Origin of the sequence: Collinsella sp. OM06-18AC (genome assembly GCF_003438785.1) — a bacterium.
Lineage (GTDB): Bacteria > Actinomycetota > Coriobacteriia > Coriobacteriales > Coriobacteriaceae > Collinsella.
In genome coordinates this window covers 156773-214443 of sequence record NZ_QSTX01000001.1, presented here as the reverse complement: position 1 = coordinate 214443, position 57671 = coordinate 156773, and the positions used below count along the sequence as shown (strand labels likewise).

Genomic DNA, 57671 nt, shown 5'->3' with positions numbered 1-57671 from the left:
TCCTGTGCCATCTTTAGACCTTCCCATCGAGTCTGGCGTCGTTACAGTTCTTGTGCCTCGGCAGCGATCTTGGCGGCAGCGTCGCGGGCGCGCATCATATCCATCGCGCGCTTGTCGAGTACCTTGATCTGGTTGGTCAGCATTACTGCATCGACCACACCCCAGATTACCAAGCCTGTTGAAATCGAAAACCCAAGCGCACCAACTGTACCACGAAGGCGCGAGCAGATTGCCGCGACAAGGGCGGAGACGACAACCATCTTGATAAACGAGCCGCGGCGCTCGCGAAGCGTGCGGGCCTGCGTCACATAGGCAATGCGTGCCGCCTCAGAAGCCTCCGAGCGCATCTGGGCCTCGCGCGCAATGGCCGCCGCCTCAGCCGACATACCGCCGGCCATCAGCGAACACTCCGCAACTCTGCCGCCCCGCATTTAGAAGTCATCGGGGGAGAGCGTATGGACGAACTCGTCGAACTTCTCGAACTCCTGCTCGTCGTCGACATCCTCGGCGTGGGTGGAAACAGTGCCCAGGCGATTCATGATGTCGTCCTCCACAAACATGGGGGCATTGCTGCGCACGGCAAGGGCAATGGCGTCACTGGGGCGGGCGTCGATCTTGCGCTCCTCGCCATCGACCAGTACGACGATCGTCGCGTAGAACACCGGCGGCTCGGCGCGAACGATCTCGATGCGCTCGAGTTTGGCACCCAGGGCGTCAACGGTATCGAGCAGCAGGTCATGGGTAATCGGGCGCTCGGCGCGGCCGCTATCGATGCCGCGGCTGATGGCAGCAGCTTCAAACGAACCAGTCTGAATGGAAAGGGAACGCAGCGGCGCGGGCGAGTCCGATTTGCTGCTGCGCTCACGAAGCACGATAAGCGATGGCACGGGACCGGCGGCCATGACGATGGTCTCTATGTCGACACGAACCATGGAACACCTCCGGTACGTAGCGGTTAACACGCGGCAGCCCGCCGCATTGAATAGCTATACTACCCAATCTTTCGCACAGCACACAAAACCAAAATGAGATTTATCGCAGACAAGAAAAAAGCCCTGAGGCAACGCCCCAAGGCTCTTCACAGTTTTGATGGTGGACCTGACAAGATTCGAACTTGTGACCTCCCGGTTATCAGCCGGACGCTCTAACCAACTGAGCTACAGGTCCATCATGGTGGAGGTTAGGGGGATCGAACCCCTGACCTCAGGCTTGCAAAGCCCGCGCTCTCCCAGCTGAGCTAAACCCCCACGGAGACAGTAATAAACACCCCAGCGGCGACTCGGCTCTCGCTGGGGTGTTTATTGCGAAAGAAAGTGGTGGACCTGACAAGATTCGAACTTGTGACCTCCCGGTTATCAGCCGGACGCTCTAACCAACTGAGCTACAGGTCCATCGCGCAAGGGATATATTAGACGAGTCGTTACGCGCGCGTCAACAACTTTTTTGAAAATCTTTGAGGGGTGTGTCAGACGGCTGGGCGAGATGGGTTAGGTTTGCTGCTCGGGCAGTCCTGCGCAAGACGAAGGCCACATTAAGTGGCCTTCTTTGCGTGCGGAACTCGCGACAAACCTAACCCATCTCGCCCAGCCGTCTGACACGGGGCTCCAAGCTTGTCAAAAAAGCGGTCGGCGCGCAGGTGCGCCGACCGCCGATATAAGAGGTCTGATGATTTTTACCAGCTAGGGCCTCTTACTCGTCTAGGAGATCCTCTGGTATGTCGTTGCCGTCGCCTAGGTCGACTGGGGCCTCTTCGGTGTCGGCGGCGGCCTCGGCGCCTTCGCCTTCGGGTTTTTCCTTGGCTGCCGTCATGCGGGCTACGGCGCAGATGCGGTCGTTGTCGTCGACGGTCATCATCTTGACGCCCTGGGTGGCGCGGCCGGTCTGGCTGATCTCGTCGGTCTTGACGCGAATGACCGTCGCGCCCTCCGTCACGATGAACAGCTCGTGCTGTGGGCCCACCGTCTTCATGGCCGCGAGGTTACCCTTACGCTCGGTCATTTGGATGGTGTAGACGCCCTGGCCGCCGCGATTCTGCTCCGGGTAGTCCGCGACCGGCGTGCGCTTGCCGTAGCCGCGCTCGGTGATGACGAACAGATCGCCGTTGCCGTTAGTGACTTCCATGCCCAGAACGCTCACGCCGTCCTTCATACCGATACCGCGAACTCCGCTGGTATCGCGGCCGGTGGCGCGCACCTGCTCCTCGGAGAACATGATTGCCTTGCCCGCGGTGGTGGCCAGGATAATCTTGTCGCCCTCGCGCACGCGGCGCACGTTCAGTAGCGCGTCGTCGTCACGCAGGTTGATAGCGATCAGGCCGTCGCGACGGCTGCGGTCATATGCGCTCATCACAGTCTTCTTGACCATGCCGCTCTTGGTGGCAAACATCAGGTACTCGTCGGCAGGGAACTCGCGGCAGCTGATGACGCTCGCGATCTTCTCGCCCTCCTCAAAAGGCAGCAGGTTGACGATCGCGGTACCGCGCGCCTGGCGCGTACCCACCGGCAGCTCGTGCACCTTCAGGCGATAGACCTTACCCTTGCTCGAGAAGAACAGCACGTACTCGTGCGTGGACGCGATGAACATCTCGTCGATGACGTCGTCCTCTTTGAGGTTGACGCCCGACACGCCCTTGCCGCCGCGCTTCTGGGCGCGGTAGGCGGCCACCGGGATGCGCTTGACATAGCCGGTGTGGGTGATGGTCACGACCATGTCCTCATCGGCAATGAGGTCCTCGACGTCCAGGTCCTTCTCGACATGGCTGATCTCGGTGCGGCGCTTATCGCCGAACTTCTTGGAGATCTCACGCATCTCTTCCTTAATGACGCCCAGGATCTTCTCCTCGTGCGCCAGCAGGTCCTCGTAGTAGGCGATGGCGCGGCGCAGGCCGTCCAGCTCTTCCTGGATCTTGTCGCGCTCCAGGCCGGTCAGGCGGCGCAGCTTCATCTCGAGGATGGCCGTGGTCTGCTCGGGCGTAAAGCCAAAGCGCTCGATCAGGCGGCTGCTGGCCTCGGAGTCGGTCTGCGAGGAGCGGATGATGCTGATGACCTCGTCGATATGGTCAAGGGCCATCAGGTAGCCCTCAAGGATATGCGCGCGGGCCTGGGCCTTCTTAAGGTCGAAGCGGGTGCGGCGGGTGACGACGTCGACCTGGTGGTCGATGTAGTGCTGCAGCATCTCGCGCAGGCTCAGGCATTTGGGAACGCCGTTGACAAGCGCCAGGTTGTTGGCGCCAAAGGTCGTCTGCAGCGAGGTGTACTTGTACAGGTTGTTGAGCACGACCTGCGGGATGACGCCCTTCTTGAGTTCGATGACCAGACGGATACCCTTCTGGTTGGACTCATCGCGCATATCCGAGATACCCTCGATGCGCTTGTCGTTGACGAGCTGGGCGATCTTCTCCTGCAGGGTGCCCTTGTTGACCATGTAGGGAATCTCGGTAAAGACCAGGCGGCTGCGGCCGGTCTTGGTGGACTCCACGTGAGCCTTGGCGCGCACGGTAATGGAGCCACGGCCGGTCTCGTAGCTCTGCTTAATACCGGCACTGCCCATGATGATGGCGCCGGTGGGGAAGTCCGGACCGGGCATGATCTGCATGAGCTCGTCGACAGTGGCGTCGGGATTATCGATCAGGTAGCAGGTTGCCTCGATCGCCTCGGTGAGGTTATGCGGGGCGATATTGGTGGCCATGCCGACGGCGATGCCCTGGCTGCCGTTGACCAGCAGGTTGGGGAAGCGCGCAGGCAGCGCCTGAGGCTCGGCGAGCGATTCGTCGTAGTTGGGCTGCCAGTCGACGGTATCCTTCTGCAAGTCACGCAGCAATTCCATGGCGGGCTTTGCCAGGCGGCTCTCGGTGTAACGCATGGCCGCCGCGCCGTCGCCGTCGATGTTACCGAAGTTGCCGTGACCGTCGATGAGCGGCGTGCGCATGGAGAACCACTGCGCCAGGCGGACCATGGCCTCGTAGACCGCGGAGTCGCCATGCGGGTGGTACTTACCGATAACTTCGCCGACCGTCCAGGCCGACTTCTTGTGCGGGCGGTTGGGGTAGATGCCGCTCTCGTTCATCGCGTACAGGATGCGGCGGTGCACCGGCTTTAAGCCGTCGCGCACGTCCGGCAGGGCGCGCGCCGTAATGACCGACATCGAATACTCGATAAATGACTGCTTCATCTCGCGGCCAAACTCCGAAATCTGGAGCTGGCCGCCGTTGATATCCTCGCCGGCCGAGGCGCCACGGTCGACTTCGCCAAAGCTCTCCTCGAGCTCACCGTCGTCGTCCTCTTCCTCATCATCATCGGCATCGGGGTTATAGGCGTCCGGATCGCCGTCCTCGCCCTGCTCAGCACGGGCGAGCAGGCGCTTCAAATCGTCGGGCATGCCGGCATCGCCGGCCTCGCCCATACCCTCGTTATTGCTGATATCGTCTGCCACGTTACCTCCTCATGGTTTGCGTGGTCCATTAGTTCCCTACCACGGAGACGGATTACCGGGAATGCCGGATAACCCTCCTAGGTTTTCCAGGTGCCCCAGGTTGCCCTGAAGGATGAGGGCGCACGCCTTGCGTGCGGCGCCCGAAATCCTGAAGGGCAAGATGGGGTGCCTGGGAAAGCTAGGCGTCTAAGAAGCGCGCATCGTGCGCGTGTTTTTCAATGTACTCGCGGCGATAGCCGACCTCGGAACCCATCAGCTCGCGCACGGCGCGGTCTGCCACCACGGCATCCTCGATCGACACGCGCTGCAGGATGCGGGTCTTGGGATCCATCGTCGTCGAGGCAAGCTGCTTGGGGTCCATCTCGCCCAGGCCCTTGTAGCGCTGGACGGTATAGCCCTTGCGCTTCTTGGTGATCTTGCCGTCCTTGGCCTTGCCGTCCTCGTCGTTGTCGTCGGGGTTCAGGCCCAGACTCCGGATGGTGTCGCGCAGGATCTCGTCTTCGGGCTGGCGGCCGTTGGGATACACGTAGTGGATCTTGTTGCGCACCTTAATGCCAAAGATGGGCGGACAGGCAACATAGACGTAGCCGGCATCGATCAGCGGACGCATGTACTTGTAGAAGAACGTCAGCAGCAGGATGCGGATATGCGCACCGTCGACGTCTGCATCGGTCATGATGATGATCTTGTGGTAGCGCGCCTTGGTGATATCGAAGTCGCCGCCGTCGCCGGCACTCGTCGTGACACCGCAGCCGATCGCGGTAATCAGCGACTGGATGGTGTCACTCGAGAATGCACGATGGTCACCAACGCGTTCGACGTTCAGAATCTTGCCGCGCAGGGGCAGAATCGCCTGGATGTCTCGGCGACGGCCGTCCTTGGCCGAACCGCCTGCCGAGTCACCCTCTACGATGAAGAGCTCGGTCAGCTCGGCATCGCGCACCGAGCAGTCAGCGAGCTTGCCGGGCAGGGACGCCGTCTCGAGCAGGCTCTTGCGGCGGGTCGCCTCGCGCGCCTTGCGGGCGGCGTTGCGCGCCTTGCAGGCCTGTTGCGCCTTCTTGACGATCTCGCGGGCGGGCTTGGGATGCTCCTCCAAGTAATCGGCGAGGCCGTCGGTCACGATCTTGAGCGTGAGCGCGCGCATATAGGAGCTACCGAGCTTGGCCTTGGTCTGCCCCTCAAACTGCGGATCGGGCAGCTTGACCGAGATAACGGCCGAAAGGCCCTCGCGCACATCGTCGCCGGTCAGGTTGGCGTCTTTTTCCTTGAGCAGGTTCTGTTTGCGCGCGTAGTCGTTGATCACGCGGGTGAGCGCGGTGCGGAAGCCCTCAAGGTGCATGCCGCCCTCGGGAGTGTAGATGTCGTTGGCAAACGACATGACGTTCTCGCCGTAGCCGCTATTCCACTGCAGGGAAACCTCGACCTCGCCCATCTTGGCCACGGGAGCGTCCGGGTCCGATTTGCCCTCGATGTAGATGGGCTCCTTAAAGGCCTCGGGGACGTCCTTGCCCTCGTTGAGGAACTTGACGAAGTCGATGATGCCGCCCTCGTAGCAAAACTCCTCCACGTGGGGAGTCGCCTCGCGCTCGTCGGTCAGCACGATCTTGAGGTTCTTATTGAGGAACGCTGTCTCCTGCAGACGGTTGTGCAGCGTATCGAAATCGTAGATGCAGGTCTCGAAGATCTCGTCGTCGGGCCAGAAGGTGACGGTGGTGCCCGTCGAATCCGAGGTGCCCACGACCTCCATCTTCTTGACGGTCTTGCCGCGCGAGAACTCCATCTCGTAGGTGTTGCCATCGCGACGAACCTGAACGACCACGCGCTTGGACAGTGCGTTGACGACGGAGATGCCTACGCCGTGCAGGCCGCCCGAGACCTTATAGGCCGAGTTATCGAACTTACCGCCGGCGTGCAAGATCGTCATAACGACCTCGAGCGTCGGGATCTTTTTAACAGGGTGCTCGTCGACGGGGATGCCGCGCCCGTTGTCGACGACCGTGATGGAGTTGTCGGCGTGGACCGTCACCTGGATCTCGGTGCAGAAACCGGCCATGGCCTCGTCGACGGAGTTGTCAACGATCTCCCACACCAGGTGATGCAGACCGCTGGCGCTCGTCGAGCCGATATACATGCCCGGGCGCTTACGAACGGCCTCGAGACCTTCGAGAATCTTAATCTCGCCGCCATCGTAATCGTTTTCGTTTGCCACACGTCCTCCTTCAGTCAAGAAAATGTGTACAGCCTTACTAGTTTATCGTAAAAAAATACCCTCGGGACCGAGGGTATTTGGCTCTACAAGGCCACCAGATGCGATTTAAGGCTCTTTTTTGCTTTGCACGCCCTTGGCCCACTCGGCACTGGCTCTCATGGCATTCTCGAGGGCCTCGCGCAGTTTTTGGTCTTCGATGGGCGCCACCTGGCGCTCGATCTCGATGCACTCGGCCTCACTTAGGTCGGCGTGCGGGGCCGGCGGGCGCTCGGTCGTCGCCGGGCGCAGGCGCCCCTTGGCGGCGGGCGGCGTGTGACCGGGCGCGGTGGTTTTGAACACCAGGCCGTCCACATGCGCACCGGCGCGCTCCATGCGCGCGCGGATGATCTCGCGCAACAACGTCATTTCCTGCGTCCACGAGGGCGAGTCGAGATACACCAGCAGCTCATTGGACTCGGGCAGGTAGCGCAGTCCCGTCACATGCCGCCCCTCGCGCGTGCCCGAGCACACCGCGTTCCATGCGCGATAGACCGTGCGCGACTCCTCGGCGGCCTCCATCTGCGCACGGCGCTCGGGGGTCGCAGCCGCCAGGATGCGCTGGCGCTCTGCGTTCAAAAACCCGCTGAAGGCGACTATCTCGCTCTCGCGCTCGTAATTAGCACGTCTCACCCATGCTCACCACCTTGGCTCGATCAAGCAGGTCATCGGTAAAGTACCCCAGGTTGGTCGTAGTTATGACCGTCTGGATATCATCGCCGATCAGCCGCAGGAAAGCGCCGCGACGCTCGCCGTCGAGCTCGCTCATCACGTCGTCCAAAAGCAGCAGCGGGGCGGTGCCCAGGACATCGCGAGCCACGGCCACCTCGGCCACCTTCCAGGACAGTACCAGCGTGCGCTGCTGTCCTTGGCTGGCAAATGAACGGGCGGAGCGACCAGCCACGGTGAACTCGATCTCGTCGCGATGCGGTCCCACCAACGTCACGCCGCGGCGAATTTCCTCGTCGGCATGCTCGTCAAGGGCAGCCAGCATGCGCTCGTACGCCCAACCCTTCAGCTCTTCGCGATCCTCGACCTGGGGCAAATCCCCCAGCGTGGACGCATAGGTCACGTTGGCAGCCTCGCCGGACGCCACTTGCCCGTAGGCAGTGTGCACATGGCCCGCCAGCCGGTCGAGTAGGGCCAACCGGTGCACGAGCAGGGCCGAGCCCGCGCGAGCAATCGAATCGTTCCACGCGCCGAGCATCTCGCGACAGCACCAGGTCTCCTTGAGCAGGGCGTTACGCTGGGTCACGCAGCGCCCATAGGTGCTCGCAAGATCGGCATAACGCGCGCTCAGCTGCATGCCAAAGTCATCGAGGGCGGCGCGGCGCACACTGGCGCCTCGCTTAACCATGTCCAGATGGTCGGGGCAAAACAGCACGCTCGGCAGAATCCCGCGCACACCGGCGGCAGAGCATCTCTTGCCGTTGCGACTAAACGAGCGCTTACCGTCCTCCGCGCTCAATCCCATATCAAGCACGCGGCCGCCGCCCTCGAGCCTCAGCTCGATCTTGCACGAGCCCACGCCGTCATGGACGAGCTCGGCTGCGGTCGGATGCCTAAACGAGGCACCACTCGTCAGCAGCTGCAGCGCCTCTATGAGATTGGTCTTTCCCGCCGCGTTGGGTCCCGCAAGTATCGTCACGCCCTCGTCCAGGGCAAGGCGATAGCTATCGAAGCTGCGGTAGTGCGCGACGGAAAGATCGCGGGCGAACATGGTCATGGCGCAGCGCTAGATGCGGACCGGCATGACCAGGTACAGGTAGTTGATCTTGTCGTAGGACTTGAAGATGCCCGCCTGCGAGTAGCTCTTGAGCTCCAGCGTGATCTCCCTCTCCTTGGACAGGGCATTGAGGCAGCCGAAGATGTAGTGGTAGTTGAAGGCGATGGTACCCGACTCGCCCTCAGCCTCGACATCGATCGTCTCCTGCGCAAGGTCCTGGTCATTGGAAATGGAGGACAGGCCCATCTGCCCGTTCTCGACATCGATCTCGAACTTGACGGCGGGGTTGGCGCTCGCGATAACGGCCACGCGCTTGAGGGCGGCGTTAAAGGCGGCGACATCGATCTTGACGCTCGTCACGCACGAATCGGGGATGAGCTGCTTGTAGTTGGGGTACACGCCCTCGATGCGACGCGACACGTAGGTGGTGTTGCCGGCCTCGAAGACGACCTGGGTGTCGGTAGCCCCGATCATGATGGTCGCTTGGCTGGCCATGATGCTCAGCGCGTCGTTAAAGGCGTCAGCCGGAACGTTGAGCTCAAAGGAGCCCTCGAGGGTCGAGGTCTCGACCTGCGTATCGCACACGGCCAAGCGGAAGGAATCGGTCGCCACCAGGCGTACGGTGTTGTTCTCGACCTTCATGTGCACGCCGCCCAGGATGGGGCGAGCCTTGTCGGTCGAGGTGACGCGCCACACGCGGCCGACCATTTCGGACAAGACATCGGTCGGCAGCTCCACGGCACTCTCGATGGCATAGGCCGGAAACTCGGGGAAGTCATTGGCATCGAGCGTGTTCAGCCTAAAAGAGCTCTTCTCGCAACCAATCAGCACCTGGCGCTCGGACAGCTCAAAGGTGACCGGGGCATCGGGGAGGGTCTTGGTGATATTGGAGAGCATCTTACAGGGGATAACCATCTCGCCCTCTTCTTCGACATGCGCCGCGATGCGATGACGGATCGAGATGGTGTAGTTAGAGGTCTGGAATTCCAAGATGCCGTCTTGGGCCTTAACGAGCACGCCCGACAGGATGGGGAGGGTGGATGCCGAAGCGACACCCTTCATAACGACGCCGATGGCTTGTGTAAGCGAGCTCTGGCTGACGGTGAACTTCATCTTTTAATACCTTTCTATAGATATAAATATCTTAATAATAGTAATAGCACTGACGAAACTGTTGATTACTCCCAAAGACGCAGGTCAGACCCAGAAAGAGAATCGACAGCAACCTGTGTGCAACAGGGGTGGTTTTCCACGTTCAAAACCTGCGCAAAACTTTTCATCACCGCGGGTTGGGTTTTAGACACCTTATGCCCGTGGTTTCGACAAGTTTTCAACAGCTGTGTCCATTTACCTACGAGCGCAGTGTAATTTTATCGCGCAGCGACTTGAGGTCTTCGGTAACAGTCCGGTCTTCCTGGATCATCTTCTGGACCTTTTTGTAACTCGTGCTGACGGTCGAGTGGTTGCGGTTGCCAAATTCGGCGCCCACCGCCGTGGTCGTCATCTCGCACATCTCGATGGCCAGGTAGATAGCGATATGGCGTGCTTTGGCGATATTGGCGTTGCGACGCGGGCCGATGAGCTCCTCGTGCGTCACGCCGTACTGCTCTTCGATGACGGACTGAACCGTCTGGACGTTGATCTTTTTGGCCGATGTGTCAAAGTACTGGCTGGCGATGGCGTCGATATCGTCAAAGGTGAGCTCCCCGCCCTCGCGCTCGCGGTCGCCCGCCTCGCCGGCGCAGCGCTCGCAAAAGCTCTCGAGTTCGCGGATGTTGGTGCCCGAGACCTCGGCCATGTGTTTAAAGTGCTCGTCGGTTAGGTGCCCGCCGTCGCCCCCATAGGCCGCCAGCAGCGAGTCGTCGCCTGCCTCGGGAGCGGCGACGATGGTGTTCTCGTAATAGCGCTGCAAGATCTTGTATTTCATCTCGTAGCTGGGCTCTGCGACCAGGCAGAGCATGCCGGCGTTGAAGCGGCTGGTCAGACGCTCGTCCATGCTCAGGTCCTTGGGGGCGCGGTCTGCCGCGATGACGACCTTCTTGTTGTTGCGGATGAACTCGTCCATGAGCTGGAAAAAGTAGTCCACGCTCGCGCGCTTGCCGATGATGTTTTGGATGTCGTCGATGATGAGCACGTCCACGCCGTGGTACGCCTGCATGATGGGGGCGTTGCTCTTCTTTTGGCGGTCGAACTCGGTCATCAGGTCGTCCAGATATGCCTGGGAGTTGGCATACTTGACCTTGATCTCGGGCGACTTTTCGGCGAGCTCGTTTTTGATGGCAAGCAGCAGGTGCGTCTTGCCCAGGCCCGATTTGCCGTAGATGAACAGTGATGTGCACGTGCCCCGCTCGTCCGCGAGGGCGGCAAACTTGAGTGCCGAGCGATAGGCATGGCTGTTCTCGGGGCCGTAGACAAAGTTCTCAAAGGTAAATTTTGAGTTCGCGGCGAGCGGGGCTCCATCCGTATTCTGTTCGGCCGGCGCGGTCGGTGCTGGCATGGGTGAAGCGGGGGTCGCAGCTTGCGTGGATTTAGTTGGCGCTCCGCCCTTCATCTGGTTCATCATGCGGCGAAAATCATCGGCCGAGAGCGTGTTCTTGATTGCAATGCCCGAATCCGCGCCCGTCGTTGCGTCGTGAGCGATGGGCATGTGCGTGACGGGTGTGTTCGTTGACGTCGCCGCCGCGGTCGGCAACGGTGCCATGGTTTCACGGGAAACATCGCTGTGCTGGTGCTCGATTGTCGGCACGTCGCCTGCGGAGGCCGGCACCGCCGGGGAAGCAGCGGGAGCCGTGGCAGGCGCCGTCGCGGCAGCGGATTCCGTCGCGGCGCCTTGCGGTGCCACGATGTCGAGCGCGATCGGTGCAAAGGCGATTTCTTCCAGATAGGCCTCAATGGTCGGCTGATGCTTTTTGAGCTGCGCGATGGCAAAGCGCGAGGGGGCCTCGATCGTGAGCGTATCTTCGGTCAGGCTTATGGCGCGCGATTGCCCCAGCATGTTGATGAGGCGTGCATCTCGGCCGTCGCGCTGGCAAAAGGCGATGGCATCCCCCAGGATGATGCTTGCTTCCTCGTCCACTGTCTCTCCCGTTCTTTAGCTCTGAGCTCGCACGCGAGCGGCGCCGAGTTCAGTCAGATGGTATTTCTGGCCATGCTTGATGACCAAGCCGGCCTGCGCCAAGTCATTGAGCGTGCGTGACCAAGTGGGGGCCGAGTTTCCAAACGCCCTCGCCAGATCGGTAGCACCGCACGCTTGATTTTGCGCCAGATAGCCCAGCGCGGCGTTGCCGCGATCGCTTACGAACACGTCCGGTTGTGGCTGCGCATACTGATTTGCTGCATTAGGATACATCATTTGAGCTGCTGGTTGTTGAGAACTCTGCATCGGCGGCATTTGCTGTTGAAAACTTTGAGGCCACTGGTGGTAAGGCTGCGGAGGCATCTGCTGGGCCCAGGGGTTGTACTGCTGCTGCGTCATCTGCTGGTACTGCTGCGGGAACTGCTGGCCATATCCCAGTGGCGGCATCTGCTGATATGGATATCCCTGTTGGTACGGCTGATAGCCCATTTGCTGGCCACCCGGTGCCCCCGTCGCCTGCTGCATTGCTGCTGTATCCTGATCCGCCAGCGGCATGGCCTCTGGCACGTTTGGCGGCATCGACATCGACGCCGCCTGGGGCTCTTGTGTAGGAAGCATTCCGGGCTGCTGCATCTGTCCCACGCGGGGCTGCATCTGTTGCGTTGCCATGGGCTGCTGCGCAAAAGCTCCCGGCAGGGGATATGCGGGCTGCTCCGTCTCGGGCCGCACGGCAGCACCGCGCCCGCCGGCGCGTTCGATTTCCTGCACGCGTTTAGGGTCCAGGCTTACCGTAACCACGGTGCCGTTGCCCATGTTGTCCTCGATGGACACGGCCCCGCCGGCGTTTTCCAAATACTCCTGCACCATGGGAAACCCTGCTCCGGTTCCACGGATATAGCGCTTCATCTTGCTGTTTGCGCTGGTAACGCCAAAGTCGAAAGCGCGCTCCTTGTCGTCGATGCCGGGTCCTTGATCAGCAAAGCGGATGGTGTCTCCGCCGTCCAGAATCGAGATGATGGGCTCGGCAAAGTGTGCGTGGATAAAGTTTTCGACAATCTCGCGGATGACCATGAGCGAGATGTGGCCACCTTGCTCTTTCATACACTGGTAGACGGTGTTGGTCGTCTCTTCCAAATACGTGCGGACATCTTGCGGATCAATGACGATCACACGCGGTGTCGACAGCATGTCGTCATAGACGGCGATGCGCGCGGCGTACATGGCTTTTGGCGCCTGCGTGGTCGTCTGCTCGCCTTCCTTACGCTCTTCGCGCACGCCGGTGATGTGCTCGTTGTCGGGTGCCGGGTCTCCGGAATCGACCATGGTGTAAAAGTCGTCAGACATGCCGCTCGCAATCTTTCAAAAGGTTTCGAACAAATAGTAGCTCACCGTGCAATGTTTCTCATCTTTCGACAACTTTTCAAAACCTGTTGAAAACTTTGGAAAACGGACGAAAAGTTCTCAACATTGCCAACATGACCTGTTGAAAACTCGATGAAATATCGTGAAAAGTTGCCATGCACCGCTAAATCGAGCTCGGCTTATGGGGGAACCGTGTGAACTGCGCAACCTTTTACCTTTGATTTCTTGACATTTGAACATTGATTTCCCTACAATCTTCAAGCTCACGTGTCTATATCTGCGTCCGCGCCCCCGCGGACACTCGAAATGCAGCAGGAGGAACTTAAGATGAAGCGTACGTATCAGCCTAATAAGCGTAAGCGTGCCAAGACCCATGGCTTCCGTGCCCGTATGGCCACCAAGGGTGGTCGTGCCGTGCTCGCCCGTCGTCGCGCCAAGGGCCGCAAGCGTCTCACTGTCTAGCAGCGATACACACATCTCGCATGAAGACTATTAAGTCTCGGCAAGATTTCGAGCATGTGTTCAGTCAGGGGCGTCGTTTCAATCACCCTCTGATTCGAATGACCATATGTGAATCGGTTGGCGAAGGCGACTCCGGAAGGGTCGCCTTCGTTGGTGCTAAACGGCTCGGTTGTGCTGTCGTGCGCAACCGTTCTAAGCGTGTGATGCGCGAGGCCGCCCGCAGCTGTGGATTTCCCGTTGCGGGTTATGACATCATCTTGTTCGCAACTCCCAAGACGAGGGTTTCCTCGCCGCAGGAGATGGACAATGCATTGCGTTCGCTTATGAAACGCGCCGGCGTTGCCGGGGAGGAGCGATGAGCAATCACGTTTTGCGACGTGTTGCCATCGCTCCTATTCGCATATATCAACAGGTTATTTCGCCCTTATTGCCTGACGCCTGCATTTATTACCCAACGTGCTCGCAATACGCCGTCCAGGCGATTGAGAAGTACGGTGTTTTGAGAGGCTGCTGGCTTGCCGTGAGGCGCATTGCTCGCTGCAATCCCCTGCACGTCGGCGGTTATGACCCTGTGCCCTAGCGGGCACTCGCTATCGGAGGAAAACTTACATGTGGGATTGGATCGTTAACATCCTTTTCGAGCTGCTCAAGCTCATCCAGACCTTTGCGGTCGACTGGGGCCTGTCCATTATCATCCTGGTGGTCATCATCCGTCTGCTGCTGACGCCGCTTATGCTCAAGTCGACTAAGTCGACGGCACGCATGCAGGTGCTGCAGCCCAAGATGCTCGAGATCCAGGAGCGCTATGCCGACGATCCCCAGCGTCAGGCCGAGGAAATGCAGAAGTTCTACAGCGAGAACAAGTTCAACCCGATGGCTGGTTGTCTGCCGCTGTTGATTCAGATGCCTGTCCTGTTCGCCCTATTTACGCTGCTGCGTAACCTGCCGGACTACTTTAACGACGGCACGTTCTCGTTCTTTAATATTCTGCCCGACCTGACCACCACGCCGAGTGCCTCCTTTGCCGATGGCTTTATGGTCGCGCTGCCTGCGCTGGTCTGCCTGATCCTGTTCGCTGTCCTGACCCTGATTCCGCAGCTCTATATGTCGCGCAACCAGACCGGCCAGCAGGCTCAGAGCATGCGTATGATGGCCGTTGTCATGACGGTCATGATGCTTTGGATGGGCTGGAGCCTTCCCGTTGGTGTTCTGCTGTACTACGACGTCTCGTCTGCTTGGCAGGTTATCCAGCAGATTTTTGTGACGCAGAAGGTCATCGACAAGGCGAAGGCCGATGAGGAGGAGCGCCTTAAGAACGCGCCGCTGCAGGTTGAGGTCACTCGTCGCGAGAAGAAGCCGCGCCCGCACAAGAAGAAGTAGTGGGATATCAATCTTATTTAGGTACCTAACTTTTGGAGTACGTTATGTCTGAAGAGATCATCGAGGATATGCTTGAGGAGGTTGCCCCGCAGGTCGCGGGCGATTATCCCGAGATTGCACAGCGCTACAAGGCTGGTGAAGAGCTGACCGACGAGGAGCTCGACACCATTGCCGATGTCGCGATTTCCATCCTGCGTTCCATCCTTTCGCACTTCGATGCCGCCAACTCTCCTATCGATGAGTATGAGGGCGACGAGGGTGAGCTGATTCTGGATGTAACGGCTCCCGACCTTGCTGTTCTCATTGGCCGTCATGGTCGCACCCTTGATGCCCTTCAGGTTATGTTCTCATTGCTGGTGAGCCGCAAGCTCGGCTTTAGGTATCCGGTTGTAGTGGACGTCGAGGGATACAAGAGCCGCCGTCAGGACAAGGTTGCCTCCATGGCTCAGTCTGCTGCCGAGCGTGCCATCCGCACTCATAAGAGTGTTTCGCTTCCGCCCATGAATGCCTACGAGCGCCGACTGGTTCACATTGCACTTCGTGGCAATGACGCCGTCGATACTCATTCTGAGGGTTCTGACCCCGATCGCCATGTGGTGATTGTTGCTCGATAATCTACTCGAGCTTATGCTAAGGGGACGTGGTTTCCACGTCCCCTTTTTTTGTCAAAAGTTCTCGATACACTGATTTTTGTCAGAAAGGAGCTTTCGTTGTTAGTACTTACTGATCAGCAGGCTGACGAGATGTTGAGTCGTCTAACTTCCTATTGCAAAGAGTATTCCTTGAGCGTAACTGATACTGAGCTGAGGAAATGTATTCAACATTTGGATTTGGTTCTGGAAACAAATAAGACAACCAATCTCACCCGTATTCTTAACATAGAAGATGCTGCGGTACTTCATATCCTCGACTCACTTGTTTTGCTCCCCTATATCAATAAGGCTCCTGAGGGAGCTTTGCTCGATATGGGAACAGGTGCGGGCTTCCCTGGTATTCCGTTAACCATAACCACGCATCGTAAAGCTACTTATATTGACTCTGTTGGTAAGAAGGTTGATGCTGTCAATTCTTTTGTTGATGTTCTTGGATTGAAACATGCTCATGCGGTTCATGATCGCCTTGAAGAATATGCTCGAAGCCATAAGAAGCAGTTTTCTGTCGTAACCGCCCGCGCACTTGCCCCTCTACCGATTCTTGTTGAGTATGCTGCTCCGTTCCTCAAAGACGGAGGGCTATTTGTTATCACCAAGGGTAATCCTTCGGATGAGGAGCTTGCTTCCGGCATGTCAGCAGCTAAGATTTGCGGCTTCACTTTGCTTCTGAATGACGCAATCGATTTGCCTGAGGGCTTGGGCCACAGGGAGTTCATTGTTCTTAAAAAGAGTCATCCGGCATCCGTTTCATTGCCTCGTGCAAATGGCATGGCAAAGAAGAATCCGCTTGCCTAGATGTTTCACGTGAAACATAATGGATACTAACAACTTGCAGTGTTTCACGTGAAACATGGCGGTTGATATCGAATCGGAATGTTTCACGTGAAACATCCTCCGTTTGACAGCTTTAATACACACCAGGAGGGACCGTGGGATTTCGCGACGTTAAGCGTTCTAAGAGCGCAAAAGACACGCGTATCATTGCAATCATCAATCAAAAAGGCGGCGTCGGTAAGTCAACGACGGCTGTGAACCTTGCAGCAGCACTGGGTGAGCAGGGTCGTAAGACACTGATTGTCGATTTTGATCCGCAGGGAAACAGCACCAGTGGATTTGGAATTGAAAAAGAAGACCTTGATCGCTGCATCTATGATGCATTGTTGAATGATGTGCCGGCAGAATCGCTTGTTCTTGATACAAATTGCAAAAAGGTATTCGTAATTCCAGCTACGATTCAGCTAGCAGGTGCCGAAATTGAGCTCGTAAGCGCAATTGCTCGTGAAACCCGCCTCAAAGATTTGCTTGAGCCGATTCAGGACGAGTTCGATTTTATTTTCATTGACTGTCCTCCTTCGCTCGGCCTGCTTACTATCAATGCCTTGACCGCAGCAGACAGCGTTTTGATTCCAATCCAGTGTGAGTATTACGCGCTTGAGGGCGTTACGAAGCTGCTTGAGTCAATGAAGATGGTCAAATCGCGTCTGAACAAGGGCTTGGACACCTATGGCGTGCTTATGACCATGTATGACTCACGTACTTCTTTATCGAATCAGGTTGTTGAGGAAGTTCAATCGTACTTTGGTGATAAGGCGTTTAAGACGCTGATTCCCCGTACGGTTAAAATCTCTGAAGCTCCGTCTTTTGGAGAACCGGTAATTACCTATGCACCTCAAAATAAGGGTGCAAAAGCGTATATGAACCTTGCAAAAGAGGTGATCAAGCGTGCCTAGTGCAAAGAAACGTGGTGGATTGGGACGCGGGCTCAATGCTTTGGTCTCAGAGGCTGAGTATGAGACCGGTGGTTCTGCTGCATCTGCTTCAAATGCCGTATCTGAAACAAAACTACCTATTGAGGATATCGTTCCCAACCCTAATCAACCGCGAATTCACTTTAATGAAACTGAACTTCGCGAGTTGAGCGAGTCAATCCAAGAACATGGCGTTTTGCAGCCGCTCTTGGTTCGCAAGCATGGAAATGGTTATGAGATCATCGCTGGTGAGCGTCGTTACCAGGCGTCAAAGCTTGCTGGTCTTGAGGAACTGCCTGTCATCATTAAAGATGTTAATGATGAAGAGATGCTGGCTCTTGCTCTTATCGAAAATCTTCAGCGTTCTGATCTGAATCCCGTCGAAGAGGCTAAGGGCTATCGCCAGCTCATCGATGCTAGCGGTATGACCCAGGAGGCGTTGTCGAAGGCCGTAAGCAAGTCACGCTCTGCAATTACAAACTCGCTGCGCCTTCTCGATCTCCCCGAAGTAGTTCAGCAGATGATTTTTGAGGGTAAACTTACTGCTGGTCACGCACGTGCGATTCTTGCAGTTCCCTATGAGGATGCTCGAATTCGACTTGCAGAGAAGGTTGTTGCGGAGGGCCTTTCCGTAAGAGCGACAGAAAATCTTGCTCCATTGTTTTCTGCCGGAGAGACACCTAAGACGCCGCGGCCTGCAACGCCTCAGTCTTTTAAAAAGGCTGCGCGTGTACTTCGTCAGGTATTTAATACCAACGTGCGTGTGAAGAGCTCGCGTGGAAAGAATAAGATTGAGATTGAGTTTAAAGACGAGGAAGAGCTCTCTCGTATTCTTGGTGAAATGATTCAGTTTGATCAAGGAGGCCAAGATGAGGAATAAGATTTTTACTGCGATTGCATTGGCGACGACTGTCGCGGCTGGTGCCTTTGCTGGCTATAAGATCGCGACAGACGATGAACTTCGAGGTCGTTTGCTTCGTGGCGCGCAGGATATTGTCGATACTTCCAAGAAGAAAATGGATGTTATGACTGAAGATGTTGCCATGCGCACTGCTCAGGTAACGAAAAATCCTAAGATTAATCAAGGTTGGGTTAGCAACCAATGGGAAAACGTAGGCTATTAGGTACCTAACAATTACCCTGCATATTTTGAGGGCCCTTGTCTGATTCATGAGACAAGGGCCCCTTATTTTGTCCGTAAAAAATGGGAAAGCTAGCAGCGGTCCAAAATTGAGGTCAATAAATGAAACGGCCCCTGTTGCATATCCTGCAACAGGGGCCGTTCGATGTTTCACATGAAACGTTTTGGAGTGCGACTCCCCTATGCGTTCTTCTGAACTTTGAAACGCTGTTTCAGCTGTCCGCAAGCGGCGTCAATATCGTTACCACGGGAGTTACGAATCGTGGTCTCGATGCCACGGGACTCAAGACGACGCTGAAGATCCTCAACCTTATGAATCGGCGACGGCTTGAGCGGGCTGCCCTCGATGTCGTTAAGTTGAATCAGGTTAACGTGGCACAGCGTTCCCTCGCAGAAGTCGCAGAGTGCCTGCATCTCGGGATTCGTATCGTTGACGCCTTCGATCATGGCATACTCATAGGTCGGGCGGCGGCCAGTCTTCTCGGTGTAGAGCTGAAGCGCTTCGTGAAGGCGAAGCAGCGTGTACTTCTTAACACCGGGCATGAGCTTATTGCGCGTCGACTGGATGGCGGAATGCAGGGAAACGGCAAGCGTGAACTGCTCGGGGATGTCGGCAAATTTGCGAATACCGGGAATAACGCCGCTGGTAGAGACGGTGAGGTGACGAGCGCCGATACCGATACCATCGGGGTCGTTGAGGATACGCAATGCCTTGAGAACCTCGTCGTAGTTGGCAAACGGCTCGCCCTGGCCCATGAAGACAACGCTTGTGGCACGCTCGCCAAAGTCGTTGGATACATGAAGCACCTGGTCGACGATCTCTTGAGCGGTCAGAGAGCGCTTGAGGCCGTTGAGACCGGTAGCGCAAAAGGCGCAGCCCATGCCGCAGCCTGCCTGGGTGGAAACGCAGACGGAAAGTTTGTTACGACGGGGCATGCCGACAGTCTCGACGGAAATGCCATCGTGGTACTCGAGCAGATACTTGCGCGAGCCATCTTTGGAAACCTGCTTGGTGAGTTCAGTCGGCGTATCAAAGGCAAAAGCCTCTTTAAGCTGCTCACGGAAAGCCTTGGGAAGGTTGGTCATATCGTCAAACGAACAAACGTTCTTCTCAAAGACCCATTCGATGAGCTGCTTCGCGCGGAAGGCGGGCTGGCCAAGTTCGGCCACGAGCTCGCGAATATCGTTTTGGCTCAAGTCGCGAATGTCCTGAGATTTAGTCCTGGGATTCATGGAAGCCTTTCGATTTTGGGGAAACGTAGAGGGTATCGCTACAATATGGTATCAGCTGCAGAAATTATAGAGGAGGAGTCTGCCCATGCCGGGTAAAAGCCTAGAGAACATGCACGTAGCGGTCTTGGCGGGCGGTCATTCCGCCGAGCGCGAGATCTCGCTCGATTCGGGAAAGAACGTTGTGGTGGCACTGAAGGAAGCCGGCTACACCTCGGTGGAGCTGCTTGACACGGCTGCTGATGACTTTATGGTAACCATGGCGACCGGCGGATTCGATGTGGCATTTATCGCCATGCACGGCGCCGGCGGTGAGGATGGCGCCATGCAGGGTGCCATGGAGACCCTGGGTATCCCCTACACGGCCTCAGGCGTACTTGCCAGCGCCTGCGGTGCCGACAAGGAGGTCTCTAAGCTCCTATACGCCAAGGCGGGCATTCCCATTGCCCCCGGCCTTGCGCTCGAGGTGGGCGATGAAGTCGATATCGATCATATCGTCGAGGTTTGTGGCGAGCGCTGCTTTGTGAAGCCGGCCGTCAACGGTTCCAGCTATGGCATTTCCCTGGTCCATGAGCCCTCCGAGCTGCCCGCGGCAATCGCCAAGGCGTTTGAGTACGGCGACAAAGTGCTGGTCGAGAAGTGCATCGAGGGTACCGAGATCACCGTCGGCGTATACGGCGAAGATGACGTACGCGCCCTGCCGATTGTCGAGATTCGTAAGCCCGAGGACTGCGAGTTCTACGATCTGGACGTGAAGTATGTCGACCCTACGGATATCCATCGCATTCCGGCGCAGATTTCACCCGAGAATTACGCTCGCGCTCAGGAACTTGCCTGTGCCGCTCACAAGGCCCTCGGTTGCCTGGGTGTCTCGCGCAGCGACTTTATTGTGAGCGAGGACGGCCCCGTTATCCTCGAGACCAATACCATTCCCGGCATGACCGATACGTCGCTGTATCCGGATGAGATCCGCCATACCGACGACATGACGTTCCCGCAGGTCTGTGACAGCCTGATCCGTATGGGCCTTCGTCGAGCGGGCATTGCATGCTAATCGAGGACGCGGTTTCGTCAGGAACGCCGCAGTTTGTCATCGACTCCTATGCCACGCTTGCCGACCGCGCCAAAACGCAGTCCTTCGGCCTTATCGAGGAAGATGTGATTGTCCTCGATACCGAGACCACGGGTCTTTCGGTGCAGGACAACGAGCTGATCGAGATCTCGGCGGCCCGTCTTTCGGGCCGCGAGGTCATCGACCGCTTCGATACCTTCGTGCATCCCAAACAGCTGATTCCCGCCGAGATTACCGAGCTCACGAGCATTACAAATGCCGATGTGGCAGATGCCCCGTCGGCGGTTGAGGCCGTCGCCGCTCTCGCCGATTTTGTCGGTGGCTGCCCGGTGATCGCACACAACGCCACGTTCGACCGCTCGTTTATCGAGTCGGTCAAAGGCGGCGTCAACGTGAGCGATATTTGGATCGATTCGCTGGCGCTGTCGCGCATCGCGCTTCCGCGCCTGGCCTCGCACAAGCTGTCTTTTATGGCCGATCTGTTTGGCTGTGACTCGGTGTCACACCGTGCCAATGCCGACGTCGACGCCCTGTGTGGCGTATGGCGCGTGTTGCTCGTGGCGCTCACCGACTTGCCCCAGGGCCTCATGGCGCGCCTAGCCGACATGCATCCAGACGTGCCTTGGTCCTATCGCCCTATCTTCTCGTTCTTGGCAGGGCAGAACCCTGGTTCTATCTTCTCCCTCAGCGCCGCTCGTGCTGACGTTCTCAAGGCCGATCGCGCCGACGATCGGGTGGACGCCGACGAACTGCCGGTCCTCAAGATGCCGAGTCGTGAGGAGATTGAGGCGGACTATGCGCCAGGTGGCCTGGTCAATCGCATGTATCCCACCTACGAGCCGCGTGATGAGCAGATCGCGATGGCGCTCGAGGTCCGCGATGCGCTGGTCACGGGCACTCATCGTGTAATTGAGGCGGGCACAGGCGTCGGCAAATCGATGGCCTATCTGGTGCCTTTTGCCGAGGCAGCACGCCGTAACAACATCACGGTTGGTATTGCGACCAAATCGAACAATCTTGCCGACCAGCTCATGTACCATGAGCTGCCAAAACTTGCCGAGCAACTGAACGGTGGTCTGTCATTTTGCGCTCTCAAGGGGTATGACCACTATCCGTGCCTGCGCAAGCTCGAGCGCATGAGCCGCGGCCAGGTCGAGATCACCACCAAGCGCGATCCGGCGGACACGCTCACGGCGGTCGCGGTCATTATGGCGTACGTCTGCCAATCAGCCGATGGCGACCTCGACTCGCTCGGCATTCGGTGGCGCAGCGTCAACCGTCCCGACTTTACGACGGCCTCGCGCGAGTGTGCTCGTCGCCTCTGCCCGTTTTTCCCTGATAAATGTTTGGTCCACGGTGCTCGCCGTCGTGCGGCGCATGCCGATGTGGTGGTCACCAACCATTCCCTGCTGTTCCGTAACGTCGCGGCCGAGGGCAGGATTTTGCCTCCGATTCGTCATTGGGTAATCGACGAGGCCCATTCCATCGAGCGCGAGGCGCGCCGTCAGTGGGCGCGCGTGGTGTCGGCGGACGAATCACGCGTCCTGTTCGAGCGCCTGGGTGGCTCGAGCACCGGCGCACTAAGCCAGGTTTCCCGTGATTTGGCAACCTCCGAGGGCTCTACGCTCTATCTGGGCCTTACTGCCAAGGCGACGTCGACGGTTGCCCGCGCGAGCATGGCGATCGCCGACGTGTTCGATGGAGTACGCGAGCTCGGCCGCCGTGCCCGTGGGGGCTATGACAATGCCAATCTGTGGATTGGCCCCGAGCTGCGCGAATCTGACGACTGGCATGATTTCTTACAGTCGGCCTACACTGCCATCGCCGCATTGGAACAAGCTGACAAGAGCGTCGACGCGCTGGTGCAGGCCGTCGCCGCCGACAAGCCCGAGGTTGTTGTCGACCTGGGTGATATCTCGCGCCGCCTGCACGAGCTGGCCGAGAACCTCAAACTCATCATTGATGGCACCGATGAACACTACGTGTATTCGCTGCAGGTCAATCGCAGACTTCGTGCCGGCGGAGAGTCGATGACCGCAGAGCGCATCGACATTGGCGAGGCTTTGGCAACCGAGTGGCTACCCGAGGTTCACACGGCTATCTTTGCCTCGGCGACCATGACGGTGTCCAAAAGCTTTGAGCACTTTAACCATGCGGTCGGCCTTGATCGCATCGGTGCTTCAACATCCTCATCGTTACACTTGGACTCGAGCTACGACTTCGATTCGAACATGGCTGTAGTCGTTGCGGGCGATATCCCCGATCCACGCGATCGTGAGAGCTATCTTACGGCGCTCGAGCGCGTGCTGGTCGACGCCCATCTTGCCATGGGCGGATCGGTGCTCACGCTGTTCACCAATCGGCGCGACATGGAAGACCTGTACGCTCGCGTTGAGCCCAAGATGGCCCGTGCGGGTCTGGAGCTCAACTGCCAGCAGCGCAACTCATCTCCTCGTCGCCTGCGCGACCGGTTTATCAGCGAGCCGACCTCGTCGCTTTTTGCGCTTAAGGCTTTCTGGGAGGGGTTTGACGCCAGCGGCGAGACGCTGCGCTGCGTCATCATTCCCAAGCTGCCGTTCTCGAGTCCCACGGATCCGCTCTCGTGCGAGCGCAACCTGCGCGAAGACCGCGCTTGGGTGCGCTATTCGCTGCCCGAGGCGGTACTCGAGGTCAAGCAGGCGGCCGGCCGCCTTATCCGCTCGTCGACCGATTGCGGCGTGCTGATTCTGGCCGACCCGCGCCTGGTGACGAAGGGCTACGGAAAGAAGTTCTTAACGTCGCTGCCCACGAGCTCCTACCAGCGCATCGAATCGGCGCAGATCGGGCACTATCTGCAACTGTGGCGCGCACGCCACGAGCGGCGGCGCTAAAGCGGACAGACGAGGGTTTTTGCCATATCGCACAGGCGCTTTGACAGGGCGGGGTCATCCAAGATGCGGATGGCTCCGCCCGCTGCGATTATCTGGCTCAGTAGCCAACGCTCGGAGCCGTAATGCACGGTTACCGTTGCCATGTCTGCCCCGCTGTGCTCGATGAGGGTGATGCCGGCCCAGTCCAGATGCTCCGCCATATCGAATGGCATCAAGAGCTTTGCGCTACGCTGCGTCCGGGCAAGGGAATCGTGGAGGGATGCGACGCCCGGTGTGTGAGGCACGACGGAGTCTTCCGTCAAGGCGAGTCCCTCGATTTTATCCATGCGATAGGTGCGCTGCTCATCGACCGCGATGTCCCAGGCAATCAGATATGTTTGGTCGCCGTTTGCTGTAATGCGCAAGGGGTCGACCAGACGCTCGCGTGGCCGCGCATCGTCCATCGAGCGATACGAGATGCGACAGCGAACGCCGTCCTGAATGGCGCAGCTCAGCTGCTGCCAGTGCGACCCGTGGTTGACGGTGTCAAAGACGTGCTGGTTATAGCCGAGCTCTTCGGGTAGAAGAGCATGTCGAATTCGAGCCGCCGCCTGGGGCTCGATCCCCAACGATTCAAGTTCGTGGTTGAGCACAGCGCCCTCGGCGGCACTCAGGCGCAGCGGTAGTACACGCCCGGCGTCACCGGTGAGGACCACGCGCTCGCCGTGGCATTCGCAGATGATACGCGCACCCGATTCTCGGTCCGCGAGCGTCGAGACGATCTCGAGAATCTCGTCGAGCGACGCCCCCGTGATGTCAAAGCGACTGCAAATCTCGGTTCGTGTCATGCCGCTCTCGCCGGCGGCGTAGAGGGCCTCCATGATGTCGATGGCGCGCGAGAGCCTCTGCTCGCTGGTGAGTTTACGCACGGGCATGCTCGTGCACCGTCCTTTCAATGAGGTGGTTCCACGCCTGCTTGAGCGATTTGGGGGCCATGGGCCTCATGCCGTCCATGGCGTGGGCCATGCAAAATGAGGCGGCGGCTTCAAGATCGCGCACGTCAACGGTCCAAGTCCATCCCGAATCGGTGTGTGCGAGCTCACCTCGCCCGCGCGTGAGGCCGTTGATCATATCGATCTGCGTCTGCGGGGCGAACGAGAACGTAGCCGCAACGGGCGGGCGGTCGGCAAAATCGAATTCAAAGAACAGGTAGTCGTTGAGATTGAAGTCTGCGGGGATGGCGTAGGCCTTCGAAGGACGCCAAGCGCGAACGATACGGTCGCAGCGGAATGTCCTGATGTCGTCGGTGGCATTGTCGAGGCCGCAGAAGTACGCAACGCCCTCGCGCTCGAACATGCCGTAGACGCAGACGGTACGCTCTTTCTGCTCACCGCGTCCGTTCTGATATAAAAATCGCAGCGCGCATCGCTCGGCAAAGGCGCTCCATACCGCATCGACGGTGGGAGAGCGGCGGATCGGTGCTTCGTCCGCCGTCGTCCTGCCGGTGAGGTAGGCAATCTTGGAACGAATATCGGCAAGCGGCGCGGCAAAAGTGGATGAGCCGGCCGCTATTGTCTGGTCGATAGCGTTGAGCAGGATATCGGCGTCGTCTGCGGTGATGAGGCCGCCTGCCGCAAACGTGTGCTCGCGGTCGATTGTCCATGAGCTTTCCTCGGTCTCCTGCGCGCCGGCGGGGCGAACCTCCTTGATTAAGATGCCGCGTTCGAGCAGTTTGTCACGATCGCGCCGAAACTTGCGCTTATCCGAGTCGATATTGCCCGAGCCATATCCCAGGTCAGAATCCAAGACGATCTGCTCGGTCGTCAGCGGTTCGGGGGAGCTGTTGAGCACAAAGAAAAGATTGAGGATGCGCTGAGCCGTTTTATCGAAACTGGGCTCCGAATTTCCCTTTTTAATTGTCGCGGTCGCGTCGCTTGCCGTCATAGAGTCCTCGCATGAGAAGGTAGTTTGCTGCCATGATTTTAGTCCGATATGGAGATTAGGCTATATCCTTGTCCGCTCGGGGCGTTAAGATGGCCCGAATTCGGTCGTTTGCGCTCGCTCGGGGTATACTTTCGACTATATACGGTTCTAATGTGCATGCATTGGGCCTATTTGTCGGATTATGGATGTGGAGCGCACATGGCGAACACCCAGAACTATATTAACCACCTGCTGCAGAACACCGGCATTACGCCGGCATGCAGCGAAGAAGAGCGCTTGGCTGCCGAGGATATCGCTCAAATCTTCCGCAACCACGGCTTTGATCCCGAGGTTCAGGAGTTCAATGCCCCGGCGCCCAGTAGGTTGGCATTTGCCGTTACCGGTATTCTTGCGTTTGCCGGTGCCCTGCTGATGGGCATCGGCGGCGGTATCGGCTTGGTCGGCACCTTGCTGGCCATCATCGGCGCCGTTCTTTACGTGCTCGAGCGCACGGGCCACCCCGTGGTTTCGCGCCTGGGCAAGACGGGCGTGAGCCAAAATGTCATCGCCTACCACAAGGCCTCGGGCCCGCTCGCGTCTCCGCGCAACCGCCCGGTGGTCGTTGTCGCACACTACGACTCTCCCCGTGCTGAGCTGCTCGCCCGCGAGCCCTATGCTTCGTATCGTGCACTCATCGCCAAGCTGTTGCCCGTTGCCACGGTTGCCCCTGCTGCCGTTGCCATCCTGCGTATCCTGCCGCTCCCCGGCGCGCTCAAGGTTCTGCTGTGGATTGTCGCGATCCTCGCTTCCCTCGTTGCACTTGTCAACGCGGCAAACATCATCTCTAACCGCCACATTCTTCCCTATACGTCCGGCGCGGTGTGCAACAAGTCTTCTGTCGCCGCTATGCTCGGCGTCATGGACAACGTTGCTCCCTTCCAGGGCGAAAACGAGTTTCCCGACGATGTTCCGTTCGATACCTATTTTGGGGAGCAGAAGCGTCGTGCCGAGGAAATGGCGCGCGCAGCGGCGGAGTATGCCGCGGCCCAGCAGCAAAACGACTACGGCAACACCATCGAGTATGAAGAGCCTACCTACGCCGAGGACGAGTTCGGTCAGCCGATTGCTCCCGACGCTCAAACCGAGCCCGAACAGGGCGAGGCTTTCGACGAGCAGATCGAGGGCTTTGAGGGTGCGTCTGCCGACGAGACGCTGATTGGCGCCATTGTGCCCGAGGATCAGAATCAGGCTGTCCAGGCCGAAGAGTTCAATGACGAGGTTCCCGCTGCCGAGCCGGCGGAGGAGCCTGTCGCGGCCGAGCCCGAGCCCAAGCTCTATCGCAATGCCGCCGGCAACATCCGCTTTGGTTCGGATGCCATCCGTGCGCTCGGAATGCTTCCCGAGTCCTGCACGCTCGATTACGAGGAGGGCGAGGAGCCGACGTTTGAGCCCGAGTCTGCCCCCGTCGTGACCGTGGATGATGAGTCTGCCGCGGTTACCGCTGCCGTTGCCGAGTCCGAGGCGGTGTCCGCGATCGATCCCGCGGCAGGACTGGACATTTTGGCTCCCGCCGCGCCGGCGCAAGACGTTGCGGATGAGTCTGACGACGATTACGTTGAACAGCCGAGGCGCGTGTCTTACGAGAGCGATACTGATTTCTCGGCCGAGATTCCCGCGGCAACGCCCCATGCCGATATTGCATCCGCGTTCTCTTCGATTGGCGCCAGCGCTTCCAACTTCTTTAAGGGCGCGCTTGCAAAGGGCAAGAAATTTGTCGACGATTTCGAGGAGAAGCGCGCTGCTGCACGCGAGGCTGCCGAGCAGGAAGCTATCGCTCAGCAGCAGGCAGCTGAGGCGGCACGTGAGCTCGCGGCGCAAGAGTTCGAGCAGAACGAGGCTATGCAGTCCGTGCCCGTCGACGCTGCCGAAGCTGCGACGTCCTTTGAGTCCCAGCAACCGGCGTCCGCGGATGTTGTTGAGGCGACGACGTCTTTCGAGGCTCAGCAGCACGTCGATAGCACCATGTCGTTTGATGCCGCGCAGTTCGATTCCACGATAACGTTTGAAAAGCAAGGCACCGCGATTGCCGAGCCCCTTCCTGTTTCCGATGAGCAGGGCGACACGGCAGACGATGACGAGCCTATTGATGCTGCCGAAATCCAAGATGCCGCCGAGGACGAGCAGGAGGAAGTGCCTGCGGTTTCCGAGGCTCCCGAGACAGATGAGTCGAGGCCTTACTCCACGCAGATTTTCACCATGCCGGCCCCGAGTGGTTCCGGTGCCACGGTTGCCGATGTTGCTCCCACCCAGGACGAAACGGTCGATTCCCTTATGGCCCAGATTTCCTCCCAGGCATCGCCGCGTCCGCAGATAAATGTTCCCGATCCGGCGTCGGCTCCGTCGCCTGCACCTTCCTCGTCTCCGCTGGCTTCGGTCCCCGATCCGTCGCTGCCGTCGATGAAGCAGGCAAACGTTGCGTCTCGCACGTCGCTGTTCGACCTTCCCGACCCCTCCGCACAGGTCAACGACCCCTTTGCTGCCGCTCAGGGTCCCGAACCCACATCGGCACCCGTTGCGCCTCCTATGCCCGTTGCGTCGGGCGCTCAGCCGATCGAGACCATTTCGGCTCCCGCCCCGGCGGCACCCAAGTCTCGCAAGCGCGGCCTGGGCGGCCTGTTCGGTCGTAAAAAGAAAAACGAACAGGACAGCATGAGTGATTGGCTGGGCGTCGAAGACGATTACGATGCCAAGAAGTCCGGTCGCGGCATCGGTTCGTGGGATAATTTCGAGGACGATAACGATGGCTGGAAGGGCGGCGCTACGTCTTCCGACGGCGCTTCTTCCGAAGATATGCTCTCGGCTGTCGCCTCTATGGGCGATGATGAGCTGCTCGGTCACGATATCTGGTTTGTGGCAACGGGCGCCTCGGACTGTGATGGCGCCGGTATGAAGGCCTTTTTGGCTTCGCATCGCGATAAGCTCCGCGGCGTATTCTTCATCAATCTTGAATCCGTCGGCGCCGGTAGGCTTTCGGTGGTGACGGTTGAGGGCGAACAGCAGCTGCTCAAGGGCGATCGCCGCATCATGAACCTGGTCAGCAAGGTGTGCAAGTCGTTCCATGTCGATTGTGGCGCGCTCGAGATGCCCTATGCCAAGACCGATGCCTATGCCGCGCTCGAGGCGAGCCGCCGAGCCCTCACCATCGCCGGCGTGGACGGCACGCGCCTGGCTTGCGCTCGTACCGAGGACGACCTGCCCCACAATGTCAACCCGACGAACATTGCCACGGTATCCGAGGTCGTGACCGAGGTTATCCGCCGTTCGTAGACGGAGCTCTAAGGAGTCAACGTGTTTTCGTATATTAAGCGCCATTGGCCTGTCTACGTGATTTTGGCCTTGATCGCCATTGCGTTAGGATTTGGGGCTGCCTACATCGTGGGTGCGAAGGGCTCGACCCCCGCCTCCGCAATCAGCGAAGAGGTGGAGCAAGAACAGAGCACGGGTGCCGATGGGATTCCTGAGTCCGAGCAAGCAATCGTTGATGGTGGATCTTCTTCTGCAGAGTAGATACGGCGATTTAAATGATTGAAAGCGGGCGAGCCGGGGAACTGGCTCGCCCGCTTTTTCATCGCGCTAGCGCTTCTTTGGGATCGACCTAAGGCGAGCGAACCATAGGGCTGCGGCACCCGAGGTCAGGAGCGCGGTGATGCAAGCGGTGATGGGAACTGATCCTGTTGCCGGTAGGTCCTGCGGTAGGGTACAGCGTTGAATGACACGGTCCTCGTCATGTGACTCAAGTTTATCGCCGCCGCCGTTGCGGCAAAGATCGACGCGCGCGCTGTTGGTAAGTGCGGTTTGGGGCGTATAAGTCGACGTTGCCTGCATGTGCACGACTGCGCCCCGAGCGCCTGTGCCAAGGATTGCTTTGGCATCGTCAAGGTCGTCGTGCTCATCTTTGAGATCATCACAGGTCCAAGAATCTGCATCGCTTCGAGTCGTAAAGTCGGCGGCTACCGCACCGTATTCAATGCGAATGCCCGTTACGACGGTATTGGATGCAAGGTCGAGTTCTTTCGCCTCGAGTGTGGCGGATTCCGTGGTCGAGACATCCGCCTTCCAGAGGTGCCAGCCGTCGTAATCGACGAGGCGGCAATCTTCACCCAGACTCTCTTTTACTTCGTCGGACTCAAGCCAAGGATTTTCGTGCCCATCGTCAAGTGTCGCGTTTGCCGGCTCATCGACGTCTGTCGAGTCCAACGGCGTCGTGCGATACCACACGTTGCACAGACCGTTGAGGTCGCCGATGGCGACGGGGGTTTCGATTGAGACGAATCTCGCCGTATCGTCCTCGGCACACTCAAGATCATCGGTAATTGTGAACTCATCAACCCAGGTAGCTGAATCGTTTCGAGCGTCGATGGTATAGGAGAAAAGGCCGTCCGTATTGGTTTGCGTTGCGGTGCGATTTTTACCATCGCCGTTGGCCAGCAGACCCTTCCCGATAGGTTGGACAAGCTCCTGACGCTTGTCGACCTGTCCTTTGATCTCGATGGGCGCATCCTTCATCGCGACGGATTGGACTTCTCCCGTATCCTTTATTTCAAACGTTATCTCCTCGGCAAGGTCATAGGTCCGCGGAGACATCATTTCGCGCAACGAGTAGGTGCCGGGTGTAAGATGTTCGACGCGGTGCGGCTTGTCGGATGAGGTCCAGGAGTCTATTTCGGTTTTATCGGGACCATATAAGGTTAGTTGTGCGCCTTTCACTTCCTGCTCTCCGCTTGCATCGACCTTGGAGATATCAACCTTGGTGTAATCGTCGGATACGTTAAGCCGTGCTTCTACAACGGGTGTTTTCTGGTCGGCATAAGCGAGGTCTACGATATGGGGCGTCCGGTCGAGTAAGAAGCCTGCCGGCGCTTGAGTCTCGACAACCTCGTAGCGTGCGGCGCCAGATCCCAGCGGGAGGTCGTCCGCGCGTGCTTCTCCAGTTTCATCCGTTGTGACGGTAGCGACAGTCTCACCGTCGAGCGCGGCAATGCTACCGTCGGGGCGTACGATATCACCCGAGGCACGGATCTCAAAGATGGCGCCCGCGAGGCTGCTGCCGTCTACGACATCGGTTTTAACGATCCTGATGTTTCCGGTCGCGGCGTGGTCATAATACGAGGCGATTGCAACGGGCGTTAGGTTCATGTCGGCGGGTATGTTTACCTCGATCTCTTTGCCGACAAGATAGGGCTCTTTGGCCGAGGTTTCGCGTACATAATAGGTGCCCGGCACGAGCGATTCGGGCAGTGTGACGGTCCCGGTCGCGTCAGTCGTAAAGGTGTCCATTACGTTATGTGCTGGATGCCAGCAAGTTTGTGAGACAGGTTTGTGATTGCTGTCGAGGAGTTGGAAGGTGAATCCGGCTAGGGGAACAGAAACGCCTGTTTGGGCATCGCGTTTTACAATCTGGAGATGCGTCGACAGAGCGTGGTTGTCCACGATATATTGAAGCTCGGCGCCGTCGGAAATCTGGTTGGCCTCGACGGTCCATTCCCCTGCACGTTTAAAACCCTCTGGGACGGTTTCCGGAACCTCACGAACGGTGTAGCCGGCGCGGTCGTATGGGATGGCTCCGTGGACACCGGCGGGTCGCTTGCCTGCGCCAAACCATGCTTCGGGCTGATCTTTGGTGGAGGCAAAGCCATAGATGTTTGTGGTCAGTGTGCCTACAACCTGCTGAGAGCTGTTGCTCACAACCTCAAAGACAACACCTCCCGCCGGCTGCTCCAGGCCGGATTGGTCGCTATTGCCGTAGTCCTTGAATTTGGAAATTTCAAGGTCAAACGCAATGGGGATATCGGAAACGCGCGATTCGATCTCGACCACGCCTGAATCACCGAGCTGGTCGGCTCTAACGGTATAGGACCAGCTATCGTTGGATGGCAGGTAGCCCTCGGGGGCTTTTGATTCATAGATGGTAAAGGTTCCTAGGGGGACATCGGTGAGGGTGGCTCGACCGCTTTCGTCGGTCGTGAGGATTTGCGCCCATCCAGGGGTTGATTGCGACACACACGTGAACTCTGCTCCTGCGAGTGAAGATCCCACCTGGGAGCCGGCATTCGTCGCGGCATCGAGTTTTACGATACACAGGTTGATGGTGCCGGGCTGTTCATCAATGGCGACCTGTCCACCGTCATTCCCCGTGGTAAAGGCGATGCGATCACGACGGGGGACATAGCCGGCCGGCGCCTTCGTTTCAACTAGGTAGTATGCCGTATTGGGCAGAAGTGTTGCCTGTGCTCGACCGTTGCCGTCCATCTTGACGGTGCCGACATGTGCGTCGCTGGCGCCCTCAAAGATATTGAACGTCGCCCCACTAAACTGATAGGTATTGTTTCCGCTGGTAATAGCGGTGTTCGCAGACTGCTTTTGGAAGGAAACAGAGACTGCCGGCAGTACATAGAGCATGTCTTGACGTTTGTTGCCGCCCGATACGGCCCCTAAATAGCGCCGCGCGCGGTGCGGAGCGGCTTTGATGCTTCCTGATTTTGCGTTGTCGTGGAGCCATCGCGCAGCCGCCACGACTTCATCGTCGGCGGTAAAGTGCCCACTCTTGGTTTTGCCCTGAGCGGTCGTGTAGGAGTAGGTGCCGTCGACATGGGTAGTGCCGTTGAGCATCCATACGGCAAGCTGGGTGGCGGCGCGGGCGCGATCGGGTGAAAGATGGTAACCGCCAAACGACGTGGCGGTAGGATATCCGTGACAAACGATTGCCGCGAACTCGTCGTCGAGCCACACCCAGCCTTGATCAAAGTTGAGCCATGGGCCGCCCGGCTTGGTGGGCCCGGGGCGTTCCTGGTTCATGCAGTAGGCAATCGAGGCGTCCTGAGCTTCATATTTGCCGATGAAGAAGGGTCCACAATCATCGCTAATGGTGCGGAAGCCGAGCTGGTCGTAGCCATCGACGGCAAATGCGGCTCCCGGTGCCAGGCAGCCGAAAAGCAGGAAGAGGAGCAGGAGCAGCGGACCTGTTGCGATTGCGCTGTGGACAGAGTGCGTGGGTGCGTTGGACATGGCTGCTCCTTATCCCTCGTGCGCCGCACGGGGAGGCCGCGGCGCTTGGGATGAGGCTACCGCCATGGTTCATGCGGGTAAGTACCAGAAGCTGACCAAAAGCTTGCCTGATTTCTGACAAATCGAGCTCAAATACAATAATCAGATAAAAGTACAGGTAGAAGATGGTAAGAAAAGAAAGACAAAGGTCCTCATCTCCACAATTGACGCGATTTTCAAACGAATCTCCACAGCTAAAACAAGCATCACCACCCTTGTATCGAACAAGACAACCGCGTTATACTAGCCAACACACAAGCGGGCATCGCCAAGTGGTAAGGCATCAGCTTCCCAAGCTGACACTCGCGGGTTCGAGTCCCGTTGCCCGCTCCAGAAAAAGTAAAAGCACGGCACCGTTCCGGTGCCGTGTTTTTTTCAATAAAGTGCCGGGACTCGAACCCGACAGGGTGCGAGCGTTAAACAAATGAGCAAGTGTGAATTCTCACGCTATGCCGTTAACCAACTCACTACGGTACGTTTGCATTCTGTTTGCGTTGAGGCTATGGGCTTAACGGCGGTTAAAAGGTCGCCTCACTAGGTGTTGGAGACAACCTTCTCGATGGCGATATCGATCTGCTCCTGCGCCAGCTTGGTAGCCTCGTTTTCAAGCCGGTCAGCCTTGGCCGAGGTGCTCACGCTCCTGTCCATAAGGTCGGCGATGGCGGATTCAGCGTCCGCGCCGAGGCGAGGGACGCGAATTTTTTTGATATCGACAGGGCTAAGTTGAGGCACCGAGGTTCCGTATGCGCAACGTACGACCGACGGCCTGCCAACGGTGGGACTGTTCAGAAAAGCGAGCAGGTAGCCAGTTCGAATCTTTGTAACGTCGGGATAGATTCTCAGCAGATGGTTGCTGCCAAACATTCCCTCATGATTCTCCGTGAGCAAAAGAGCTCGTCCTAGGATGCCGTACTTTTGACCAGAACATGCCATGACGAGAGTTCCCGGCTTTAGGATGTAACGCTCCCAGTTGTTAATGAGCTTGGCGTAAACAAATTTTGTCGGTTGAGTGTTAACGTCAAAGATCTCGGACACACCCACAAAGGGAACGTTGGAATCGCCATAAAACCGCTTGAAGCGAGGAAGCTCTTCGACGTCCTCTACAAGTTCAGCAAGTGGCGCATACTCCATTACGTCAACCAATGAGTCTACGGCGCTTATGGAGCCGGCATAACTGTCAGCATCAAGGCGCGATCTGTTGTCAATAACTTTGGATAAACTCACCACGCATGTTCCTGCAGGACTTTCTGCCTCACAAGCAATACCGACCTCCTTCTCCAGCAGCTTAAACGCCTCGTCCCGCAGCCTCCATGCTTCACCGCGCAGGCGTACTGCCTCGGTGGCTTTGTCGCCGATGGCTTTGCGCGTGGCCGCATCGGGCATGATGACCGGAAACCCGTTGGCGTGGGCCACCTCGATATGCTTGATCATGTGGCCGTACTGGGCCGCCCGCGCGATCTGTTTGAAGAAGTCCGTCTTCATGTACGCGTAGAGCCAGCCGTACTCGGCCTGGTCCTTCGGCTCGATACGCAGCAGGTCGTGCGTGATGACCTTGTTCACGTGATGTGGGTACACGGCGGTAACGTTGCCTACCACGCCCGAGCACGAAAGTAGCAGCCAATCCTGCTTGACGTATCTAGAATCAGCCTGGGGCACGAAGGGCGCTGCGAGCCACTTTCTCACACGGGGGAAGTCCTCGAACACCTGGCCGGCGGTAAAGAAGGGCAACCCCTTGCCTTCCGGCACGGTGTACCCCGTCAGTCTGTTCGGCTGCCAGATGTCGGCAAGGTCGCCAAGCCTCTTATGGTTGTCGCACTGGTTGGCGAGGCTCACGAAGCCATACCCGTCGCGCAGGTAGGTCGAGGCTTCGAGCCGCACGTCGCCGCCCAGCACGGTGGAAAGCCGGATGCTCTTCACCAAAGGTGCGTTCGTCATTGGTCGCGCCTCCATTCAAGGAAGGCATCGGCTATTGCCATCGTCTCGTCATCCACCACACGCTCCGTTGAAGTGTGACCGCTCTCCTCCTCGGATCCCACCTTGCCTGTCACCGCGGTGGTCTGCTCCCGCACGATTGGGTAGCCGTCGTCGTCGCGCACGTAGGTGGTCTGTCCGCGCTTGTCGTGCCCCACGTGGTCGCAGATGGCCATGAACATCTTGTAATCCTGGAAGGTGCCGTCCTTGCAGTACGCCTCTTCCTCGCTGTCCCAGCGCCGCAGCACAAGGACAGATGTCTGCACGCCCACGTTGGGCTGGAAGGCGTCCGGGTGCATGTCCACCGAGCCCAGGATCTGTGCATGGCGCAAAATCCACTGGCGCACGTAGCCCAGACCCGGATTGCCCAGGATGCCATTGGGAATGACGAGCGCTGCTACGCCCACGCCGGGCTCAAGCAGGCGCACGCATCGCTCGATGAAGAGGATCTCGGGCGGCTGGGATGAGAAGAGCTTAGGTTCCATCCTCCACTCGGCATCCTCCTCGGACCACGACCAGGTGTGTCCAAGGTCGAAGGATTCCAGAATCGCTGGGTCTTCGATGGGAATCTTGGAGCCAAAAGGCGGGTTGGTCATAATCGCCGTAACGCCGTGCCCCGGCTGCAGTGCCTTATTTGCCGCGACGTCGGCGGCGTCCAGGCGCAGCGCCTTCTGCAGCTTGGGCTCAAAGCCCGAGAACGGCTCGAGCGAGTTTGCGTGGAACAGCTGCCCTGTACCGTCGTTGTTCATGACCATGTTCATCTTGGAAGCGCGTACCAAGATGGGATCAAAATCGATGCCCACGATGTGCTTGGACAGGAACTCGCGTTTGCGCGCGATCAGCGCCTCTTGCTTGGCGGTCTTGCTGCGTCCGCTCGCGTCGACGGAGTTGCCGATTTTCTCGAGCACATAGTTCATGGCCGTGACCAAAAACCCGCAGGTGCCCATGGCGGGGTCGAGGATGACGTCGTTTTCGGATGGGTCGACCATCCGCACCATCATGTGACACATGTTGCGTGGTGTGAAGAATTGACCTTTGTCGCCGCGCAGGTTGGAACCCACGATTGTCTCGTACGCGTGGCCCTTAACGTCCACGTCGCTCTCGAGCAGGGAATACATTTGCAGCTGCGCCACGATGTAGGCAAGCACGTCGTCGGTTAGCGCGATGTGCTCATCGGCCTTGAAGATTGTCTCGTACGACTGCTTGACGCTTCCAAAAAGTGCCTCGATGCGCTTGCGGCACTTCTTCTTACCCGCGGCGCCCTGGCGTTCGGTCGGCGTGATGTAGAACGTCGGCGTCTCGGAGTCGCGCTCGTCCTGAATTTTGCAGAATATGATTTTGAGCAGTTCAAGAAATGCCTCGGCCTTTTGGATGCCTTGGTTTCCGGCGATGTAGTTGTGGCAGCGGCGGAACGAGTACAGCAGTGAGTCGCTGGCGGCGGGGCGCAGTTGGTCGAAGCGCGGCGCGTCGTCGGGTACCTCGCCGCCGGCATGCGGCAGGTCGGGCACAGCTTCGGGGCCGCGCTTGCCAGCATCGTCCACCACGTAACGGAAGGTGAGCAGCTCGTCGCCGTTGGTCCACATGCCGTAGGTAGAATTCATGCAGGCAGACGCATAGGAATGCATCTGGTCCACGCCGTCTTTTTTGCCCTTTGCCTTGGTCTTGGGGTCTTTACACTCGACGATGATGTAGATGTTCTCTTGGGTGTGCGCTTTTCCCGGCTCCCAGATGGCGACGTCGACCGCTTTTCGGTTGCTGCCGAACTTGATCGACTCCTCGACCCCGATTTGCTCCTTCTTGTAACCGTACTCACGCACGAGGGACTTTAGGATTTCCTGGCGCACTCGCTCCTCGGGGGTGTCCCTGCGCTGCGTCACACCGTCGATGAAGTCCAGTATGGTCTCCGGCTGGATGATCGAAGCCTTGCTCACTTGCGACATTACGATTCCGTCCTTCCAACCTTGGTGCTGCTGCCAACGTGCGCGGGGCCGTCCGATGCGCCGCCCATCTCGCGGCTAATCAAATCTTTAAGAAACCCCTGTTTGTTCTCCTGCGCAGAGAGGAATGACCAGATCTCCTCTTCGGCGGGATAGAACCGCAGACAGAACTGCTGGGTCTTGTCGTGCTTGTACTTACGATCGGCCCGCTTTTGAGCTTCTGACGGCATGACACCTCCCAAGGACATGGCTTAGTCATAATAGGAATTATTATAGGTCTATACCTAGATATAGACAAGCGAAATATCGCGAATCAGCAGGTAAAGGATGATTTTTAATTAAAGAAAAAGAAGCCAACAACCGTAAAAACGGCCTCTAAGACGTTGAACGTTTTTACGGTTGAGGAAGGTGGAACTTGAGAAATGGTCCGCCATGAGCGCTCCCTGCCGCTCATGCATGGAGTGGCAGGGAGCTATTTCTGTTGTATGAGACTGTCGTCTCTCAAGGTTGCAATGCCCGATTGGGTGTCGACTTCAGTTGGATCAACCATATGCGCTGTTGCCTGACGCTGTGCGATGCTAGGCGACGAAGGATGTGTCCTATCACGACTGGCAGTCAGGCACATTCTGGGCTAGTTGCGCACTTGGCTTGGAATGTACTTGTTTGGCAGAATCGAAATCGCGAGCCATATCACTCGACTATGTGCCACTCAGCAGCCGAAGTGCTTCCAGCGTTGGTGATGCGACCAGCTTTCCGTAGGCTTTGGAGCAGATAGCTTACATGGTCGCCTTTTTGCTTTGCCGTAAGGTCTGCCGGCAAGGCATGATCCAGCCCTGCGATAATCTCTGCTCTTGAACATGGGCGCACGCGCAGGAGTTCCAAAATCAGTTCCTTGAAGACACTGTTGTCTACGCCTTTGTTTCGCACATACTCGCTGTGGGCACCGGTGGCCGCTGCCACCTCGGCTGAGACCGTCAGCTTGGGGTAACGACCTCTAACAAGGCCCTGTTCGTGAAGCAGGCGTGACTGTTCCTTTGTGACGGGTAGTCCCTTTTGAACGAGGTCTAACAGCAACACTGTCGCCAAATCAAGATTTCGATTGCTTGCGAGAAGTCGAGAATAGTCCTCGTTGAGTACCGTACCGTACAGTGTCACGGCAACGCGTCCAACCTCAGATAGATCGTAGGTGGGCATTGGTAGCAGGCGGTTACGCTGAATATCGAAGACGTTGCGAATGCCTATGGCGTTGCGGTCCATCATGCCCGTCTTGTTCATGGCACTTGAAAGCAGAGGGTTACGATAGTACGGCGGCTTGTAACCGCTCGCGAGCGCATTCTCTATCGTCCCGGGGATAAAAGCGCCCTCGTTCTTGAATACAAGCCTGTCCTCATATTCAAGAACGTTAATTTTTCCCGACATTCTAAAATCTTGGTGAGCTATGGCGTTGTGAAGAAGCTCTCGGATGACTTCGGGGCTGTAGCGATGCGCTTCGGTGGGGAACAGTGTCTCTTCACGGTCGAAGAACCGGTATTTTTCGTTTCTTATCTTTCCCAGAACACGATCGACCTGCAGAATGAACGGCGGTTCAAAATGTTCATAGGCCATAGTGGAGCCGTCACTTGCGTAGAGTGTCCAAGTAATGCGTGGCTCGATGCCACCCAGAAAGACACTCGACTCCGGTTTGCCCAGAAGAACGAGCGCCGCATTGCTCACGTGGCCGTGGATTACAAGCGCCATTTTGCTGAGGATGGATTCTTCATCGAGGTTACGAACGGCGGGCTGGCTTTCTCCGAACTTTTCGACGAATTTGGAGCATGCAAAGCTAACTGCCTCTGGATCAAGGTCATCGAGGTTTGCCTCGTAGGCAATCTGACGCGACCAGTCGGGTCGACTCTGCCCGTAGATGGCGTCGAGTTTGAACTTGGGCATCTCTACGAGGGATTCATTCTCACGTGACCAGGGGATTCCGTGCCAAGTCGTTGGCGTTGCGAAGCTGCCAGCCGGTATCTGGAAAGCAATGACTCTCTTGCCATCAACCTCAAACTCGTAAATCTCTTCGAAAGTCATGCCGTTATTTGTGTATTGGGCGATCTCGTGTTTTAGACGTCGCAGGCCGACGCTTGGCGTTTGGGATTCTTTGCGGTAAGCAGTTCCCTTTATCTGACGGTTGTCTGAAATGCCGAAGAAAAGCCATCCGCACTCTGCCTTGCGCAAATTGGCCTCATTGCTGAGGGCGGAGAAATACTTGCCAATGTCCTCGAAATCATAGTTCTGCTTTGCTGCCTTGTATTCGACGACCTCGGTCTCGACGTCGGCAATGATACGCAGGAGCAGGGCGGGCATCTCATTCGTTTTTCGTATCATGGCACTCCATATAATGTAATTTAATCCGCAACTAATGTAATTATATCTCTCGTTACATTAGTCAGTCGCATATAAGACTGTAGACCAGCTGTGAGCTCATGTATTTCAATACATACAATGTTTGCGCTTTCCATTGACCTTGCAGGGCAGCTGCCAGGGGAAACGGCAAACAGTACGTCTCCTTCTAATGTAATTTTGCATGTAGCTTCGCAGATAGCGAATGAAATTACATTAGTTCACGGAACTATGGCCGCTTGCTGCGGTGACACCGCAGCCCATTTTCTGCCCGCTCCAATTCCAAAATGTCAGGTTCATGCCTGCTGCCCATACTTGCACCTGCGCACGGTACAATGGTTGGGTTACGACCAACGTGCCAATAGCCAAAAAGGAGCCGCTATGATCGATCGCTATACCCGCCCGGAGATGGGACACATCTTCTCCCTCGAGAACAAGTACGCCATTTGGCAGGAGATCGAGGTCCTGGCCTGCGAGGCCCAGGCGGAGCTCGGCAAGATCGGCATTTCTAAAGACGAAGCCCAGTGGATCCGCGACCATGCCAACTTTGAGAAGGCAAAGGTCGATGAGATCGAGGAAGTCACGCGCCACGACGTTATCGCCTTCCTGACCAACATGAAGGAGTACATCGACGCCGATGTTCCCGAGGGCGACCCCAAGCCCAGCCGCTGGGTTCACTATGGCATGACCAGCTCCGACCTGGGCGATACGGCTCTGTGCTACCAGCTCACCCAGGCCTGTGACCTTATCATCGAGGACGTCAAGAAGCTCGGCGAGATTTGCAAGCGTCGCGCCTTCGAGGAGCGCAAGACGCTCTGCGCCGGCCGTACCCATGGTATCCACGCCGAGCCGATGACCTTTGGCATGAAGTTTGGCTCTTGGGCCTGGGAGCTCAAGCGCGATTTGGACCGTCTTGAGGACGCCCGCAAGAATGTTGCCTTCGGCGCCATCTCGGGTGCTGTCGGCACGTACAGCTCCATCGAGCCGTTTGTCGAGGAATATGTCTGCGAGCACCTGGGTCTGGTTCACGATCCGCTGTCCACGCAGGTCATTTCCCGCGACCATCACGCCTACCTCGCCGGTGTCCTCGCCACCACGGCGGCCACCTGCGAGCGCATCGCTACCGAGGTTCGCAATCTGCAGAAGACCGATACGCTCGAGGCCGAGGAGCCGTTCCGTAAGGGTCAAAAGGGCAGCTCCGCCATGCCGCACAAGCGCAACCCGATCACCATGGAGAAGGTCTGCGGCCTGTCGCGTATCGTGAAGTCCAACGCCCAGGTCGCTTTCGACAACGTTGCCCTGTGGCATGAGCGCGACATTTCGCACTCCTCTGCCGAGCGCGTCGCCCAGGCCGATAGCTTCATCGCACTCGACCACATGTTCCAGTGCCTCATCCGCGTTATCGACGGCCTGCAGCTGTATCCGGCTCGCATGATGGCCAACCTCAACAAGACTCGCGGTCTCATCTTCTCCTCCAAGGTCCTGCTGGCCCTCGTCGATACGGGCATCACCCGCGAAGATGCCTATGCGATCGTGCAGGAAAACGCCATGGCTACCTGGCACGAGGTGCAGGATTGCGTCTCCGGTCCCACCTTTAAGGAGCGTCTCGAGGCTGATCCGCGCTGCACCGTCAGCCAGGAGAAGCTCGACGAGATCTTTGATCCGTGGGACTTCCTCACCCGCATCGACACGGTCTTCGATCGTCTGGAGCAGCTCGAGTTCTAACTGATTGATTTGGGGCCTAGTCAAACCGATCAGTTTGCTTTTGCCTCCAATTGAAGTGTGGATTTCCGGCTCAAGCCCCGTTGGTAACTCGTTTTGCCGACGGGGCTTTTGCGTGAGAGTGCTTGGAAAAGCTACATTAAAACGGGCGATTTTTAATGCGGAAATGTCGCTTGCCGATAATTTGACTCTTCCGACAAACACTAGCTTGCCAGTCTCAGTCGGGGGGGGGTATCCTTAAGTCAATTTTAATGTGTGGGAGAATACTACATTTTCACGAGAGATTGGACTTAGGGGAATGAGAAAAGGATTTTGGAGGATAGCCGCTGCGTTCTGCTTGGCTTTAGCTGCTGCGTCAATTGCAGATATGGCGTCGCCTTCGACGGCTGTGGCGTCTGAGGTGCAGAGTGGGAACGTTTACGTCTATAGCAATCAGCATAGTCTTTTCGAAAACGGCTCAGTAGCCGTTGGGCAGAGACTGTCGGGAAGTTTGGACTTCTGGCTGCAAGGAAATGTCCCTTGGGAACAGCTGGGTTCTGCTGCTCAAGATAAGAAGAACTATAAGGTCACGGTTTCCGATGATGACCGAGACAATATCTCTCTGTCTTATAGTGATTCTGGTCAGTGGTCTTATGTATTGAATCCTAAGACCGTCGGCGATGGAAAGCTGAGGATTACCGTCACGTTTAATTACGGTGACTACAGCACCGAAGGGTATCTTGAGATTAGCTTGGCCGAAAAACTCAATCCGGTGACGGCTGTTAAATACATAAGTGGTTCTAACGAAACATCGTCTTCGAGTGCAGCAATCTATTACACGGATAACTGCTCGGTTTGTGGCGAGGCGCACTGCGGTGATGCTTCGGGCTATATCTTGTTTGCCTTTGAGCGCCCTAGCGAGGAGCCGACGGTATTTGATATTGATAGCACTAGAAATGACTGGTCAGGCTCAAAATTCATTACTTCGGTGAGCTTGAATGGAGCTGTGTCTTATGACAAGGACGGCTACCAAAAGAAGGCACCGATCCGCATAGCACCTTGTGGAAAAGATGGAAATGAAGTAGAGGTAAGACTGAACTATTTCCAGGGTGATCTCCAGACGAAAAAACTTTGCGACGTTTCGTGGCATAAGCAGAATCCTGCTTATGTAGAGGAAAACTTGAGCGGCACTATGGCTGTCGGCTCCCATGCTTGGGTTGGGGCGGCCGATCTGATTAGTATTCAACTGAATCCCGTCGGACAGGCTTGCCGAGAGATCTATTCTTCGCGAGAGTTCAAGTACACAATCAAAGATGGCGACGGCGTAATTTCAATTGACGAATACGGGATCGTTTGGGCCAAAAAGGTGGGCGTTGCGACGATTGTCGCTACTGATCCGTTCGGGCAGGAGCATACCGGTACTATCAGGGTGGTCGCGCTCCCTGCCGAAAAACCTTCAATTAAGTTCCTTGAGTCAAAAGAGATAACACTGTCTACCGATTACAACCCATCCTATGAGGGTTCTCGTGTCCTCGATTGTGCGCGGCGAGATTATCATGGTACCGTGATGAGCGCTGATGCGATCAACTTCCTAAAAGATTATCCCCATCTCGACTACTATTGCTTTAAGTCAAGCGATGAGAATGTTGCACGGGTTACCCAGGGCGCACTGGATCAAGCCAGCGCGGGCTATGTGGTATCTGCGGTTGGGCGTGGCACCGCAACGGTTGATGTCTATCTCGGTGACCCAGATAATGGGGGCCTCCTCTGCGACACGCTGGTGGTTCACGTTGTGGGATCCGGTGAAGAAACTGCAAAAACGACGGTTTCCATTGCGGATGGCTATACCACCTCTATGGACAAAGGTGCGACCCAGCAGCTGAAGGCAAAGGTCTCCCCTGATGATAAGGCCAGCCAGGTTGTTTGGTCCTCTTCCAACGAGAGCGTCCTTACCGTTGACGCTAACGGTCTTGTTACTGCTGTCGGTGACGGTGATGCCACGATCACGGCAACGGTTGATGGGGTCTCTGCAACCACGGATACAATTACGGTAACCACTCCGGTCGTAAAGGTCTCGGGTGTCAGCCTCAGCGCGTCGAATCTTAAGCTTGCTGTGGGCGGTGAGCCCTCGACGTTGACCGCAACGGTTGAGCCCAACAATGCAACGAATAAGAATATGTCCTGGTCTTCGAGCGACCCGGAGGTCGCTACGGTTGCGGACGGCGTCGTGACCCCGGTCAAGGCCGGCGCTACCACGATCACCGTTACCACTGAGGACGGCGAGTATAGCGCCACGTGCAAGGTGACGGTTATTCAACCTGCAACGGGTATCACACTCGATAAGCAGAAGGTCGCGCTTGTGGGCGCTGCAACCGAGCAGCTTAAGGCAACGGTCGTTCCCGCGGAGGCTGACCAGACGGTTGTCTGGAAGTCCAGTAACGAGAGCGTCGCTACGGTCGATCAAACCGGCAAAGTGACGTCTGTTTCCAAGGGCGCCGCAACCATCACTGCTTCGACCGAAGATGGCACCTATTCTCAGGATTGCGCGGTGACCGTCTCTAATCCCGCAACGAGTCTTACAGTCGATCAGTCCTCCCTCAACCTTGCGAAGAGTGAAGAAGGTACCGTAAAAGCCTCTCTTGCCGGAGCCCTAGCAGGTGAGGTCGACGATACCAAGCTTGCTCTGGATGACACGGGCGCTTCGAAGGCGTTTAAGGTCGTCGACAACGGCGATGGCTCCTACACCGTCACTGCCCTCAAGACTGGTTCCGGTTCATTCGCCATCACTGCAGGGTCGCTCTCCCAGACCGTTTCGGTGACCGTGACCAATCCCGCCCAGAAGGTTGAGCTCAACAAGACGAACCTTTCCTTTACCGTAGGCGACGCCTCCGCAAAGCTCTCCGCAACGGTGACTCCTGCAGATGCAGACGATACAACGGTGAGCTGGACCTCCAGCGACTCGTCGATCGCTACGGTCAAAGACGGCGTCGTGACGCCGCTTAAGGCCGGTACCGCCACGATCACCGCTACCTGTGGTGACAAAACAATGACCTGTACCGTTACTGTGGCGGCGAGGACCATTGCGGGCGTTGCAGGTAGCGACGGAACGGACGTTAGCGTAAGCGCCGAGAACAATGCCGCTGCCGGCATTGCCCAGAACAACAGCATCTCTCTTGTGGTCGAGGAACCGAAAAATCTTACCGACGCCGCCAATGCTACAATTTCCGGCCTTGAGCAGGGGAGTACCAAGGTTGCCGATAAGCTCGATATCAAGCTTCTCAAGGACGGCGAGGTTATCGAGGACTACGAAGGCATGTCCTTCATCGTCCGTGTCAAGATGACTGCTGCCATGAAGGCGCTCACCAATCTCAAGGTGCTCTACGTTGCCGAGGGTGGTTCCACTCAGGCTATGGATACGTGGACCGAGGGCGACTACCTCTGCTTCCGCACGAGCCACTTCTCGACGTACGTGGTGACGGGCGAGGAGGCCAAGGGGGAGCCGACTCAGCCCGCGCGGCCCGCGACGCCGTCCCAGCCCGGTCAGCAGACGACGACCAAGGTAACCAAAAAGTCTGCTAAGACTACTAAGGGTACGCTCGCCAACACGGGCGACCAGGCCCTTGCTGTCGCCTTTATTATGGCCGTTGCCGGCGCTTCGCTGATTGCCTTCGCGCTTATGCGCAAACGTCTCGAGCGCTAGGGCGCCCCTCTCGTTTAAGCGCGACCTTTCAGTCCAAGCCCCGTTGGTAACTCGTTTTACCTACGGGGCTTTTACGTTAAAGACTTCAGCCCGTGTGTCGCGTGCAGTGCGGCGCGTCGGAAACCGCCAGATACGCGGTCGGCGCCAACGGCCTGAACGAGGCAGCGGTCGGGGGTGCATTCGGGAGCAGCTGAGCTTCGAGTAGGGTTGACCTAATTCGACCGCCTGCGGATGCATTTCAGCCATTGGCGCCTTGCCCGTTTTGGGCAAGGCGCTTTTTTCACTGCCGCACTGGCCCCCTGGTAATAAAATGAACCTTATCTGCTGTTTCGATGAAAAGAGCCGTGTGCCCAGACGTATCAAACGAGGCGCTATCGTCTCGTCCGTGCTCATACTTCTTGCTGCCGTCTGTGCGGTCGTCCTGACGTATACCGTTCGAAACAGCGCTCCCTCCCCGAATGAAGCTGACAAGGACCTCCCGGTACTCAAAATTGGCGTTACGGATAACGATCCCTATGTGTATATCGATACCACGGGCGACTACGCTGGTATCGATATCGATATCGCACGCGAGGCTTGCAAACGTGCGGGGCTCAGGCCGCAATTCATCGACATATCTTGGAATGACCGCGATCGCCTGCTTAAAAACGGCGATATCGATTGTCTGTGGTGCGACTATTCGCCCTGTTATCGCGAAGACGATTATTGCTGGACTGAGCCGTATCTGAGCGTGACAGTCTCGGTTGCCGCCAAGAAAACGAGTGGTATCAAGGGTTTGGCGTCTCTCGATGGAAGCAAGACCGTTGCGGTGATTGCGGGTTCGGTGAGTGAACGCCGATTGCTTGCAGGCGATCTGGAAATCTCGTCGGACGTGCATATCAAATCATATGGCTCCGCCGAACTCTGCAAAGCCGCCCTCGTCAAGGGGTATGTTGACTGTTGGATGGCGGACGTCCAATCGCTCGACCGGCTCGTCGCGCAGTATCCCGGTGTTTATCGTGTGTTCGCCGACAATGTTATGACGGTTGACCTGGGCGTTGCGTTTAAGGACGGCTATGAGGGGGAGTACGTCAAAAACCTCAATACCGTGCTGTTCGAGATGGATCGAGATGGCACGACTGAGCGCATTGTGGGCAAGTACAAGGCGGGGGCGACGACGGACGGGCAAGGAGCGGAATCATGACAAATGATGAGCGCCGCTTACGCCGAAAGGCATTAGTCACCGCGGCTATCTGCGTTGTGGCCAGCGCTGTTTTGTTGGGTCTGCTGTATGTGGTCGGCACGCATCGCTGTTTCGATAAAACGCTTGGGTTTGGCCAGGAAACCATGGTGTTTTTAAAAAACGCCTGCGAAAAATATGACCGATATGAACAGGGAAGAAAAACCGAGGCGACGCACAATTTGGATGCCGCGCTCGAGTCGTTTGCGACGTTCTTGCCACCTGATCACGTTGAAGTCAACGATGACCTCGTCGAGGAGTACGTCCATACCGAGCACCTTTCGGGAATGTTGGTCATGGACGCCGACGGTCATATGGCCGCTCATTACGATATCGACGGTCGCGATCCGCTGATGCTATGGCGAGAGGAGCTTGCCTGTTCGTCGGTCGCATCGATGTACCGAGGCTCCAAGGTGTCCTACTCGACGGTCGTAGAGCGTCGAGATGTCGACTTTGCCGTGAGTGTTGTTCCGTACGGTGATGGCGTAGCGCTGGGGTATCGATCGCTTGCGCCCGAGCCCGCCGATGATTATTCGTATACGATCGCCGACGTGCTCGTGAACAACACATTCCATCAGAGCCCAACGGTGTTCGTGATGCGCGATGCACAAATCGTTTCTTCAAACGATTCGACCGTCGATATGGCTCTCGCCCGGCTTCTTGCCGATAGCGGAATTGATTGGAAAGACGAAGGCTTATCACGTGTCGAATATCGGGGAAGTACCTGGTATGCCGTGCGTGCGGCGTATAAGGACTATCGCCTGTTTGCGCTCTATCCCAAATCTGAGGTCATGTCGGGCAGGATTTCATTTATCACTGCCGGCGTACTGGCGTTCCTGGTGTTTTTGGTTGTAGTGCTGTTGGTGCGTATCGTCGCCGATCGTCGCAATTTGGCCGAAAAGGACAAGCAGCTCGGCATCATCAATGCCATCAGTACCACGTATGAGTCGACCCTCCTGTTGCATCTCGACACGCTTGAGATCGAGGGGATTAACATGTCGCCATCGGTGGCGAAGATATTTGCCGAGCACTCCGAGGCATATGACTTTTTTGCAACGGTTTGCCGAGACATTGTGAGTCCCGAAAGTCGTGAGGCGGTCATGGAGCTCTTAGATATAAAGACGCTTCGGGATCGTATGGAGGGCGTGCCGTACTTGGATGCCGAGGTACGAGACTGCCGAGGTACGTGGTATTCGCTGCAGGTTGTTCCACAGCGCCGCGATGAGCAGGGTCGACTGGAGTCGGTCGTCGTGGCGACGCATAACATCTCGATGACAAAGCGCGCCGAGGAGCTTTCTTTCCAGGATAAGCTGACGGGACTTCGCAATAGAAATTACCTTGAGTCCCTTGGCGATGACCTGGTGAACGAGTCCCTGCCCGTGAGTGTGATCATGATGGACTGCAATTTCCTCAAGCGTACCAACGATCTCTACGGTCACGAAATGGGCGATGAGCTGCTACGGCGTACGGCGTCTGTATTGAGGCGGGCGGCAGGCGAGAAATTTGTGCCTATGCGCATTGGTGGCGACGAGTTCTTGCTGATTTGCCCTCACACCGATCGCGAATCCGCATGTGAAGTAGTGCAAGATCTTCGCCTCAGCCTTGCTGCTGCGAGCGATGAGGTGCTGACAGTCAGTGCGTCGTTTGGCGTCGCGACGGCAGAGGCACCCGGTTATACACTGACCGAGATTTACCACATCGCTGACCACAACATGTATCAAGAGAAACGAAAAGTCCACGCTCGGGAAGCAGATTGCTAGTATTGCTACCGCCGGTTTGCGCATTGGGGAATGTTGAATCGGTGCCCGCGATACTTTATCGGTTCGGACGGGGATAATAGACGTCTGAAATTGCTTTACGAGAGGGGAACGCAATGATTAGTTTTGATTACAAGCCTCAGGGCGTATGCACTCGCAATATCCACCTTGACCTGTCCGATGACGGCAACAAGGTGGTGGGCGTCGAGTTTACCGGTGGCTGCAACGGCAATCTCAAGGCTATCTCTAAGCTGGTCGAGGGTGCTCCTGCCGATCGCGTCATCGAGGTTCTCGCTGGTAACACCTGCGGTATGAAGAAGACTTCTTGCGCCGATCAGCTCACGCGCGCTATCGAGGCCGCTCGCGCCGAGATCGCCTAATGAGTATCGCCGACCAGATCAAGAACGGAATATCGCGCCGCGGCTTTGTGCTCGGAGGGGCTGCCGCGGGCGCTGCCACGGTGCTTGCCGGATGCTCAAAGAAAACGGGTACCAGCGACGACGCCGCTGGCGAGCCACAGGTTATCAAAGACGACTCAAAGATTGTCTCGATTACGGATGAGTATGAGGCCGTCGATATCGATCTTGAGCCCATGGCGACATGGACATTGCCTTTGGGTACGCTGCTGTACTACTGCGACGGCGATTACGCCGCGGCGATGATGGCCCCGGCGTCTGCGCTGCATGCCAACACGCTTGGCGTGCTCAACTTGGGCGACGGCTCGCTCACGACGCTCATCGAGGATCCTATCGAAGGTGCGAGGTATTCGTTTTACGATGTCCGCGCCGGCGATGGCGTGTTTGCGTGGGTTGAGATGAACTTTGCCAATTCATCGTGGAAGCTCTACGCTCAAAATCTGTCGGGCGCTTCGCTCTCTGGCGACGTGGTTGAGCTCGATCGGGGTGGCAAGGACTATGATCCGCCACTGTTTACGGCGTTCGCGTCATCAGTCATCTGGTATAAAATGCCTTCGGCAGGCGGCAATAAAACGAGTAGTGATTCGTTTTGCTATCGTCGCTCGCTTGATGAATCCAAGGCCGAGACAATTTGGAAATCGACGGGCCGCTTTGCATCGGCCCCGCGTGCGAGCGACGGCATTTTGACCATCTCGCCGCGTGTCCGCAACGACGAGGGCGTCTACTACGGCATAACGGCAATCGATCTGACCGACGGCAACAACACCAAACGTGCCCAGCTAGTCCTTCCCTCGTCAGTCTCGCCTTTCGAGGCCGTATATATGGGCGATACCTTCGTGTTTTCTATCGAGGCGACCTATAGTGGCGTGGGCAGCTTGGGCAACATGGGCACGTATATCGGTAATGAGGGAGGGCCGTACCTCTTCCTGTCACGCGAGCCGCTCGCATGTGCGGCTGGCAAGAAGAATAAATACCTTGTTAAGGTGCAGGCATCGCATTTCCTGATCGACACCTCCGCCAAGACCTATGGCTCGCTGCTGTCGCCCGACCGCGCTTTGGAGTATGGCGATTATCCAGCTACGGCGGGAAAATCGGACTCATTCCTTACGTACGCCACGGTGCGCAACAGCCAGGGTATACCAGAGACGGTCACTGCACGCCTATTCTCTCTTTAAGCTTAGAGGGGTTAAAAAGGCGCCAACAGGGGAATAAACGCGTTGTAATTGTGAGTACCGCCCGCCGAGCTGCCGCGTCATAGCGGCATCCGGCGGGCTCAGGTGCGTTAAAATGGGCTTGTTCTTAGCTAATTGAGACAGGGGGGCCGTGTTATGGCTTCAGATGCAAAAAAGATTCTGCTGGTCGAGGATGAGAAGGCAATCCGTGACGCCGTCGCTGCCTATCTCGAGCGCGAAGGCTACTGGGTTGTGGGCGTCGGCGACGGCCAGTCCGCGATCGAGGAGTTCGAGAAGCACCAGTTCGACCTGGTTGTGCTCGATCTTATGCTCCCCAAGATCCCCGGTGAGCGCGTTTGCCGCACTATCCGCGATACCTCGGATGTGCCCATTATCATGCTTACCGCCAAGGGTGAGATCGAGGATCGTATTATCGGTCTTGAGCTCGGCGCCGACGACTATCTGATCAAGCCGTTCTCGCCGCGCGAGCTCGTCGCCCGCGTTCGCGCTCTGTTCCGCCGTGCCCATCAGGCCGACGAGCCCGCCGTCGAGGTACTCGACTTCGGCGATCTGGTCATCGATATCTCGGGCCACAAGATTTTGGTCGAGGGCAAGGAAGTCGACCTGACGGCTTCCGAGTTTAAGCTGCTCACCACGCTTGCCCGTCACCCCGGTCGCGTCTACAACCGCATGGAGCTGGTCGAGAAGGTGCTCGGCTACGACTTTGAGGGCTATGAGCGCACCATCGATAGCCACGTGAAGAACCTTCGCGCCAAGCTGGGCGACGACCCCAAGAAGCCCAAGTGGCTCTACACCGTTCACGGTGTCGGCTACCGCTTCGAGGCTCCGACCAAGACCGATAAGTCGGACGAGAAATAAAGGAAATCACATATGACACCTGCGCGCTTTGAAATCGGACAAAAGCACAAGCAGGAGAGCGAGGCGGGTTCCAAGGCTAGTTGGAACACGCCTCGTTCCGATTCACGGCCAACGATGAGCTATCCCTCGCGCATGGCACTTGCTTTTGCTCTGACATCGCTCATGACGGTATTGGTGCTGGTGGGCGTGGTCTCTGTTGTGTGGGGCACGGTCTTTTCGGATTACACGCGCTCCAATATCGTCGAGATCGCCAATTCCGCAGCCGAAAAGCTTGCGACGTCGTATGAGGAAAACGGCAACTGGACTGCGGGCGAGCTGCGCACGGTCGCGACATCGAGTTTGGTATCCGACGACCTGAGTATGCAGGTCGTCAACAAGAAGGGCGTTGTCGTCTATGACGACTCATGGCCTTCGGCAAGCGCGACCGCCGATGTGCGCGAGAGCGAATCGGCGTCGAGCAGCTCGAGCGGTAAAAAAGCATCGCATAGCCCGGTCTCGTCTGCTCCAACCGACTCCGATAGCGTTGCCAACGTCGAAATCATAACGTCTTCGGGCGAGCATGTCGGACAGGTAAAGCTATGGGCCATCGGCTCCGATGCCTTGCTCACCAAGGCGGATTCTGCATTTAGGGAGAAGACCTTTAACGCCATGGCCCTCGCCGCGGTTGTTGCAATCTGCATTTCGGTCGTTATCGGATCGCTCGTGTCGCGCATGCTCACCAAGCCGATTCATCGTATTACCAGCACGGCCAAGCAAATTCGCGATGGCGATCTGTCTGCTCGTACGGGCTTGCGCGGCGATGACGAGATCGATCAACTGGGCGAGACGTTCGATGAGATGGCCACTTCGCTCGAGAAGGATATGAAACACGAGAAACGTTTGACCTCGGACGTGGCTCACGAACTTCGTACTCCGCTTATGGCCATGCTCGCAACGGTCGAGGCCATGCAGGATGGCGTATATCCTACCGACGATGAGCACTTGGAGACTGTTGCTTCCGAGACGCGTCGCCTGGCTCGTCTGGTGCAGCAGATGCTCGACCTGTCGCGCATGGAAAACAGCACGGCTCCGCTCAACCTTGAGCCGGTGGACATGGTTCCTTTCGTGCGTTCCATCGTCAATGCCCAGGAGCGCCTGTTTGTCGACCGCGATCTGCGCTTGCGCTTTGCTGACGAGACCCAAGGTCACGACGATGTCGTCGAAGCCGATCCCGACATGATCACACAATGCGTCATCAATCTCATGAGCAACGCCATGCGCTACACCCCCGAGGGCGGTTGGGTCGTGGTGTCGGTGCTCAGTGACCGCAAACACGTCAGCATTGCCGTTTCTGATACCGGCATCGGTATTGCCAAGGATGACTTGTCGCGCATCTTCGGCCGTTTTTGGCGCGCCGATGCCAGCCGTGCCCGTGAGGCGGGCGGTCTGGGCGTGGGCCTCGCCGTGACTAAACAGATCGTCGAGCGCCATCACGGCTACATATCCGTGGAGTCGGAGCTTGGAAAGGGTACGACTTTTACGATTCATCTGCCTCGCGAGCACACGGCGGACGCGGCATCTACTACAATGGAGCACTAGCTTTTCGCTATTCGGTGAAGGAGGGGTTTCGTCCCTGCCGCTCCGAGTTTGCGAAAACGTGCGGGAAAGAACCCGCATTACTGTCGTATTTTGGTAAGGAGTGACTCACGTGACAACGATGGAGCGTCGTCCGGATTCCCGTGGCAAGGTTCGTGATATCTACGATGCCGGTGAAAACCTGCTGATGGTCGCCACCGACCGCATTTCTGCGTTCGACTTCATTCTTCCCGACGAGATTCCGTTTAAGGGAGAGGTGCTCAACCGCATCTCGGCATTCTGGTTCGATAAGTTTGCCGGCATCGTTCCCAACCACCTCGTTTCCATCGACCCGGCGGATTTCCCCGAGGAGTTTGCTGAGTATCGTGACTACCTCGCCGGCCGCGCCATGCTGGTTAAGAAGGCCCAGACGATTCCTATCGAGTGCATCGTCCGCGGCTATCTGACCGGTTCGGGCAAGAAGACCTACGACGAGAACGGCACCGTCTGCGGCATCCAGCTGCCTGAGGGCCTGACCGAGGCTTCCAAGCTTCCCGAGCCGCTGTTCACGCCGTCCACGAAGGCCGAGATCGGTGACCACGACGAGAACATCTCGTTCGAGCGTTGCTGCGAGATCGTGGGCGAGGACATCGCCACGCAGATTCGCGACCTTTCCCTCAAGATCTACAAGGCTGCCGCCGAGTATGCAGCGACCCGTGGCATCATCATTGCCGACACCAAGTTCGAGTTCGGTGTCATCGATGGCAAGGTTACGCTGATCGACGAGTGCCTCACGCCCGACTCCAGCCGTTTCTGGCCTGCCGCCAGCTACGAGGAGGGCAAGATTCAGCCCAGCTACGACAAGCAATTCGTCCGCAATTGGCTCAAAGCCAACTGGGATATGACGGGGGAGACCCCGCATCTGCCCGCCGAGGTCATCGATGGCACGTCCGAGCGCTATCGCGAGGCCTTCCAGATCATCACGGGCTCCCAGTTCACAAGCATGAAGGAGAACGCATAAGTGAGTACCCGTAGCGCCACGAACAAGCGCACGCAATCCCACGAGGTTACCGGGGTTGCGCGCAAGTCCGCTGCATCCGCCAAGCCCGCCCGTCAGGCAGCGAGCTCTGTCCGCGTCGTGCCGGCTTCGTCTAAGGCACGCCGCAAAGAGCTCGAGAAGGGCGAGAACCTCGAGGGCCTCTCTAAAGAGGAGAAGCGCGCCCGCAAGGCTAAGCAGCGCGCCAAGGAGGATCGCATCTACACGGTGTCGAATATCCTTCTCAAGCAGGATGAGGACTACACCAAGCGCCGCCGCATCTGGTGGGCCGTGCTCACTATCGGCATGGTGCTCGTCGTGGCCATTTGGGCTTCGCTGTACTTCGCTCCCGCTGGCATGGTGTCCAGCCCTGTCCAGATGGTCGGCATTGTTTTGTCCTACGTCGTCATTTTGGGTGACTTCATCTACGACTTCGTTCGTATTCGTCCCCTGCGCAACATGTACCGCACGCAGGCCGAGGGCATGTCCGAGAACAAGCTCAACGCCCTTATCGAGCGCTCGGCTGCCGAGGAGGACAAGAAGGACTCCAAGAAGAAGTAGCGTTTGCATGCATACTTATCGCTAAGATATAAGGCGCGTCGTTTTTGCGGCGCGCCTTTTTACTGTTCTATAGATAGATGGAGTGGCACATGATTCGAGCTGCCCTGACGGTCGAAGAGGCTCTGGAGGGCATGAAGGCCCTAGAGCCCAAGATTAAAAACTATGCGCGCCTGGTTGTCCGCAAGGGCGTAAACGTCAAGCCCGGTCAGGAGGTTGTCGTTCAGTCTCCGGTCGAGTGCGCGCCGTTTGCGCGCGTGGTGGTCGCGGAGGCCTATGCCTCCGGTGCCGGTCACGTGACGGTTATTTGGGCCGATGACGCCGTGACGAGGCTCACGTACGAGCATGTCGAGAAAAGCTATTTTGAGCAGACGCCCGAGTGGAAGCGCCTGCAGCTTGATTCACTGGCCCAGGATGGTGCCTGCTTTATCTTTATCGAGGGTGCGGACCCTGCCGCTCTTAAGGGCATCGATCCCGCTAAGCCTGCTGCAGCTTCTAAGGCAAGGAACACGCAGTGCAAGGTCTTCCGCCGCGGACTGGACTACAACATCAACCCGTGGTGCATCGCCGGCGCGCCGGTCGTTGCCTGGGCGCGCGAGGTGTTCCCGGGAGACGCCGATGAGGTTGCAATCTATAAGCTGTGGAATGCGATTCTGCATACCGCTCGCGCCGATGGCCAGGACCCGGAGAGCGACTGGGAACTCCATGACGCCGCATTCGAAAAGAACCTGCGTTTCCTGAACGACAATCGTTTCGACTACCTGCATTACACCTCGGCAAATGGAACCGATCTGACGATTGGCATGACGAAAGGTCACGAGTGGGCCGGCGGCAAGGGCAAGACGCCCGATGGGCACCCCTTCTTCCCCAACATTCCCACCGAGGAAGTCTTCACCTCGCCTGATCGTATGCGTGCCGACGGTATCGTGTATTCGGCTATGCCGCTCATTCACCACGGTAACAAGGTTGACGATTTTTGGATTAAGTTCGAGGCGGGCCGCGTAGTGGACTACGATGCCCGCGTGGGTAAGGCGACGCTTGCGAGCATTATTGACACCGATGAAGGTGCCGCTCATCTGGGTGAGGTCGCGCTTATCTCCAAGAACACGCCGATCCGTGAAAGTGGCGTTCTATTCTATGACACGCTCTATGATGAGAACGCTAGCTGCCATCTCGCGCTGGGTGTCGGTTTCCCCGAATGCATCGAGGGTGGGTATGACATGTCCAAGGAGGAGCTCCTGGAGCATGGCGTTAACGTCTCGAGCACGCACGTCGATTTTATGATCGGCACGGACGATATCGATATTACGGGCATTACGCCTGATGGACGTGAAGTTGTGATTTTCCAGAACGGCCAATGGAGTTGGGAATAGCCCCAGACCGTGGTACAATGCCACCCGCGGGCCGTTAGCTCAGCTGGCAGAGCAGGGGACTTTTAATCCCAAGGTCCAGGGTTCGAACCCCTGACGGCCCACCATAGAATAGAAAAGCGACTGGCGGATGCCGGCCGCTTTTTTGTTGCCGCGACATGGGTTCGAACCCGAAAGGGCGCGGAGCTGAGTAAACGCGTGAGCGTTTGCCAGCGCAGCGCGCAAGGCGCGAAGCGCCGCAGCGGCCGTCTGCAGAGCAGGCCGAACCTCTGACGGCCCACCCAAAGAAAGGAAAACGAAATGAAAACAGATAGATACGGAATTAGCGGCAGCACATTAAAGATAATAGCGGCCATTTCGATGGTTCTCGATCATGTAAGCAGGATCGTCCTGACCAATGGAATCATGACTCACGCATCGTACAATCAGATATCAGACGAACAGTGGGCGATTCTAAGCGAGGCTTCGGATGTGCTTCATGTTCTTGGCAGAATTGCATTTCCCTTATTTTGCTTTTTGATAGTTGAGGGATTTTTGCATACTCATGACATAAAGAGGTACCTGCGAAATATGCTTGTCTTCGCAATCATTGCGGAGCCCATATACGATTTCGTTCAAACCGGGCAACTATTTGACCTTCGGCAACAAAATGTTATGTGTGAGCTCCTGCTTTGCTTGGTCTTCTTGATAATTCTGGAAAAGATACAAAGCCTTTCAAAATGGAAGAGGTACATCGCAGAAACTGCTCTGATTGTTTTGACAGCACTGGCAGCTGAATACACTAAACTAGATGGCGGTGTGTATGGCATTCTGCTTGTGGCTGCATTCTATTTATTCCACGACAGCAAGGCCAAGATGTTCTTTGCTGCAGTATGCGCAGTGCTCCTTTCGTCATGCCATATAGTTGGCGGCGGATTTGAGTTTGCTACAGCTAATATATTTAATCCTGATGTTGCTGCCGCGGTCGTTTCGTTGCTGCTTATCAATCTTTATAATGGCAAGCGAGGGCTGAAGCTCAAATATTTCTTCTACATTTTCTATCCGGCTCATCTTGCTCTGCTTTATGGTGTCTCACTTATTGTTTTGAACTGTCTTTAAAAACTCTCAAACAAGTCTCTGAAAGCAGAACTAAATTGACCCTAAGACTGCTTGTGAATTTCCGGAAGACCTGTGAGATACGAGGATAGACAACGAGGGCTGTAGAAAGATGCTTCTCAGTTCTCTGGCGGATCGCACGTATCTGTATGAGGATCACTTCCACACACTCATTAATAACAGTGATAAACACGGCAGATCCTCAAAACATGAGGCTGTGGAGGTCGAACGATGCTTCGAAAGCATGAATGGCAGCGAGAAAATGAGTTCGGAAGCGCCCTCTGGATGATCCAGCATAGAATAGAAAGCGATCGGCTCCGGCTGGTCGCTTTTTTGTTGCCGCGCCACGGGTTCGAACCCGAACTTCTCTATATATAAGAACGCTTGGCGAACAAAACCTGCCTTTTACCGACGGGAAACAAATAGCTGATGCTTTTGGAGTAAAGTGGCGCTCCAGAGATGACCGATGCCTTAACACCTATAAACCAGCTGGTCATCGCCAATATCAGAAGCCAATGCTTCAGTTTTAACCTCAGTGATGCGACTGAGGGGCCTATTTATTTGTGAACAAAATATGGAGTGCGCGATTCCCGCCCCCGGCGCCCCTCGGGTCTGGCAATATATCTCCTTGCCGCGCGGTCCGGTCGGACCGGATCAGCCGCCAGGCGTGCACCTTGAGAACCGGATACTGCGAGGATGGACACATTCAGTGTCGCATCCGGGCAGACATCGAACCATTTGAAATGGTCTAACTTGGATTTGTTTTTCGCAAGGCCGCCGAGAGGCGGCCCCGAGAAATTCCTTTTCCTATACAGAACCATATGAATCGAACGGAACCGATCAGCGATGGACTGAGAGGACCGGACGGGCTCGAAGCCCAGAATATTTTGGACGGAGAGTTCGATCCTGGCTCAGGATGAACGCTGGCGGCGCGCCTAACACATGCAAGTCGAACGGCACCTGCCCTCGGGCAGAAGCGAGTGGCGAACGGCTGAGTAACACGTGGAGAACCTGCCCCCTCCCCCGGGATAGCCGCCCGAAAGGACGGGTAATACCGGATACCCCGGGGTGCCGCATGGCACCCCGGCTAAAGCCCCGACGGGAGGGGATGGCTCCGCGGCCCATCAGGTAGACGGCGGGGTGACGGCCCACCGTGCCGACAACGGGTAGCCGGGTTGAGAGACCGACCGGCCAGATTGGGACTGAGACACGGCCCAGACTCCTACGGGAGGCAGCAGTGGGGAATCTTGCGCAATGGGGGGAACCCTGACGCAGCGACGCCGCGTGCGGGACGGAGGCCTTCGGGTCGTAAACCGCTTTCAGCAGGGAAGAGTCAAGACTGTACCTGCAGAAGAAGCCCCGGCTAACTACGTGCCAGCAGCCGCGGTAATACGTAGGGGGCGAGCGTTATCCGGATTCATTGGGCGTAAAGCGCGCGTAGGCGGCCCGGCAGGCCGGGGGTCGAAGCGGGGGGCTCAACCCCCCGAAGCCCCCGGAACCTCCGCGGCTTGGGTCCGGTAGGGGAGGGTGGAACACCCGGTGTAGCGGTGGAATGCGCAGATATCGGGTGGAACACCGGTGGCGAAGGCGGCCCTCTGGGCCGAGACCGACGCTGAGGCGCGAAAGCTGGGGGAGCGAACAGGATTAGATACCCTGGTAGTCCCAGCCGTAAACGATGGACGCTAGGTGTGGGGGGACGATCCCCCCGTGCCGCAGCCAACGCATTAAGCGTCCCGCCTGGGGAGTACGGCCGCAAGGCTAAAACTCAAAGGAATTGACGGGGGCCCGCACAAGCAGCGGAGCATGTGGCTTAATTCGAAGCAACGCGAAGAACCTTACCAGGGCTTGACATATGGGTGAAGCGGGGGAGACCCCGTGGCCGAGAGGAGCCCATACAGGTGGTGCATGGCTGTCGTCAGCTCGTGTCGTGAGATGTTGGGTTAAGTCCCGCAACGAGCGCAACCCCCGCCGCGTGTTGCCATCGGGTGATGCCGGGAACCCACGCGGGACCGCCGCCGTCAAGGCGGAGGAGGGCGGGGACGACGTCAAGTCATCATGCCCCTTATGCCCTGGGCTGCACACGTGCTACAATGGCCGGTACAGAGGGATGCCACCCCGCGAGGGGGAGCGGATCCCGGAAAGCCGGCCCCAGTTCGGATTGGGGGCTGCAACCCGCCCCCATGAAGTCGGAGTTGCTAGTAATCGCGGATCAGCATGCCGCGGTGAATGCGTTCCCGGGCCTTGTACACACCGCCCGTCACACCACCCGAGTCGTCTGCACCCGAAGTCGCCGGCCCAACCGCAAGGGGGGAGGCGCCGAAGGTGTGGAGGGTGAGGGGGGTGAAGTCGTAACAAGGTAGCCGTACCGGAAGGTGCGGCTGGATCACCTCCTTTCTAGGGAGATACATTCTTAGAGAGAAAACACTTTAACTCGAATAGAGGGCAGGAGCCCGTCCGGTTGATGTCCGCCAGGATGATTCCCCGCAGCACCCGGTCCCCGGGGTCGCACCCGCGTACCTTGAGAG

The 57671-nt window shown here is 57.4% G+C and carries 43 protein-coding genes, 5 tRNA genes and 1 rRNA gene (1 of these 49 cut by a window edge); 28 read left to right on the top strand and 21 right to left on the bottom strand.

All coding sequences use genetic code 11. From position 1 onward, the window contains the following. From DXB86_RS00960 to DXB86_RS00900, 13 genes are all read right to left on the bottom strand, one after another. Positions 1–11 carry the 5' end (the start) of a hypothetical protein gene (locus tag DXB86_RS00960; RefSeq protein ID WP_089572580.1) on the bottom strand. The gene continues 439 nt to the left of window position 1, outside the view, so the window shows 11 of its 450 coding nt (coding positions 1–11); the start codon lies at positions 9–11; its stop codon lies beyond the left edge, outside the window. Positions 12–41: 30 nt separating this feature from the next. Continuing rightward, on the bottom strand, positions 42–398 hold the full coding sequence (locus DXB86_RS00955) for a hypothetical protein (RefSeq protein WP_117735835.1): 357 nt from the start codon (positions 396–398) through the stop codon (positions 42–44). 33 nt (positions 399–431) lie between these two features. Continuing rightward, positions 432–932: a bifunctional nuclease family protein gene (locus DXB86_RS00950; protein ID WP_117564020.1), complete on the bottom strand. Its 501-nt coding sequence runs from the start codon at positions 930–932 to the stop codon at positions 432–434. 158 nt (positions 933–1090) lie between these two features. Further along, positions 1091–1167, bottom strand: a tRNA-Ile gene (locus tag DXB86_RS00945). A gap of 4 nt (positions 1168–1171) precedes the next feature. Then, positions 1172–1247 (bottom strand) — tRNA-Ala (locus DXB86_RS00940). 67 nt (positions 1248–1314) lie between these two features. After that, positions 1315–1391 (bottom strand) — tRNA-Ile (locus DXB86_RS00935). A 298-nt stretch (positions 1392–1689) separates the two neighbouring features. Continuing rightward, a complete protein-coding gene (gyrA, locus tag DXB86_RS00930; RefSeq protein WP_199410962.1) occupies positions 1690–4401 on the bottom strand; it encodes a DNA gyrase subunit A in 2712 nt (903 codons plus the stop codon). Between the two features lie 208 nt (positions 4402–4609). Then, positions 4610–6640 (bottom strand): DNA topoisomerase (ATP-hydrolyzing) subunit B, encoded by a 2031-nt coding sequence (gyrB, locus tag DXB86_RS00925; protein ID WP_117735834.1) that lies wholly within the window; start codon positions 6638–6640, stop codon positions 4610–4612. Between the two features lie 105 nt (positions 6641–6745). After that, positions 6746–7309: a DciA family protein gene (locus DXB86_RS00920; protein WP_117735833.1), complete on the bottom strand. Its 564-nt coding sequence runs from the start codon at positions 7307–7309 to the stop codon at positions 6746–6748. Beyond that, a complete protein-coding gene (locus DXB86_RS00915) occupies positions 7296–8402 on the bottom strand; it encodes a DNA replication/repair protein RecF (RefSeq protein ID WP_089572575.1) in 1107 nt (368 codons plus the stop codon). Before DXB86_RS00915 ends, DXB86_RS00920 begins: the two co-directional genes overlap by 14 nt. Positions 8403–8411: 9 nt before the next feature. After that, the gene (gene dnaN / locus DXB86_RS00910; RefSeq protein ID WP_117735832.1) at positions 8412–9515 is read right to left on the bottom strand and encodes a DNA polymerase III subunit beta; all 1104 of its coding nucleotides are present in this window, start codon (positions 9513–9515) and stop codon (positions 8412–8414) included. A 238-nt stretch (positions 9516–9753) separates the two neighbouring features. Continuing rightward, the gene (locus DXB86_RS00905) at positions 9754–11478 is read right to left on the bottom strand and encodes a DnaA ATPase domain-containing protein (protein WP_117735831.1); all 1725 of its coding nucleotides are present in this window, start codon (positions 11476–11478) and stop codon (positions 9754–9756) included. 15 nt (positions 11479–11493) lie between these two features. Beyond that, positions 11494–12822, bottom strand: coding sequence for an ATP-binding protein (locus tag DXB86_RS00900; RefSeq protein ID WP_117735830.1), 1329 nt, complete (start codon positions 12820–12822; stop codon positions 11494–11496). A gap of 345 nt (positions 12823–13167) precedes the next feature. Here DXB86_RS00900 and rpmH point away from each other — a divergent pair, with 345 nt between their 5' ends. The 9 genes from rpmH (at position 13168) to DXB86_RS00855 (ending at position 18207) form a co-directional block, all read left to right on the top strand. Then, the gene (gene rpmH / locus DXB86_RS00895; protein WP_019127408.1) at positions 13168–13302 is read left to right on the top strand and encodes a 50S ribosomal protein L34; all 135 of its coding nucleotides are present in this window, start codon (positions 13168–13170) and stop codon (positions 13300–13302) included. A gap of 20 nt (positions 13303–13322) precedes the next feature. After that, on the top strand, positions 13323–13661 hold the full coding sequence (gene rnpA, locus DXB86_RS00890) for a ribonuclease P protein component (protein WP_082435526.1): 339 nt from the start codon (positions 13323–13325) through the stop codon (positions 13659–13661). Beyond that, positions 13658–13882 (top strand): membrane protein insertion efficiency factor YidD, encoded by a 225-nt coding sequence (gene yidD, locus DXB86_RS00885; protein ID WP_022093804.1) that lies wholly within the window; start codon positions 13658–13660, stop codon positions 13880–13882. The genes rnpA and yidD overlap by 4 nt, the downstream gene beginning before the upstream one ends. Positions 13883–13911: 29 nt before the next feature. Beyond that, positions 13912–14682 (top strand): YidC/Oxa1 family membrane protein insertase, encoded by a 771-nt coding sequence (locus tag DXB86_RS00880; RefSeq protein ID WP_055251326.1) that lies wholly within the window; start codon positions 13912–13914, stop codon positions 14680–14682. 44 nt (positions 14683–14726) lie between these two features. Then, the gene (locus DXB86_RS00875; protein ID WP_022093802.1) at positions 14727–15296 is read left to right on the top strand and encodes a R3H domain-containing nucleic acid-binding protein; all 570 of its coding nucleotides are present in this window, start codon (positions 14727–14729) and stop codon (positions 15294–15296) included. Positions 15297–15464: 168 nt separating this feature from the next. Then, positions 15465–16130: a 16S rRNA (guanine(527)-N(7))-methyltransferase RsmG gene (gene rsmG, locus DXB86_RS00870; RefSeq protein ID WP_233502312.1), complete on the top strand. Its 666-nt coding sequence runs from the start codon at positions 15465–15467 to the stop codon at positions 16128–16130. A gap of 134 nt (positions 16131–16264) precedes the next feature. Next, positions 16265–17065, top strand: coding sequence for a ParA family protein (locus DXB86_RS00865; protein WP_117584022.1), 801 nt, complete (start codon positions 16265–16267; stop codon positions 17063–17065). Further along, the gene (locus DXB86_RS00860; protein WP_199410954.1) at positions 17058–17963 is read left to right on the top strand and encodes a ParB/RepB/Spo0J family partition protein; all 906 of its coding nucleotides are present in this window, start codon (positions 17058–17060) and stop codon (positions 17961–17963) included. Before DXB86_RS00865 ends, DXB86_RS00860 begins: the two co-directional genes overlap by 8 nt. Further along, on the top strand, positions 17953–18207 hold the full coding sequence (locus DXB86_RS00855; protein ID WP_099432405.1) for a hypothetical protein: 255 nt from the start codon (positions 17953–17955) through the stop codon (positions 18205–18207). Before DXB86_RS00860 ends, DXB86_RS00855 begins: the two co-directional genes overlap by 11 nt. Before the next feature lie 197 nt (positions 18208–18404). Here DXB86_RS00855 and rlmN read toward each other — a convergent pair whose 3' ends face one another. Then, complete coding sequence (gene rlmN, locus DXB86_RS00850) at positions 18405–19457, bottom strand: 23S rRNA (adenine(2503)-C(2))-methyltransferase RlmN (protein ID WP_055251319.1); 1053 nt, start codon at positions 19455–19457, stop codon at positions 18405–18407. Positions 19458–19542: 85 nt separating this feature from the next. Here rlmN and DXB86_RS00845 point away from each other — a divergent pair, with 85 nt between their 5' ends. Together DXB86_RS00845 and DXB86_RS00840 are read left to right on the top strand one after the other, a co-directional pair. Further along, positions 19543–20508 carry a D-alanine--D-alanine ligase gene (locus DXB86_RS00845; protein WP_117634729.1) on the top strand — a complete coding sequence of 322 codons (966 nt, stop codon included), beginning with the start codon at positions 19543–19545 and terminating at the stop codon, positions 20506–20508. Beyond that, entirely contained in the window at positions 20502–23396 is a 2895-nt protein-coding gene (locus DXB86_RS00840; protein ID WP_117735829.1) for a helicase C-terminal domain-containing protein, read from the top strand. Before DXB86_RS00845 ends, DXB86_RS00840 begins: the two co-directional genes overlap by 7 nt. On the opposite strand, the gene DXB86_RS00835 is transcribed toward DXB86_RS00840, so the two are convergent. Together DXB86_RS00835 and DXB86_RS00830 are read right to left on the bottom strand one after the other, a co-directional pair. Further along, positions 23393–24310 (bottom strand): YafY family protein, encoded by a 918-nt coding sequence (locus tag DXB86_RS00835; protein WP_117735828.1) that lies wholly within the window; start codon positions 24308–24310, stop codon positions 23393–23395. The genes DXB86_RS00840 and DXB86_RS00835 overlap by 4 nt on opposite strands. After that, complete coding sequence (locus tag DXB86_RS00830; protein ID WP_117647825.1) at positions 24297–25319, bottom strand: YafY family protein; 1023 nt, start codon at positions 25317–25319, stop codon at positions 24297–24299. Before DXB86_RS00830 ends, DXB86_RS00835 begins: the two co-directional genes overlap by 14 nt. A 198-nt stretch (positions 25320–25517) precedes the next feature. Between DXB86_RS00830 and DXB86_RS00825 the strand changes: the two genes are divergently transcribed. Then, entirely contained in the window at positions 25518–28625 is a 3108-nt protein-coding gene (locus DXB86_RS00825) for a hypothetical protein (RefSeq protein WP_117735827.1), read from the top strand. 21 nt (positions 28626–28646) lie between these two features. Continuing rightward, positions 28647–28865, top strand: coding sequence for a hypothetical protein (locus DXB86_RS00820; protein ID WP_117735826.1), 219 nt, complete (start codon positions 28647–28649; stop codon positions 28863–28865). Between the two features lie 66 nt (positions 28866–28931). On the opposite strand, the gene DXB86_RS00815 is transcribed toward DXB86_RS00820, so the two are convergent. Next, positions 28932–32363 carry a SpaA isopeptide-forming pilin-related protein gene (locus DXB86_RS00815; protein ID WP_117735825.1) on the bottom strand — a complete coding sequence of 1144 codons (3432 nt, stop codon included), beginning with the start codon at positions 32361–32363 and terminating at the stop codon, positions 28932–28934. 297 nt (positions 32364–32660) lie between these two features. Here DXB86_RS00815 and DXB86_RS00810 point away from each other — a divergent pair. After that, positions 32661–32735, top strand: a tRNA-Gly gene (locus DXB86_RS00810). A gap of 201 nt (positions 32736–32936) precedes the next feature. Here DXB86_RS00810 and DXB86_RS00805 read toward each other — a convergent pair. The 4 genes from DXB86_RS00805 to DXB86_RS00790 form a co-directional block, all read right to left on the bottom strand. Continuing rightward, entirely contained in the window at positions 32937–34337 is a 1401-nt protein-coding gene (locus DXB86_RS00805) for a hypothetical protein (protein ID WP_117735824.1), read from the bottom strand. Then, positions 34334–36313, bottom strand: a complete 1980-nt coding sequence (locus DXB86_RS00800; RefSeq protein WP_117735823.1) for an N-6 DNA methylase — start codon at positions 36311–36313, stop codon at positions 34334–34336. Before DXB86_RS00800 ends, DXB86_RS00805 begins: the two co-directional genes overlap by 4 nt. Then, on the bottom strand, positions 36313–36540 hold the full coding sequence (locus tag DXB86_RS00795; RefSeq protein ID WP_117735822.1) for a hypothetical protein: 228 nt from the start codon (positions 36538–36540) through the stop codon (positions 36313–36315). Before DXB86_RS00795 ends, DXB86_RS00800 begins: the two co-directional genes overlap by 1 nt. A gap of 460 nt (positions 36541–37000) precedes the next feature. Continuing rightward, positions 37001–38674 (bottom strand): RNA-binding domain-containing protein, encoded by a 1674-nt coding sequence (locus tag DXB86_RS00790; RefSeq protein ID WP_117735821.1) that lies wholly within the window; start codon positions 38672–38674, stop codon positions 37001–37003. Positions 38675–39070: 396 nt separating this feature from the next. Between DXB86_RS00790 and purB the strand changes: the two genes are divergently transcribed. The 14 genes from purB (at position 39071) to DXB86_RS00720 (ending at position 57540) form a co-directional block, all read left to right on the top strand. Beyond that, complete coding sequence (gene purB / locus DXB86_RS00785) at positions 39071–40414, top strand: adenylosuccinate lyase (protein WP_117735820.1); 1344 nt, start codon at positions 39071–39073, stop codon at positions 40412–40414. 1831 nt (positions 40415–42245) lie between these two features. Continuing rightward, complete coding sequence (locus DXB86_RS09940; protein WP_158555247.1) at positions 42246–44090, top strand: Ig-like domain-containing protein; 1845 nt, start codon at positions 42246–42248, stop codon at positions 44088–44090. Positions 44091–44436: 346 nt separating this feature from the next. After that, positions 44437–45273, top strand: coding sequence for an ABC transporter substrate-binding protein (locus DXB86_RS00775; protein WP_158555246.1), 837 nt, complete (start codon positions 44437–44439; stop codon positions 45271–45273). Further along, the gene (locus DXB86_RS00770) at positions 45270–47069 is read left to right on the top strand and encodes a diguanylate cyclase (protein WP_117735817.1); all 1800 of its coding nucleotides are present in this window, start codon (positions 45270–45272) and stop codon (positions 47067–47069) included. Before DXB86_RS00775 ends, DXB86_RS00770 begins: the two co-directional genes overlap by 4 nt. Positions 47070–47182: 113 nt before the next feature. After that, the gene (locus DXB86_RS00765) at positions 47183–47446 is read left to right on the top strand and encodes a TIGR03905 family TSCPD domain-containing protein (protein WP_117735816.1); all 264 of its coding nucleotides are present in this window, start codon (positions 47183–47185) and stop codon (positions 47444–47446) included. Then, positions 47446–48657, top strand: coding sequence for a twin-arginine translocation signal domain-containing protein (locus DXB86_RS00760; protein WP_117735815.1), 1212 nt, complete (start codon positions 47446–47448; stop codon positions 48655–48657). The genes DXB86_RS00765 and DXB86_RS00760 overlap by 1 nt, the downstream gene beginning before the upstream one ends. Positions 48658–48810: 153 nt before the next feature. Then, positions 48811–49533: a response regulator transcription factor gene (locus DXB86_RS00755; RefSeq protein ID WP_117735814.1), complete on the top strand. Its 723-nt coding sequence runs from the start codon at positions 48811–48813 to the stop codon at positions 49531–49533. A gap of 12 nt (positions 49534–49545) precedes the next feature. After that, positions 49546–51111, top strand: coding sequence for a cell wall metabolism sensor histidine kinase WalK (locus DXB86_RS00750; protein ID WP_117564000.1), 1566 nt, complete (start codon positions 49546–49548; stop codon positions 51109–51111). 118 nt (positions 51112–51229) lie between these two features. Then, positions 51230–52108: a phosphoribosylaminoimidazolesuccinocarboxamide synthase gene (locus DXB86_RS00745; RefSeq protein WP_117563999.1), complete on the top strand. Its 879-nt coding sequence runs from the start codon at positions 51230–51232 to the stop codon at positions 52106–52108. Beyond that, positions 52109–52684 carry a hypothetical protein gene (locus DXB86_RS00740; protein WP_055251296.1) on the top strand — a complete coding sequence of 192 codons (576 nt, stop codon included), beginning with the start codon at positions 52109–52111 and terminating at the stop codon, positions 52682–52684. It begins immediately after the preceding gene. A gap of 89 nt (positions 52685–52773) precedes the next feature. Next, positions 52774–54054, top strand: coding sequence for an aminopeptidase (locus DXB86_RS00735; RefSeq protein ID WP_117634755.1), 1281 nt, complete (start codon positions 52774–52776; stop codon positions 54052–54054). A 28-nt stretch (positions 54055–54082) separates the two neighbouring features. Further along, positions 54083–54158, top strand: a tRNA-Lys gene (locus tag DXB86_RS00730). A 193-nt stretch (positions 54159–54351) separates the two neighbouring features. Then, a complete protein-coding gene (locus DXB86_RS00725; protein WP_117563997.1) occupies positions 54352–55149 on the top strand; it encodes a TraX family protein in 798 nt (265 codons plus the stop codon). 885 nt (positions 55150–56034) lie between these two features. After that, positions 56035–57540 (top strand): 16S ribosomal RNA (locus DXB86_RS00720). The last annotated feature ends 131 nt before the right edge of the window (positions 57541–57671 follow it).

What these genes read in the sequence shown, in the direction of transcription:
- DXB86_RS00955 (WP_117735835.1), bottom strand. Translation starts at nt 398, where the DNA reads ATGGCCGGCGGTATGTCGGCTGAGGCGGCGGCCATTGCGCGCGAGGCC.
- DXB86_RS00950 (WP_117564020.1), bottom strand. Translation starts at nt 932, where the DNA reads ATGGTTCGTGTCGACATAGAGACCATCGTCATGGCCGCCGGTCCCGTG.
- gyrA (WP_199410962.1), bottom strand. Translation starts at nt 4,401, where the DNA reads ATGGGCGAGGCCGGCGATGCCGGCATGCCCGACGATTTGAAGCGCCTG.
- DXB86_RS00915 (WP_089572575.1), bottom strand. Translation starts at nt 8,402, where the DNA reads ATGACCATGTTCGCCCGCGATCTTTCCGTCGCGCACTACCGCAGCTTC.
- dnaN (WP_117735832.1), bottom strand. Translation starts at nt 9,515, where the DNA reads ATGAAGTTCACCGTCAGCCAGAGCTCGCTTACACAAGCCATCGGCGTC.
- DXB86_RS00900 (WP_117735830.1), bottom strand. Translation starts at nt 12,822, where the DNA reads ATGTCTGACGACTTTTACACCATGGTCGATTCCGGAGACCCGGCACCC.
- rpmH (WP_019127408.1), top strand. Translation starts at nt 13,168, where the DNA reads ATGAAGCGTACGTATCAGCCTAATAAGCGTAAGCGTGCCAAGACCCAT.
- rnpA (WP_082435526.1), top strand. Translation starts at nt 13,323, where the DNA reads ATGAAGACTATTAAGTCTCGGCAAGATTTCGAGCATGTGTTCAGTCAG.
- yidD (WP_022093804.1), top strand. Translation starts at nt 13,658, where the DNA reads ATGAGCAATCACGTTTTGCGACGTGTTGCCATCGCTCCTATTCGCATA.
- DXB86_RS00880 (WP_055251326.1), top strand. Translation starts at nt 13,912, where the DNA reads ATGTGGGATTGGATCGTTAACATCCTTTTCGAGCTGCTCAAGCTCATC.
- DXB86_RS00875 (WP_022093802.1), top strand. Translation starts at nt 14,727, where the DNA reads ATGTCTGAAGAGATCATCGAGGATATGCTTGAGGAGGTTGCCCCGCAG.
- DXB86_RS00855 (WP_099432405.1), top strand. Translation starts at nt 17,953, where the DNA reads ATGAGGAATAAGATTTTTACTGCGATTGCATTGGCGACGACTGTCGCG.
- rlmN (WP_055251319.1), bottom strand. Translation starts at nt 19,457, where the DNA reads ATGAATCCCAGGACTAAATCTCAGGACATTCGCGACTTGAGCCAAAAC.
- DXB86_RS00845 (WP_117634729.1), top strand. Translation starts at nt 19,543, where the DNA reads ATGCCGGGTAAAAGCCTAGAGAACATGCACGTAGCGGTCTTGGCGGGC.
- DXB86_RS00840 (WP_117735829.1), top strand. Translation starts at nt 20,502, where the DNA reads ATGCTAATCGAGGACGCGGTTTCGTCAGGAACGCCGCAGTTTGTCATC.
- DXB86_RS00835 (WP_117735828.1), bottom strand. Translation starts at nt 24,310, where the DNA reads ATGCCCGTGCGTAAACTCACCAGCGAGCAGAGGCTCTCGCGCGCCATC.
- DXB86_RS00830 (WP_117647825.1), bottom strand. Translation starts at nt 25,319, where the DNA reads ATGACGGCAAGCGACGCGACCGCGACAATTAAAAAGGGAAATTCGGAG.
- DXB86_RS00825 (WP_117735827.1), top strand. Translation starts at nt 25,518, where the DNA reads ATGGCGAACACCCAGAACTATATTAACCACCTGCTGCAGAACACCGGC.
- DXB86_RS00815 (WP_117735825.1), bottom strand. Translation starts at nt 32,363, where the DNA reads ATGTCCAACGCACCCACGCACTCTGTCCACAGCGCAATCGCAACAGGT.
- DXB86_RS00805 (WP_117735824.1), bottom strand. Translation starts at nt 34,337, where the DNA reads ATGACGAACGCACCTTTGGTGAAGAGCATCCGGCTTTCCACCGTGCTG.
- DXB86_RS00800 (WP_117735823.1), bottom strand. Translation starts at nt 36,313, where the DNA reads ATGTCGCAAGTGAGCAAGGCTTCGATCATCCAGCCGGAGACCATACTG.
- DXB86_RS00795 (WP_117735822.1), bottom strand. Translation starts at nt 36,540, where the DNA reads ATGCCGTCAGAAGCTCAAAAGCGGGCCGATCGTAAGTACAAGCACGAC.
- DXB86_RS00790 (WP_117735821.1), bottom strand. Translation starts at nt 38,674, where the DNA reads ATGATACGAAAAACGAATGAGATGCCCGCCCTGCTCCTGCGTATCATT.
- purB (WP_117735820.1), top strand. Translation starts at nt 39,071, where the DNA reads ATGATCGATCGCTATACCCGCCCGGAGATGGGACACATCTTCTCCCTC.
- DXB86_RS09940 (WP_158555247.1), top strand. Translation starts at nt 42,246, where the DNA reads ATGGACAAAGGTGCGACCCAGCAGCTGAAGGCAAAGGTCTCCCCTGAT.
- DXB86_RS00770 (WP_117735817.1), top strand. Translation starts at nt 45,270, where the DNA reads ATGACAAATGATGAGCGCCGCTTACGCCGAAAGGCATTAGTCACCGCG.
- DXB86_RS00765 (WP_117735816.1), top strand. Translation starts at nt 47,183, where the DNA reads ATGATTAGTTTTGATTACAAGCCTCAGGGCGTATGCACTCGCAATATC.
- DXB86_RS00760 (WP_117735815.1), top strand. Translation starts at nt 47,446, where the DNA reads ATGAGTATCGCCGACCAGATCAAGAACGGAATATCGCGCCGCGGCTTT.
- DXB86_RS00755 (WP_117735814.1), top strand. Translation starts at nt 48,811, where the DNA reads ATGGCTTCAGATGCAAAAAAGATTCTGCTGGTCGAGGATGAGAAGGCA.
- DXB86_RS00750 (WP_117564000.1), top strand. Translation starts at nt 49,546, where the DNA reads ATGACACCTGCGCGCTTTGAAATCGGACAAAAGCACAAGCAGGAGAGC.
- DXB86_RS00745 (WP_117563999.1), top strand. Translation starts at nt 51,230, where the DNA reads ATGGAGCGTCGTCCGGATTCCCGTGGCAAGGTTCGTGATATCTACGAT.
- DXB86_RS00735 (WP_117634755.1), top strand. Translation starts at nt 52,774, where the DNA reads ATGATTCGAGCTGCCCTGACGGTCGAAGAGGCTCTGGAGGGCATGAAG.
- DXB86_RS00725 (WP_117563997.1), top strand. Translation starts at nt 54,352, where the DNA reads ATGAAAACAGATAGATACGGAATTAGCGGCAGCACATTAAAGATAATA.